A 42,178-nucleotide genomic window follows, 5' to 3' on the forward strand; every position below is an offset into this window, starting at 1 on the left:
TGACACACCGGCAGGAGGAGCAAAGCAGAGAGGCGGCAACTCCGCACACGGCCATGCTCCAGCCTCATTCGGCGCAGCCGCATGCAGAGCCGGGCCAGAGGGTAACCGCCCGGGACATCCGAATTGCCATTCCGGAGTCCGGGGAACAGGCGACCCAGCCGGAGCAGCGATTGGGGAAACTTCTCCCCAGCGAGGAACTGACACACCGGCAGGAGGAGCAAAGCAGAGATACGGCAACTCCGCCTAGGGCCATGATCCAGCCTGTCCCGGTGCAGCCGCATACAGAGCCGGGCCAGAAGGTGACCGCCCGGGACATTCGGACTGTCATTCCGGAGTCCGGGGAACAGGCGACCCAGCCGGAGCAGCGAATGGGAGAACTTCTCCCCGGTGAGGAGCTGACACACCGGCAGGAGGAGCAGGGCGGTGAGACGCCAACTCCGCCCACGGCCATGACCCACCCTCATTCGGCGCAGCCGCACGGGGAGCTTGGCCAGCAGGTAACCGCCCGGGACATCCGAACGGTTATTCCGGAGACCGGGGAGCCGGTAACCCAGCCGGAGCAGCGAATGGGAGAACTTCTCCCCGGTGAGGAGCTGACACACCGGCAGGAGGAGCCGGGCAGAGAGGAGGCAACTCCGCCCACGGCCATGCTCCAGCCTCATTCGGCGCAGCCGCATGTGGAGCCAGGCCAGAAAGTGACTGCCCGAGACATCCGGACAGTGCCTTCTAACTCCGGCGAACAGATAGTCCGTCTGGAGCAGCGTCAAGTAGAATTCCCTTCTGATATAGAGTTGGCTCACCGAGCGGAGGAGCAGAAGGACGAAGCCACACAGGCGGCAGCGCAAAGTCAGCCGCATACAGCCAAAGAGATACACAGCGCAGCCGGTGCCGGCGTTACCGCGCAAGAGAACCGGCAATATAAGCGTAAAGTGAAAGGACTTTCCAGTCTGGAGACAGATAGCCAAAAAGAGAAAGAAACCAACCAGACGGAGCAAATATCCGAGGTAAGCGGAAGTGCGGGAAAAACCCAACCGACGACTGCCCGGGATATTCGTACGGCGGTGATCGGCTTTGCTGGTCGGGAAGGAAACCGAGAGCGGAGTAAAGTGAAAGCACTTTCCGGCGATGAACTGATCCATCGGCTGGAAGGGCAGAGTGAGGAGTACCTCCAGCCTTCCGTGGCAAGCCGTACAATGGAAACGCAACTCGCACAAGGAACTTTGTCCGGTGAGGAATTGACCCTCAAGACAGAGCAGAGTACTGCGGCACCGCCGCCAGCGGAGGCTTTTGAGCGCGCAACAGTGGGACAACAGGTTTCTGTGGGCAAACCGATTGCCGGCACGCTGCAGGGAGACATTCGGATCGGGCAGCGCCTGATGGGAAGGAGCAATCTGCTACCTGAAACCGGCAACAGAAGGGACATCCCATCCGCAGCCGTTCCAAGCGTGGCGCTGGAGTATGGGACGCATGTACAGGGCCAGCAGGGAGAGCAGCCGCCGGTACCAGCCCAGAACGATGCGCGGCGGGCGGGCAATACCGCCAACCAGCAGCCCCTGGAGCTGACCTACAGCCCCGGCCAGCAGGCCGTCAGCCAGGTCCAGCCGCCTGTCCAGCCCCAAGCTCCCCAGCCTCCGGAAGAATCGGATTCCGTCCGCAGCCTGCCTGACTGGGCCAGGCGCTTTTTGCGGGATAGCTGGACCGCTGCTCCGGCTGCCCAGGAGATTGGAGTGGCCAGACAGATTGCCACGCTGCCGGAGCAGAGCACGGAAATGGTAGAGTGGTCGGCGCCCAACTACAAGCCAAATGTTCCGCTGGAGCACCGGGAAAAGCGAAAAGAGGAGCGGCCCCAGAAGCCTCAGCAGATCCACCTCAGCGAGGCGGAGATCCAGCGGGCCGCGGACAGAGTTTATCGGATCCTGGAGGACCGTATCCGGGAGGAGCGCATCCGTCTGGGTTTCTGATTGTGATAAGGAGGGGAAAAGGCCGTGTACGTAGGCATCCCGAATCCAAACTTTATTGTACCTCTGGATAAGATGACCATTGAACCGGAGGGAAAGAGCAAATTCAAGGTGCTGTATAACCCGGAGAGCTATACCCAGAGCCGGAGTGTGCGCTATGCCGAGGCAAACGGCGTGTCCACCAACACGCCAGTGGTGCAGTTTGCAGGCGGTACTATGGAGATTCTGGAATTCCGCCTCTTTTTTGACAGCATGTCCGCCGGCACGGAGGTGGGCGGAAATCTGCTGGATCAGGCAAAATTTGCGGCCAACAGCCTGCTTCCTACCCTTGGTAAGATGGTTGATGTACGCAACTACACCAAAAAGGTGTACAGTTTGATGGAGATTGACCCGGACAAACACGTGCCGCCTCTGGTGAAGCTGGAGTGGTCCTCCCTCCAGTTCAAGGGCCATCTGATTTCCTGTAAGCAGAACTTTGTCCGCTTCAGTGAGCATGGGATTCCGCTGCGGGCCTGGCTGGACTGTACGTTCCAGGAGTTTGTGGCGCCGCTGAAGGCCAATCTGCCCCGGCCGCTGGAGTCGCCTGACACCACCAAGTACCGCACGGTCCATCAGGGTGATTCCCTGTGGTCCATGTCGGCCAAGGAATATGGGCAGCCGGAGCAGTGGCGTGCCATTGCCAACGCCAATGGTCTGGCCAATCCCAGAATGCTGCGCACCGGATCCCGGCTGGTTCTGCCGGCGCTGAAATAACAGACCGTTCCACCGGAGGAGAGAACAGGCGATGGATAAAAGCACCTATACCTTTCAGGCATTGAGTGAAAAATATGAAGATTTCCGCGGTCCCGCCTTCACGATCCTGGTGGATAACAAGGAACTGAACAGCACGGAAATGCCTATTGTCCGGCTGGAGGTCAAGCTGAGCGAGAGCATGATCAGCAGCTGTACTTTCAGCGTGGAGAGCCTTTACGACAGTGAAAAGTCCAAGTGGATCAACAATCTGGAGGAGACCATCAAAGTGGGCGCCAAGCTGGAGGTCTCCGGGGGCTATACCAAGCAGGAGAAGCTCTTCTATGGCTTTGTGTTTGAGTACAATCTGGAGCACAGCCGGGACAAGCCGCCCCGTCTGGTGGTAAAGGGCATGGACGGCCTGGCCTTTCTGACCAACTGCTACGAGCCCATTTATCACGGCAACAAGAGGCCCAAGGCGGTGGTGGAGGAGATCTTCTTCAAGGCGGTCCGGGCGGGCTATGCCAAGAGTACCCAGGTGGACAACATGGAAAATCTGGTCACACCCCTGGTAAAGGAAGTGACCAGCGACTACAACTACCTGCGAAAGCTGTCCCAGATGTATAACCTGAGCCTGCTGGCGGTGCGGGGAGAGCTCTATTTCGGCGACCTGATCAGCAACTCCACGGCGCTGATCTCCCTGACTCTGGGGGCTGGGCTGCTGGACTTCCGAAAGCGCATCAGCCTCCATACCCAGCTGGGCAAAGTAGAAGTCCGTGGCAAGGATATCAACCAAAAGCGCATTGTGGGGTCGGCGGACAAGGTTACCGTGGGTGATACGAAAAAGAAATGGGCGGCGCAAATAGCCCCAGCCTATAAAAACGTGGTGGCCCGGGAGTACAATGAGTGTGTCCGCACCGAGGCGGAGTGTACCAGAATGGCCCAGTGCCGACTCAACGCCCAGGCCATGGAGTTTGTCAAGGGCGAAGGGAGATGCGTAGGTATCCCGGAGCTGATTCCCGGCCGCTACATCAATATCAAGGGCATGGACGATATGACAGTGGGCAGCTACTACATGGATTCCGTCACCCATACTTTTAGCCGGGAGGGCTATTACACCGACTTCACCGTAAAGGGGGCTAGGGTCTGATGAGTATTTGGGAAGAGCTGCATGGAGGCGTGGGAGCCTTTCAGCAGGACGACGAAATGCGCAGGACTGGCCTCTATCTGGCGGTGGTGACCAACGTCAACGACGAGGAGAAGCTCAACCGGGTGAAGTGCATTCCCATTGAGAACGACGAGCAGGAGGAGACCGACTGGTGCTACGTGATGGCGCCTCTGGGGGGTAAGGGCTGCGGTCAGTTCTTTTTCCCCAGCGTCAACGACCTGGTGGTGCTGGCCTATCTGGGGGGCGACCCCCGGCGGCCCATGGTACTGGGGGCCTACTGGAATACCGAGGTCACCCCGCCCTATCAGATCACGGAGGGCAAGGTACACAACTATACCATCAAAACCCCCAGCGGCAGCGAGCTGCTGTTTTACGACGAGCCGGACAAACAGAAGGTGACCCTCACCCTGCCCTCCGGCACAATACTGTCCATTGACGACGAAAAGCAGGCGGTGGCTCTTCAGGATAAGAGCGGCGAGAACGCGCTGACCATGGACCTGAAGGGGGGCAACCTGGAGCTCAAGGCCAAAAACAAGCTGACGCTGTCGGCGGGGAGTACCTCCGTGGTGCTGGAGGCCTCGGGTAATATGACCCAGAAGGCCAGCGGCAAGGTAGCCATAGAGGCAGCGACCATAGAGGAAAAGGGAAGCGCCAAGGTGGCCGTCCAGGGGGTGACGGTGGAGGTAAAGGCAGACGCATCCCTGAATATGCAGGCCTCCGGGGTTACCGCCGTCAAGGGAGGCATGGTGAATATCAATTGAGGAACAAGACCGCAGCTGGAGAGGAGGGGAGCGGGTGAACGGAAAAGAATTTCTGGGGCGCGGACTGAAGTTCCCGCTCCAGGTGGACCCCAAGACAGGAAAGCTGGCCATGGTGGACCAGGAGGAGGACATCAAGGAGGCCATCGGTATTATTTTGCGCACCGGCCGGGGAGAGCGTGTCATGCGGCCGGAATTTGGCGCCAATACCATGGACTACGCCTTTATGCCGGTCTCCAGCTCCACAACCAACGCCATCGCCCATGAGCTGCGGCTGGTGCTGCTGGAGCAGGAGCCCCGCATCCGGGATGTGGAGATCCGCTGCGAAGATCTGAATCAGCGCAACGGCTCGGTGGTCATCTATGTGAGCTATACGGTGCGCAGCACCAATAACCGATACAATCACGTCTATCCCTTCTATCAGACAGAGGGGTCGGAAGGGGGCGGCGCGGAATGAAACAGCCGGTTCTGGACCCCAGAAGTCGGGAAGATATTATGGCCCAGCTGGCCAGCCATGCCAGCTCCTATACGCCGGAATGGCGATATGAGGGGGCGGCCGACGACCCCGGCTCCGCCCTGGCGGAGCTGTTCGGCGATATGTTCTACCAGACGGTGGACCGGATGAATTCGGTCCCCGGCAAGCTTCACACTGAATTTCTCAATCTCACCGGCTTTCGGATGCCGGATCCGGTGCCCGCAACCGGCCTGCTCCAGTTTACCGCCAACGACACGGTGGAGGAGCCGGTGCCTGTTCCTGAGGGAACTCAGGTATTTACCGAGGACGAGAACCGGGAGCACGTGGTTTATGAGACAGACCGGCGGATCGAGTCCACCCCAGCCAGCCTGCAGGCGCTGTTCTATGTGGACCCCCGGGAGGAAGTCATCCAGCAGCTGGACCTGGACCGGCCCCAGCCCTTCTTTTCCCCCACTGGAGGGGAAAATCTCCAACACCACCGCTTTACCCTGAGCCAGGACGATGTGCTGTCCCTGGCCGGCCCCTGTCAGGTGGAGGTGGAGCTGCGCCAGGAGGGCGGACATCTGGCCAGTGAGACCGCGGCCCGGCTGGCCGATTCCAGCCTGGGCCGGTGGAGCTTTTGGTCCAATGGAACGGAGGTGCCCTTTTCTGCTGTCCGGGCCGAGGGCAACCGGATCATCCTGACCTGGGAGGGCAAGGACGCCTTTGAGCCGGACCGGGAGGGGCATTATACCATTTCCTGCACCGGCAGCTTCGGCAGCGGCCGGATCGTGCTGGATGGGATCAAGCTGCGCAGCCAGCCTGCGGGCCGGCTGGCGCTGGATGGGGTGTCCAACGGGGATATTCCGCTTGAGCTGGAGGAAGGGGGCTACTGCTTCGGCCGCCGGCCCACCCCCTACAGCATGTGCTATTTCCGCTCCGACCAGGTCTTCCGCAAGCGGGGCGCCCGGGTGAACCTGCACCTGGAGGTGGCGCCCATCATCACCAACCTGGCGGACCAGGCGCCCCATTATCAGTTCAATCAGCGGATCATCGATAAACGGGACGCGGTGGTGATCACCCCTGACGACGTATACGTGTCCCAGGTGGTATGGGAGTATTACAATGGCACAGGCTGGCGGCCGCTGACGGTGTCCGGCAACCGGAACCCCTTTTCCTGCAAGCAGGAGGGGCCGCTGGAAGTGGTGTTTGAGATTCCTGCCGACCTGGAGCGGAGCGAGGTCAACGCGGAGGAGGGCTACTTTATCCGGGCCCGGGTGATCCATGTGGAGAACCAGTTCTCCATGAACCCCCGATGGGTGGTGCCCTTCCTGAAAGGGGCGGACTGCGCCTGGGACTATTCCGAGGGCCTGCCAGTGGATCGCTGCCGGGGGGAGAACAATGGGGATACGGTCCAGATGGAGGCTGTCGCCCAGGTGAGCCGGCTGGAATTCTCCGCCCTGGTGGGCATGGAGGAGCACCCCCGGTCCATGTATTTCTGCTTCGACCGTTCGCCCCACGCCATGCCGCTGTCCATCTATTTTGATGTGGCCGGGCGGGTCAAGCTGGAGGATAAGCTGCGCTTTGAGGCCTGGACCGGGGAGCGGTTTGAGCCGGTGCGCACCGTGGATCTGACCCGCAATCTGCTCCATCCCGGCGTGATGCTGCTTTATCTGCCAAAGTCTCTGCCCACCCACAGCCGGTTCGGAATGGAAGGCTGCTGGCTGCGGCTTTCCCGCAGCTCCTACCTGGAAAACAGCGGAGGCTGGCCCAGGGTGAACGCCGTCCGGCTGAACATGGTGGAGGCGGTCCAGCGGCAGCGGGCGGAGGAACAGATTTTCTCCGCCGGCATCTATGAGGCCAACAAGCTTCTGTCCCTCCTGCGCCGTCCCATCCTGGACTGTCAGGTGTGGGTGGATGAGGCGCAGGCCCTGGCGGTGGCCGATGCGGAGGCCCTGGCGGCGGCCATGCCCCGGCAGGTGGAGCTGGAGTGGGACGACCGGGTGCTCGCCCACTGCTGGGTGCGCTGGGAGCGCCGGGACGAGCTGGCGCTGGCCGGGCCGGAGGAGCGTTGTTACAGTCTGGACCCCTATGCTGGAACCGTGACCTTTGGCAACGGCATCCACGGTCGGGTCCCGCCGGAGGGCGAGAACAACCTGCGGGTTCGCTACTGCTACGGCGGCGGCAGCTGGGGCAACCGGCCCGCCGGCGCGGTGCGGCAGCTTATCGGTGCCCTGCCCCGGATCAGCCGGGTGGAGAATGTGACTCCCATGAGCGGAGGCACCGACCGCTTTTCGCCGGAAAAGGCGGAGCGCATCGGAAACAAGCGCCTGCGCCACCGGGGTAAAGCCGCCGGTGTGCGGGATTTTGAGGAGATTATTGCCCAGGACTTTCCCCAGGCCAGGCATGTAAAGTGTTTTCCCGGCCGGGACAGCGCCGGGGCGTATGCCCCCGGCCACGTCAGTGTGGTAGTGGAGGGGAACGACCTGGACAGCCGCCGGGTAACCGACGATTTGTGCCAGCGGATCTACGAGACCCTGTCCCAACAGTGCGACTGTGTCATGGTAGCGGAGGGACGGCTCCACGTGGTGGGCTCCACAGTTATTACGGTGAACAGTACCATCACTGTGGAGATGGAGGACCTGGACCAGAGCGCGGTGACCCAGCAGGAGATTGCCCGGCGGCTGGAGGAGCTGATCAATGGCCGCTGGCGGGAGCGGGATATCGGCAGCCAGCTGCGCATCGCCCAGGTATGGCAGACGGTGCGGGATACCCCCAACGTGCGCCTGGTGCGGGGCATTCTGCTGGAGGGCCGGTTTGACGAGGCGGGCGTCCAGCGGGTGGTACCCCTGGAGAAGGACGACGCCTTCCCGTACGCCACGGTAAAAAGCGGCCTTCACCTGGTACAGGTGGAGTGAGAGTCTGATAGAAGAAACGGAAAAGGAGGCCAAAACCTGTGCTGAACGCCCGCAATCTGGACGACCAGACCTATGAACAGATCGTGAGGACGGCGGAGGGCCGGCTTCCCTGGCTGTGTCCGGCCTGGACGGACCACAATGCCCACGATCCGGGCATTACCATCCTGGAGCTGATGGCGTGGTACAAGGAAATGCAGCAGTACCACATGAACCAGTTTACCGACGAGCTGCGGTGCAAGCTGCTCAAGCTGGTGGGGATCAGCCGCCGTCCGGCGGCCCCGGCCCGGTGCGCGCTGGAGCTGGGGGAGGACTGCCCCGCCCGTCTGGCGGGGAGTACCCTGAGTACCCGGGAGGGGATCCCCTTTGAGCTGGCCGAGGCTCTGCCGGAGCGTCGGCCGGTGATCGCCCGGGTACAGGTTGCCCAGGGGAACCGGCTGGTGGACGTGGGGGAGGTGCTGGGAGACCGGCACATTACCTTCCAGCCCTTTGCCGGGGAGGGAGAAACCCCGGCGACGCTGCGCATCGGCTTTTCCCAGATCGGGGAGGGGGCGCTGCGGCTGTGGTTTGATGTGGCCCCCCCGGCCGGTGTGCCCCGTAACCCCTTTGCTGACCCAGGGCAGACCCCTCGGGTTATCTCCTGGCAGTGTGAGGGGGCGGCGGGCACCAAACTGGTGGAGGATGAGACCCACGCCCTCAGCGTCAGCGGCTATGTGACCCTTCAGGCGGAGGGCGTGTGGCCCGTGGGAGCGGAAGGCCTCCACTGGCTGGTCCTTACCCTGACCGATCCCGGATGTGAGGAGAGCGTGCGGCTGTCCGGCCTGTCGGCCCGGCGGTGGCCCGCCCTTCAGCAGGAGACCTGGGCCAAAAGCCACTGGTTCCGGGCGGAAGGTGAGGAAAATTGGTCGGTCTGCCTGCAGGATGCCCAGGCGATGGAGAGCGAGCTGGCGGTATTTATCCGCACGGCGGACTGCTGGACCCAGACCGGAAAATGGGTGGCGGCCGCCACCACGCAGGGACGGCTGCTCCAGCTGGATACCACCGAGGCGGTGCAGGACGGCGCGGACAACGTGCTGGTGATCAGCCTGAACGCCGCCTACAGTGAGCAGCTGCTGTTTGACGCCAAGGGCCTGCCCGGCGAGACGATTTTCCTGAATCTGGAGGGGCGGACGGCTCTGACCCAGTCTTTTGCGCTGCTGTGCAACACCCTGGACCGGGATGGACAGGTCCGGCCCACCATATGGCGGTGGGTGGAGGACTTTTACGCCTGCGGTCCCAGAGACCGGGTGTTTACGTATGATCCCCAGCGGGAGACCATCACCTTCGGCGACGGCGAGCACGGTGCGCTGCTGTGCCGGGGGGAGGGGGCGGTGCTGGTGGCCGACCTGACGCTGAGCTACGGTGCGGGGGGCAACATCCCCGCCGGGCGGGACAATCTGGCCTTTTCCGACGGCGGACTGCGGGTGCCCAACCACGCCGCCGCCGGCGGCGCGGACCGGGAGACCCCAGCCCAGGCTCAGGCCAGGCTGCTCCAGATGCTCAATACCACCCGTAAGTGCGTGTCCGCCGCCGACTATGAGCGGCTGGCCAAGGAGACCCCGGGCCTGCGGGTGGCGGCGGCCAAAGCCCTGCCTGCCTATGATCCGGACGAGCCCGCCGGGGTGAGCCGGATGCCCACCGTGACGGTGGTGGTGGTGCCAGACGGCGGCGGGGAGCGGCCCCTGCCCGACCGGCGGTTCCTGGATGCGGTCCAGGGACAGCTGGACGGGGTGCGTCCCATCGGCACCCAGGTAAAGGTAGTGCCGCCGGTCTATGTGGATCTTTCTGTGCGCCTCACCCTGCGGGGCGGCGAGGACAGCGTAGAGGATATTCTGACCCAGCGGGTGCGGGCCTATCTGGAGCAGGCGGGAATTGGCGGCGGACTCCGGGCGGCGGATGTGGCCGCCCTGGCGCAGAGCGCCCCCGGCGTGCTTCAGGTCCGGGAGGTGGACCTGCGCGCACCCAGTCCGGGCTGTTATCAAAATTCTGACGGGGATATCCGGCTGCCCCGGCGGGCGATCCCCCGCCTGAAGGAACTGCGGGTGGAATGCCTGCCGGTGGAGCGGACGCTCCGCTGAGATTAAACCCTGTCAAAGAAGGAGTGTGGAGGCAACATGGAGCCGATCCAGGCGCAGATGGTTTTTTGCTGTGCGGAACAGTGGCTGGGCGGGCGATTCCACCAGATAGAGCTCTGGGGAGACGGCCTGCGGCTGGACGCGGCACGCTTCTCTGCCGGTCTTTACTGCACGGCGGCAGTGGACAGCGGGGAGAACGGCTTCTCCTGGGAGCGGGTGGTGGTGGAGGCTGACCTTCCGCCGGACACCGCCCTGCGGGTGTATGCCTACGCCTCCGATACCAGACAATGGGGGGACTGGGCTGATCTGGACCAGGGGCTCCGGTCTCTGGAGGGGGACCCCGCTTTGGCGCTGCGGGCCGTCTTTGGCCCGCCGGTGGCCCAGCAGGGGGACTGCCTGCTCCATAAGACGGGGCGGTACCTGTGGCTGATGCTGGAGCTGGCGGCCACGGGGACCCAGTCTCCGGTGATCCGCACCCTCCGGCTGCAGATGCGGGGGGATCATATGGTGGACTACCTGCCCGCCATATATCAGGGGGAGGACTTCACCCGGCGGTTCCTCTCCGTGTTCAACAGCATGTATGCCGATATGGAGCGGGCCATCGACGCCCTGCCCGGGCAGATGGACTATGAGCACGCCGGGGGAGATATGCTGCGTACCCTGGCCTCCTGGGTGTGTGTGAACCAGGGGGGCAGCGACGAGCGGCTGCGGGAGCGTATCCGCACCGCCCTGTCCGACTATGAGGACCGGTATACGGTAGAGGGGGTGCGGCGAAGCGTCCGCAGGCTCACCGGCCGGGATCCCATCCTTATCGAGCATTTTCAGGTGTCCCCCAACCGGCCGGACTGCCGGAACCCGGAGCTCTACCGGCGGCTGTACGGGGAGGACCCCTACCGCTTTTTCGTGCTGCTGCCCGAGGACACCTTCTCCAGCCAGCGGGAGCGGGAGCAGTTCCAGCAGGACATGGAGGAGGTCATCCCGGCGGGGATGAGCATGCAGATGATCCAGATCAAGCCCTGCGTCCAGCTGGATTGGCATACCTATCTGGGGATCAACTCCCGGGTGGGCGGCTATATACCTGCGGCCATTGACGAGCAGGTGACCATTCATTACGATACCACGATCGGAGGAGCCAACCATGAATAACGCCAATTATTTCCCCTTTGAGCGCAACCGGTACTTTTACGGCAAGCTGCTCACCGTCCGGGACTTTGAGGTGGAACAGCGGTACCACTGCACCAAGCGGGCGCTGCTCAACCGGCTGGTCCATGGCGCCGGCGTGGTATGCGGCCTGGGGGTAACCGCCAGCGACGAATCCACCCTGATGATCGAGAGCGGCATGGCCCTGGATTACCAGGGCCGGGAGATCGTGGTGCCTGAGACCCTGTTCCGCAAGCTGCAGATGCTGGAGGGACAGGAGACTCTGACGGGCAGCAAGGACGCCTATCTCTGCCTCACCTATGCCGAAGAGGACGTGGAGCCGGTGAACGCCACCGGAGCTGAGGTGGGCGCCCAGCGGCAATTTGACCTGACCCGGGAGGGCTACCGCCTGTTCCTGACCCCGGAGCCCCCCGCCTACCAGAGTCTGCTGGAGGCCGCCGGACGGGAAAACGTATCGGTGCTCTACCAGAGCGAGGACCTGATCCTGGTGCTCTCTCTGCCCTCCGTACTGTGTGCCGGGGAGGAATTCCAGGCCCAGATGCTGGTGGTGAAGCATGAAAAGACGCCGCCGGTGCAGTTTTCTCTGGAGGGCGAAAACAGCTTTGTGGAGAGCGAAAACGGCCGGGTCCGTCTGGAGTACCGGGAGAGCCGGGAGGAGCAGCGGTGCGTGTACACCGTGGAATTCCCCATGCGTGCCAAGGCCCTCAGCGATGTGGACAGCCAGCTGTTTCCCAACGGCTGCGAGCTCAACGTGGAGCTGGGCAGCCACCACTATAAGAACTATCTGACGGTGGAAACCGCCGTCCGGTTGTGCCGGGACGGGGAGTCCGCCCGGCTCCGCCGCCGCCAGATGGACGATCTCTCCCGCCACCTGCGGGGCCGGGATGTACCGCTGTATCTGGCCAAGCTGGAGCTGATCCACTCCGCCGGCGGGGTATTTGTGGGCACGGTGACCAATCTGCCCTTCCAGCAGCAGGTGGCCGGCGAGGGTGAGAGCAAGGGCGGCGGCGCTGGAGAGCTGACCGTGACCACCTCGGTGCGCAGTCTGGAGTATTGGCAGAAGCCGGACGTGAAGGCGGTGTACCAGCCCTCCACCGGCGGGCTGCACCTGAATTTCGGCATTCCCTCCCCGGAGCAGTACGATTACGCGGTGGCCCACGGTACGGTGGAGCTGACCCTGCCCGGCGGTATCCGGGTGAACAGCCGGGTATTCTCCGAGGAGATTGCCCACGGCCTGGGAAGCGGTGCGGTGGATGTGCGCCTGAGCCTAGAGTTTGCCGACGGGACCACCGGCGAGACTGCCCTGCTGTGCGGCAACAGCGAGGTGTTCAAATCCAAGACCCTGAAGATCGCGCCCCCCTGGGCGGAGGCGGCGGCAGTGGTGTATCCGGAGCGGGGCACCATGCGCATCGGCCTGTGGATCCACGACACGATTGACGGCAATCTGGTGCGGGTCCACTACTTTGCCCAGAAGCCGGAGCGGGACACCAGCCGCATCCTGTCCCAGCGGCGGGTGAGCCTGACGGTGACACCGGAGTTCTCCCGGCTGAGCCGCCGGGGCAAGCTGCAGTTCCAGGCGGACGTGGTGGGCTCCGAGGACAAGAGCGTGGTCTGGAGCGTACGGGAGGAGAACGGCGGGGCCATCGACCGCAACGGGCTCTATCAGGCCCCCGAGCTGCCCGGCACCTACGAAATTGTGGCTGTGGCCGGAGCGGACGAGACGGTGAGCGCCAGCGCCTTTGTCATTGTGGAATAAGGCGTGAGGCTGAATTTAAGGGAGAGGAGGGGACTTTGTGGAGGCCATGCTGGTGCGGGAGCGCTATAAAATAGTTCGGGTGTCGGATGTACGGGAAAATTACGCCTTTGCCGAGGCGGTGGACATTCTGGACCGGGAAAAGAGCGGCTGCCTGCTGAATCTGTATGAAGGACCTCTCCTGCGGGCGTATCTGCACTGCTTTGATCAGATGGCCGCCTGTCCCGCCTTTCTGGGGATCTTTCTGGAGGGGGAGAGTTTGGTAACGGTGTTTCAGGACTGCACTGGGACACCCATTGACCAGGTGTTTTACCGGGGTGACAAACACGACTGGCAGACCAGGCTGGAGTACGCCGAGAAGCTGTTTCACCAGGCCCTGAATATGGCGGATCTGCCCCCGGAGGTGAGCTGCGCGGTCTTTTTGTCGGAAAATCTGTTGGTAGACGAGAAAAACCGGGAGCTGCGCCTGCGGTACCATGTGCTCCCCCTGGAGGGCATGAATCCCAGGGAGTTGGTCTACCTGACCTGCGACCAGGTGAAGAAGATCCTGCTGTCCCGCTTCTCATCCCCCCGGGCGGAGCTGGAATTTCTGGATGAACTGGATCGGGGGACCTGTCTCAATGTGGTGCAGCTTTACGCCCTGTGGCGGGAGCGGAGCCAGGAAATACAGACAGCCTATGAGAAGCTGTATCGTAAGAATTTCTTCTGGCGCTGGTGTACCTTGGTGTGGGGGCGCATCAGGTGGTATGCCGCCCGCCGGAAGCGGAGGTAAGGAAACATGATAGGACTGAAAAAACTGGGCGTCTTTGTGGTGCTTCTGGTCCTGCTGGGAGGCGGGGCCGCCCTGCTGTTCTGGGACGTGGGCGGGGAGTGCCTGTCCACGCTCCGAACGGGGAAGGCCCAGGTGGACTATTTGATGACTGCCTCCGACGCGGAGGGGGGCATTTACGCCCTTTGCCGTACTGAGGAAGGATATGCGCTGGTGCTTGGTGATCAGAACGGCCGGCGGACGGCTCGGTGGGAGCTGACCGCCGAGGGGCTGCCTGCCCAGAGCACGCCCTCCGTGCTCTATCCGGCTGCCGGCGGCGCGGTCTATCTGGGTCTGTACAACACGGAGGAGGAGACCGCCCACCTCCAGCTCTACCGCCTCACAGAGCGGGGACGGTCGGCGGAGCTGCTGCTGGACCGGGCCTGTACTGGAACAAGTCTGCAGGAGCAGATGGCCAGCGTGCGTCTGTCCGCCTTTTCCCAGGTGGACAATGTGGTGACCTTCGCCGTACTGGAGGGTAATACCGCATCCTTCTATCAGCGGACCAGCGCTGACAGCGGGCTGGAGCAGCTGCAGCAGGTGACTCAGCCAGGGCTTCAGGCTGCCACCGCCCTCTCGGACGGCTCCCTGGTGCTGGCTACCAGGGACAGCCTGCTGCGCACGGATCGGGAGGCCGTTTCCCTGACCAATGGGGAAAATATCATACAGATTACCCAGGCTGGCACAGGCGTTTATTACGTGGATGGTGCCAGTCTTAAGGTGTTTTATGCGGATTTTGCCGATTGGAAGCCCTATAACTTCCTGGACCTGGAAAAAGAGGACTATGACCTGGATGACTGCACCGATCTGTGGGTGACCCGGGACGGGGACGTACTTTTGCTGATGGAGGGGAACACCCTGCTGCTGGACCGGGGGAGCACGGTATCCGACCTGAGCGGGATGCTGTGTCGCCCGGCGGCCCAGTGTGTGCTGATTCTGGGCGGCATAGCCCTGGGTGTGCTGGCGCTGACCATGCTGCTGTGGTTTGTGGTGTGTGAGCAGCGTCAGTTCCGGCTGCCCCTGCTGGTGCGGTGGGGCGTGCTGTTCGGGGCGGTGGCTCTGCTGGGTACCGCCATTCTGGTGCGGGGAGTGATCCGCCCTGCCAGCCAGCAGATGGCGCAGCGGGAGGCTGCCGCTTTGCTGGGCACGGCGGCAGTGCAGGCCAGCCAGAGCCACGATGGGCAGGAGGCAGGCGACCTGCCCCAGCTGTTGGGCGACAGCCTGGCGGCGGTCCAGGGCGGGCTCTACCGGGATGCCGCAGCGGCGTTGTATGAGCGGGATGAAGCCGGTGTTTGGACACTGGTGGCAGATAACGCCGGCGGCATGGCGGGTAGCCGGGCGGAACTGTGGGCCGGGTTTGATTGGGCTCTGGCGGAACAGGCCCGGACAGCGGGTTCCGCCTTCTGGAGCTGTACCCAGGGGGGTGAGACCCATTACATCCTCTATCAGATGGTGGGTGACCAGCTGTTGGCGGTGGATGTAAACGGTACCGGGCTGCTGGCTGCCAGCTGGACCGGCTGTCAGTGGATGGTGCGGGGCCTGGCGGCCCTGGCCGTATTGCTCACTGCCCTGGCCCTGGCGATTTTGTGCTGGATCACCATCGGCTTGCGCCGCTCCCTCCACGGGATGGAGCGGCTGGCGGCGGGAGAGCGGGACATCTGTGTTGTCCAGGGCGGCGGTGACGAGCTGACCAGTCTGACGGAGGATGTGAACGCCCTGTCCGGCGCGCTGCAGGCGGTGGACCGGCAGCAAAATGAGCTGGCCCAGTCCTACCGGAGGTTTGTCCCGGAGCGGGTGCTCTCTCTGCTTGGCAAGACCAGCATCCTGGAGGTGGATAAGCAGACCTTTGTGGCCCGGGATCTGGCCACCATGATGCTTACCTTTCAGTTCCCGCCCCAGGTATATGAAAAGAGCGGCCGGGAGCTCTTTGACAATCTGAACGAGATCATTGAGCGCACCGCCTCCATCGTCACCCAAAAGGGAGGCGCGGTGTTCAACTTCGCCTACAACGGCTACGACTCTGTTTTCGAGGAGGGCAGTGCCGCGGCGGTAAGCACGGCCGTGGCCATCCAGCAGGAGGTACTGGACATCAACCGGGAGCGGGAGCTCTCCGGCCGCCCCCCTGTGGTGGTGCGCATTGCCCTGGATGAGGGCAGCGTGATGATGGGCGTGGTGGGAGACGAGAATCAGATTGAGCCCACCTCCATCTCCTCCAGTTTCTCCGTGGTCAAGCATCTGGTGGAGCTGTGCGGCCGGCTGGAGGCCAACATCCTGTGTACCGAGTCGGTGATCGACGGCGTGAAAGGTTACGGCAGCCGCTATATAGGCAAATGTATGGAGAGCGGCCAGGCCATCCGCACCTATGAGATTTTTGACGGAGACGCCTATGAAATCCGCAAGGTGAAGGAGACCACCGGCGGTCAGTTCTCCCAGGGTGTGTACGCCCTGTACAGCCGGGACTTTGCCCAGGCCAAACGTATTTTCCTCAGCCTGGTCCATCACAACACCGGCGACGGGGGAGCCCGCTACTATCTGTATCTGGCGGACCGGCTGGAAAAACGGCCGGAGGAGGAGATCAGTCTGGATTCCGGCCTGTGACCGGCGGCAGGAACGCCGGCGGGCCAACCTAGGAGGAGCGCGCTATGGGCACGACACAATTTGACATCATAACCGATCAGGTGCAGGCGGCCGCCCACAATGCGGCGGCAGGCGCCGCCAGCCGCCTGCGGCGGGATACCAGCCTGGTCAACCAGGCCCATCGGTTTACCGGGCGGGCTTTTCAGGCCGGAGAGGAGGCTCTGCGGCGCGGAGTCCGCTGGGCCGGCGGGCAGGGCGCCCCTAACGACGGTTTTGTGGAGACACCCTCCCAGCCCCAGCAGCCGGCGGCAGATGGCTATGTGCGCCGTTCCCCGGTGCAGCCGGTCTATCGGGCAAAGAATTATTACCGCCGGCTGCTGCTGCGGGCTGCCGGGCTTGTGGCACTGGCGGCGGTAGCCTGTGTGGCCGTCTATCTGCTTCTTCAGCTGGGTATATTTGGACGCTGAGTCCGTGAGATAAGACATAGGGGGACTTCCTTTGCTGAGCCAACTGCTGAGACAACTGTTTAACTCTTTCGGGATATTCTTCCGCACTATCCGGGCCTTCTTTACCCGGAAGCTGACGGGGGCCTGGGCCGGTCTGCGCCGGGTCACCAACGTCTCCCGGCAGGCCACCAAGGTGGCCACCAGCGCCTTTGAGGGGGCGGCCGCGGCGATCCAGAAGCCGACCAAGCGGGAGGACTATATCGAAACCCGCCGGCTGTTTATCTCCAAATCCTTTCTGATCATGCTGGCCATTGGGGTAGTGCTGCTGGGATTGCTGATCTATTTTGTGGTGTGGCCTTTTCTGCTCAGCCGGTTTTTCACCGCCCGGTTCTATCAGGGGGACGAGCAGCTGGCCAACTGGTCCGGCCGGGTGATCGTGTATTATGACGAGGCCAAGGAGCACCCCATGTACAGCGGTACCCTGACAGACGGCGTACTGCAGGGAAAGGGAAAGGAATACGACGAGGACGGCCTGCTGATCTATGAGGGTCAGTTTGTGGACGGCGTATATGAAGGAGACGGCAATCTTTACGAGGCAGGCGCGCTGGTCTACTCCGGAGCTTTTTCCGGCGGGCTGGCCAACGGCATGGGCACCGCCTATTCCGATGGATTCAAATGCTATGACGGGGCCTTCGTGGAGGGCCTTTATCAGGGCGAAGGTACGGAATATTACCCCGACGGCACGGTGAAATACAGGGGCTCCTTCGCAGCCGGACTATACGAGGGTACCGGCACCTCCTATTATGAAAACGGAGAACGCGCTTACGTGGGCGACTTTGCCGCCGGCCTGCGGGAGGGAGAGGGCACCGAGTACGCCGAGGACGGCAGCCTCCTTTATAAGGGTTCCTTTGCCGCCGGCCTGTACGAGGGCACCGGCAGCCGTTACCTGGAAAACGGCGATAGGATCCAGGCGGAATTTGTGGCGGGAACTACCAGCGGAGAGATTCAGTGGTATCGGGACGGAAAACTGTGGTATAATGGCGGAGCGGCGGAACTGGCCCCCGACGGGTTCGGCACACTGTACAGCGACAGCGGCAAGGCCATCTATGCCGGAGAGTTTGACCAGGGCGCCCTGGATGGGGCCTGGCTGCTCACCCTCACCGCCCAGGATCTGCGTTCCGCCTTTGGAGAGGCCACGCTCACCGAGACCGACGGCGACGGCGGTTTCCGCATCGTCAATGAAGAGCTGGGCCTGTGGGCGTTGTGCAGCTACCAGCAGGGAGAGGATGAGCCCCAGGTCTATGAGCTCTGGTTCCAGCCTCAGACTGGAAGCTCTGCTACCGCGCTGCTGCCCTGGGAGAACGCCGAAGCATTCGACCAGTGGGCCCTGGTAGGCCATGAGTCCACCACCCAGACCGAGAAGCTGGAGGGCAGTGCCCAGTATGCCGACGGCACAGTGGAGGGCAACTGGTGGCTGCACCGATACATCTATGAGGAATACACCTGCACCGGGCTGAGCCGGGGAGAGGCCGAGGCGCCCAAACAGCTCCACTGGGTACGTACCGGCGAAATGCCTGTCGGCGGGGCGGGCGGCGGGGACGACGCCCTGGCCCAGTCCCAGGAGCGGCTGGATGAGCTGCTGACCGCGCTGGATGGCATCGGCGGCGGCTCCGGCGGCGGCAGCGCCGCCAGTCAGGGGGAGACGGATCGGATGCTGGGGCTGATGCTCAGCGCTCAGGACGGCCAGGACCTGATTGACGCCCTGACAGACTACTATGTCTACAGTGAAATGTGCGGGGTGCTGGAGGGGAGCCGTACCCTTCTGCAGCAGCGGCTGGAAGAGGAGCAGCTCCTGTTGAGCCGGGGCTCCGGCAGCCAGGAGACGGTGGATTCCCTTACCAGCCGGCTGGAGGATCTGGACCGCCTGCTCACCCAGTATGCCGCCAGCGCCGAGCAGGGCCGCCTGACCGGGCAGAGCCTGAGCAAGCTGAATCCCAGTGACTATGACGTACAGGCGGTGCTGCTTACGTTCGACCCGGTAGAGCTGGATGCCGGTGCGCTGTACGACGCCGCCCTGGAGTATGCCACCGCAGTGGCCGCCCAGCGGTATGAGGTGGACACCGCCCAGCTGGAGTTGGAGGTCAAGACGGCGGTGATTGACCTGAACCTGGCCTATGAGGATATCCGCTCCGCTCAGAAGGCGGTGGAGCAGGCCAGAACCGCCCTGGACGAGGCCACAGCGGCCTACGCCAAGGGTACGGTGACCAAGGCCGAGCTGTACGAGGCTCAGTGTGCCCTGAATCAGGCGGCGGCCGATCTGCTGCTGGCCACCGGCGCCTTTACCCATCAGGCCAACGCCCTGAATACCCTGTCGGGCGGCTGGCTGGCCCAGGAGCAGGACTGGATGGCGGATACCTTCCAGGTGCTGTTCCAGGGGGAGATCCGCCGGGGCGAGGAGGCCGCAGCGGACCTGGAGGCCCAGCGGCAGGAGCAGGAGGACCAGGCAAGCCAGGCAATTCAAGAGGAGGCAGCCCAGAGCGCCGCGCCCTCCGCCAGCCCGGCCCAGCGTTGAGAAACAGGAAGGAGCGCGCATATGGCAGACTATACCGCTCTGGTGGAGGCGGGCAACGCTCTGGTGGAGATGCTCCGGGACAATCTGACCCCGGAACCCATCGCCAACCGGGAGCTGATTTCCCTGTGCTCCCCGCATGAGAGTGAAAACAACCAGCTGACCCTCTACCTCTATCAGGTGGAGGAGGATACCCAGGGAGGGCAAAGCGGTTACTACCGGGTCAGCGAGAATGTGGAGCGGATGCGGCCCACCCAGTACAACATCCGCTTTCTGGTCACCGCTCACTCCAAGGCGCCCGCCCAGCTGAAAGAGGCCGACCAGTACCGGATGATCGGGGCGGCGCTCCAGGTGTTGAAAGACCACCCGGTTATTGATTCCCAGTATCTGGGCGGTTCCCTGGCGGAACAGAACGCCACCATCCGGGTGGTGCTGGAGAAGACGCCCCAGGACCAGCTGCTGAAGATCTGGAACAACACCTCTACCGCTTATAAGCTGTCCTTTGTGGTGCTGCTGTCGGGCATTGAGATCGACTCCCGGAAGGAGCGCCGGTTCACCCGGGTTACCGATGTGTCTATCTCCACCGAGCAGATGCAGAGAGGGGGAGGGGCATGATCTCCATTCATGCCAGCGCCGTCTGCCGGGTGGTGGACGGCTATACCGGAAAGCCTCTGGAGGGTTCCGCGCTGAGCTGCACACTGGATGGCGTGTCCTGCCGTCCCGTTGCCAAACAAGGGGGCTATCTGGTACTGCTCAACCTGTCGCCCGGCCGGCACCGGCTGGCCCTGTGCTGCAGGGGATATCAGGAGGAATGGGTGGAGTTCCAGGCTGACGGGGGGACCCGAGAGCTGGATATTACCATGAAGCCGGGGGCCGGTTATCCCTTCCGGCAGACCATTACCCGGCTGGAGCTGATGGTGGAGGCGGCGGGACACTCCGCCGCCGGACGGCAGCTCTGGCTGGCCCCCTCCGGCCTGTTTGAGCTGAAGCTGGCCCAGACCAAGGCGGAGGCGGGAGAGGAGCAGCTGCGGCTCTACTGCAAGGGCCCGGAGGAGACGGCCCCCATGGGCGCCTATCTGATTGTGGACGGAACAAACAGTGAGATTGTGGGTCTGCGGTCTTTTGCGCGGGAGATGGGCACGCTCACCACGCCCCTCCGCCACACCCACAGCCGGGGCAAGCTGCTGCTGCCCGCCCAGCGGTATCACACCGGGGCGGACGGAAAGCTGGCGGCGGTGTTCCGGGCGGCCTGCACCGTAGAGGTGTATGCCGAGGAGGCCGGCCTTTTGGCCAGCCTGAAGCTGGAGGAAGGGGAGAATCGGCAGACCATCCCCCTCTGAAAGGAGAACGACTATGGCAAATCCAATGGTTCAAACGGCGCAGTGTACCTGTTCTTTTGGTATGACTCCGGCTATGATGATGGTGACCAGTCAGATGACGGTCACTATGGGCGGTATGCCGGCGGCCACCATTATGGACGGGGCGCCCATGAGCAATATCCCAACCTTTGGTATGTGTACCAATCCGGCCAATCCGGCGGTGGCGGCGGCCACGGCAGCGGCGCTGGGGACGCCTACGCCGGCCCCCTGCCTGCCTGCCACGGTGAGCTGGGTGCCCGGCTGTCCCACCATAATGGTGTGCGGCAAGCCGCTGCTGAATAACAACAGCAGGCTGATATGCAGCTATGGCGGGGTGATCCAGCCCCTGATGACGCCCGCCATCACTGTCACCACCCCCTGAGTACCAGCGTGGCAGGAAGGAGGAGCGCCATGGAGGAATACGACCTGCGGGACGTAGCCTATGAGCGGATGAGCCGGGGATACGAAAGCCAGTGGGAGCTGATGGACGATCTGTTTGCCTGGCTGGACCTGCGGATTTATTTCTTTTATCAGCACCACCAATGGCTTGGCCCCAAAAATGATATGCGCAACATGCTGGGTTTGGTGGTCAGCCGGGAGGAGTTTGAGCATAATCTGGTGAAGGCGGCCCAGCTGGGACTGAACGCCCAGCTGGAGGGAGGCGAGGCGGCCCAGCTGGAGGCATCCCACAGCACGATCCAGGCCCGCCTGAGCCGGACAGAGCAGGAATTTCCCTTAAATCAGCTGCTCCGCCGGTGCGCTTTGGACGAGTTTGAGGCCAACTGTGTGGTGTTGGCCTATGCCGGGGTGCTGGACAAGAAATATGAGAAACTCTTTGCCTATCTGCAGGATGACATTACCAAAAAAGCCCCCACCACGTCTCTGGCGGTACAGCTCTTTCTCCCGCTGGAGCATACCATGGAGGAGTACCTCTCCCGCTTCTCCCGCCGGGACGCCTTTACCGCCCTGTTTGATGGGGAGCGGCTGACGGCGGGACAGCTGGTGCTGCGCCCCTCGGTGCTGGAGTTTCTCAGCACCGGGACGGTGGCTCCGCTCCCCGGCCTGCGGCTCTTTGACGGGGCGGCGGAGCGGCCCGGTGGCCCTCTGGTCATCGGCCAGGAGCTGGCCCGGCAGCTGGATTTGCTGTTCGGGGAGCCGGGGGAGCAGGTGATCTGCCTGTCCGGCGGCCCGGGGGCGGGCAAACGCTTTCAGGTAGAGCACCTGATGGCCCGCACAGGCCGGCGGTGCGTGTTTGCCTCCCTGGACTGCGACCAGCAGGAGGAGCGGGCCCGGGAGGCCGTGCTGATCGCCCGCCTCACCGGGGCCTGTTTGTGCTGTACCCACATGGAGCGGCAGGATTCCGAGGACAGACAGCAGCCGCCGGAGGAAAAGCTCCTACAGGCTATTCTGGGGCTGGAGCTGCCTGGAGAAAAGGTGTTTTTCCTCTCTCAGCTGCCCATCCGGGCCCAGCTGAGCCGGCTGTCCATCGAACTGGAGGTGCCCGCCACTACGGAAGAGGAGCGGATGGCCCTGTTCCGGGCGTTCCTGGGGGAGACCTCGTTGGAGGACGGACTGACGGTGGAGGAGCTGGCCTCCAAGTTCCGCTTTTCTCCCCGTCAGGTAGAGCTGGCCTGCCGCCAGGCGGTGGGTCAGGCCGGATTGGACGGCCGGACCACGGTAACCAGCCGGGAGATGCACCAGTGCTGTTACCGCCAGGTGGTCCATAAGCTGGGAGATTTGGCCAGCCGGGTGCGCCCCGCCTTTGGCTGGGACGATGTGGTGATGCCCCAGGAGCAGAAGCGGCTGCTCCAGCACGCCTGCAGCCACATCAAATTTCAGCACAAGGTATATTACGATTGGGGCTTTGACAAGAAGATCACCTATGGCCGGGGCCTGTCCATTCTGTTTGCCGGAGCCCCCGGTACCGGCAAGACCATGTGCGCTCAGGTCATTGCCAACGAGCTGAATATGGAGATGTACAAAATCAACATCTCCCAGATTGTCAGCAAGTACATCGGCGAGACGGAAAAAAACCTCCAGGCGGTGTTTAACGAGGCCAAGCGGTCCAACTGCGTGCTGTTTTTCGACGAGTGCGACGCCATTTTCGGCAAACGCAGCGAAGTAAAGGACGCCCACGACCGCAACGCCAATGTGGAGGTGGCCTACCTGCTCCAGCAGGTGGAGGAGCACGACGGGGTTTGTATCATGGCCACCAACCTGATCGGCAACATCGACGCGGCCTTTATGCGCCGCATTACCTATGTGGTCCATTTTCCCTTTCCGGACGCGGCCATGCGGGAGGAGATCTACCGCCGCACCATGCCCCCTCAGGCGCCGGTGTCCGACGACGTGGACTGGACGTTCCTGGCGGAAAAATTTCAGCTCTCCGGCGGACATATCAAAAATATCGTCCTCTCCGCCGCCTTTCTGGCGGCTCTGGAAAATCAACCCATCGGCATGGCCCACCTGCTGCGGGCGGCTGTGGGTGAGATGAAGAAAAATGAAATTGTGGTGGTCCGGGAGGAATTGCGGGAATACGCAGACCTGCTGGATGAATAGAGACAACATATCATTAGGAGGAAACAAAAATGACCATTACCAAACACACAGATGGAGATAAGCTGACCATTGCCCTGGAGGGGCGGCTGGATACCTCCACCGCGCCTGAGCTGGAGGCGGAGCTGAACGCCAGCCTGGACGGTGTAAAGCAGCTGGTGCTGGATATGGAGCAGCTGCTCTACCTCTCCTCCGCGGGACTGCGGGTGGTACTGGCCGCGCAGAAGCGGATGAACAAGCAGGGACATATGACGGTGACCCATGTCTGCCCGGATATTATGGAGGTCTTTGAGATCACCGGGTTTGTGGACATTCTGGATATTCAGTGATTGAGAAATGAGTGAGAGATTGTGATTGGTGCATCCGCGCGGGAGAACATATTTGTCCGCAAAGCGTTTTATAATTTCTTTTTGCCCAGCCTCTGCTCCTGTCTGGGGCTGGCTATCGGTGGACTGGCCGACTGCGTTTTTGTCGGAAATACCGTGGGAGCGGTGGGCCTGACCGCCATCAGCATCGGCCAGCCGGTGTATATGCTGTTCAATACCATCAGCTACTCTTTGTCCATCGGCGGCTCGATCCATTACGCAAACGCCCTGAGCGAGGGGAAGGAAGAGGAGGGCAACCGGATCTTCGGCAATGTCCTCCGGGCAGACCTGTTTACCAATATCCTGCTGTGTATTCTGGGGTTGATTTTCCTGCCTCAGGTGCTCACCTTCCTGGGCGCCGGTACGCCAGGAACCGAGGTGTGGGAGAACTGCGAGGCCCTGGTGCGGGCCCAGCTGCTCCTGGTGCCGGTGATGTTCTGCCAAGGCCCCTTCTATTATTTCATCAACTGTGACAATAACCCCAAGCTGGCGGCGATAGCTCTGGTCACCAGCAATACCATCGACATTGTGTTCAACTATGTGTTCGTAGTGCTGATGGACATGGGCGTGGCGGGCTCGGTGTACTCCACCGGCCTGGGCGCGGCGGTGATGCTGGTCATCAGCGTGACCCATTTTATCCGGAAAAAGGGTTGCCTGCGGTTTACCTGGCCTAAATTTCAGCCCCAGACCGTGGCCCTCTCCTTCCGGACTGGTTTTGCCACCTCCATCCAGTACATCTTCCAGTTTGTCACCATCCTGGTGTGCAACCGGCTACTGATGACCATCAGCGGAGAGCTGGGGGTGGCGGTATTCGGCATCGTGTTCAACGTGGCGCTGGTGGCGGCGTCGGTGTACGACGCCATCAGTATGGCGCTGCAGCCCATGGTGAGTACCTTCCATGGCGAGTGCAACAAATCCAATGTGCGCTGTACCCTGCGGCAGGCATTTCTGGTGGCAGCGGTTATGAGTATCATTGTGATTGCGTTGCTGGTGGCTATCCCGCAATGGGTCTGCTTCGCTTTCGGTCTGCGGACGGCGGAGGAGCTGGCCATGGGAAGCGTGGCCATCCGGATCTACGCGCTGTGTGTCCTTCCCTCTGGAGTTAATATGGTAATGACCTATTATTACCAGGCCCTTGGAGAGGAATTTACCAGCTATCTGCTGTTTACGCTGCGTTCCTTTGTGTTTTTCCTGCTGTTCAGCCTGCTCCTCAGCCGGGGCGGCGTCATGCTGTTCTGGTGGACCTACCCCTGCATGGAGGTGGCCACGCTGTTGGTGCTCTGCATCTACAACTGGAGAAAGGGCTCCTGGACCTATCTGAATGAGGATGACAGCAAGATTTACAGCGCCTTCCTGGACAGCAGGGAGGCCGATCTGGGGGCAGTGGAGCAGGATGTGTCCGCCTATCTGGAGCGAATGGACGCCAACCCCACCCAGATCTATTTCGCCACCATCGCGGTGGAGGAGGTATGCGGGGTGATCATGAGCCACGCCTTTTCCTCCAACGACGGCTATATCCAGCTGACCATCGTGCCCCATGAGGACGGGACCGTGACGCTCCATGTGCGGGATAACGCCAAGGAGTTCAATCCCTTTGAGCTGAACACCGACGCCATCAGTCTGGAGGAGGGCACGGGTCTGGACATCATTGGCGTCAAGATGATCAAGAGCAAAGCGAAGGAATTCTTCTACCGTCGGTACGCGGGCTTCAATACTCTGGTGGTCCGGGTATAGGTCGTAAAAAGAGAGAGGAGGCGGGGCGAACTTGAAGAAGATGCGGTTTACCCTGGGGAAGAAAATTGTGGTTATGATCCTGGCAATGAGTGTCATTCTCTGCGCCACCGCGCTCTTCGTCAGCTACCAGACCTATCAGCGGCGTACCATGGCGTTTTATGAGCAGCTGGGCCACAACGTGGTGGCAACCCTGGCCAGCCAGCTGGAGGCGGAGGATCTGGACCGCTACTATGAGACCCTGGAAATGGATGACCGCTATTATGAAATTCAGCGCTTCATTGCCGATCTGGTGGAAAGCAACGGCGTGCAGTACCTCTATGTGGTGCGTCCTCACGGGATAGGCGTAACCTTCCTTTTTGACTCAGATATGGAGGCAGGGGAGAACGGCGACTATCTCTCCGGTGGATACTGCGCTCTGGGTACCTATACCGATCTGCTGGGCGGCTTTGCAGACAATCTGGATAAGCTGCTGGACGGCCAGGAGGTGGGGCCCATCGTCCAGAAGGACCCCAGCTACGGCTGGCTGATGACCTCCATGACTCCGGTGCTCCATGAGGACGGCAGTGTGGCTGGTTATGTCATGGCGGATATCAGCATGAACGAAGTGGTACAGGAGCAGCAGCACTTCCTGCTGTACAGCGGCGGCCTGCTGGCGGCGCTGACCGTGGTTTTTGCCGGGGTCTATCTACTGGTGATCCGGCGAAGCTTTATCCGCCCCGTTCAGGAGCTGACCGCCGCCGCCCAGGGCTACGAGGGCGGCGAAAACAAGCGGGCCTTCAGCCAGGTGAAGATCAAGAGCAATGATGAGCTGCGTACCCTGGCGGATGCCTTCCGCATGATGCTGGCGGAGATCGAGCTGAACAACCAGGAGCAGCAGGAGCTGGCCCTGCGGGAGCAGCGGCTGGAGAGCGAGCTTCAGCTGGCCAACCAGCTCAACATATCCATGCTGCCCAGAGAGCTGCCGGAGCGGAAGGAAGGTTATCCCTTCGCCATCCGGGGACAGATCTATCAGGGGCATGAGCTGTCCTGCTGCTTTTATGACTACTTCCTGCTGGACCAGGACAGGCTGTGCGTGCTGGTGGGCGAGGTGCCGGGCGGAGGAATCCCCCAGGTGCTGTATACCGCCATGGCCCAGGCCACGATCAAGAGCCAGATGCGCTCCGGTCTGCCCCTGGCTGAGGCCATGACCGCCGCCAATCAGCAGCTGTACGAGATGAGCGGGGAGCTGAGCCTGAATGTACTGGTGGGTGTGCTGGACGGCATCACCGGACACTTCTCCTGCATCAACGCCGGCCAGAGTGATCCGCTGCTGATGCGCAGTCAGGACCAGTATCAGTGGATGGGCGTTCTCCCTTATGCGCCTCTTGGCCAGAATGAAAACGTGGTTTATCAGACCATGGAGGTGGAACTGCGCCAGGGTGACCGGATTCTCTTCCACACAGCCGGGCTGGACAGTATCACAGGCCGGGATGGAAGGCCCTTTGCAGCCGAGCAGCTTCGTCTGGCTCTGAATGAAAGCCGGAGCCGCCAGGCGGAGCTGGAGCGGCAGCTGCAGGGCGTCAGCGACGCGGGCAAGGTCTATGCCCGACGGGTGGAGGATATCAACGGATATGTCCTTCTGGCAATGGAATACCGCCGCCGGGACCGGGCCCAGGCCCACTGTGTCCTGACGCCTGATGCCAGGGGCAGCGCCCGGCTGATGGAGTTTCTCCGGGGCCAGCTGGAGGCCAATCAGCTCCAGGGCGGACAGATGGCGCGGATGCTGGTGCTGGCGGACGAGCTGTTTACCCTGTGCTGCCGCCGTGCCGATTCGGACAGCCGTCTGATGGCGGAGTGTGCCATTCCGCAGGGGGAGGGGCAGGCCATCCTCCGCCTGAAGGGGGGATTTGGCGGACTCAGTCCGTTGGAAGAGCTTCAGGACGAAGCCTCGAAGCATGCGGCTGAATTTATTGTCCAGAACTGCAGTCGGGTTCTCTTTGAAAGCGACGGCACCATGGATACAGTTACCGTGGTGAAGCAATTGGAAGGAACAGGAACATTGGAAAGAGAGAAGCGTGTATGAAACAGAAAGTGAAATTTTCTCTGGGCAAAAAGCTCACGGCCATGATCGTGTTTCTGAGTGTGGCTTTGAGTCTGGTAGCCATTCTGGTGAGCTACCGTATTTTCAGTTCTACCATGACCCGTTACTACAAAGAGCTGGGTACTAATCTGGTGCGTACGCTGGCAAGTCAGTTGGATGCGGACGAACTGGACTACTACTATGAGACGGGGGAAATGGACGAGAATTACTACAAGACTCAGCAGTTCATTCAGGACCTGGTGGCCAGCAATAACGTGGAATATCTCTACGTGGTGCGCCCCAACGGGGTGGGCGTCACCTTCCTCTTTGATTCCGACATGGAAGTGGGGGAAGGCGGCGAGTATTATGACGGCGGCTACTGTGCGCTGGGTACCTACGTGGATCTGGTGGGCGGCTTTGCGGATAATCTGGACAAGCTGTTGGCCGGAGAAGAGGTGGAGCCTATCATACAGCCGGATGCCGGGTTTGGCTGGCTGATGACGGCGATGGTTCCGGTGCTCCATGAGGATGGAACCATGGCGGGCTATGTCATGGCAGACATCAGCATGTATGATGTGATGCACACCAGTCAGACCTTCCTCATCACGCTGGTGGTGCTGCTGGTTGCCCTGACTGTGGCCTTTATCGTGTTGTTTCTGACGATCCTGCGGCGGAAAGTGATCCAGCCAATTGATCAGCTCACTCAGGCTACGGGGGCCTTTATCCAGAACAATGAAGCTGAGCTGGCGGCGGGGACGGCCACTGTCAACGTGCCTGAGATCAGGACGGGGGACGAGGTAGAGGAGCTGGCGAACTCTTTCCGGAAAATGGAGGAGGACATGATCTCCTATATCCGCAGCTTCATGAAGATCACAGCGGAAAAGGAGCGCATCGGAGCGGAGCTGAACGTGGCGACCCAGATCCAGGCGGATATGCTGCCCCGGATTTTCCCCGCCTTCCCGGAGCGGCAGGAGTTTGACATTTATGCCACCATGAACCCTGCCAAGGAGGTGGGAGGAGACTTCTATGACTTCTTTCTGGTGGACGACGATCACCTGGCGGTGGTCATTGCCGACGTGTCCGGCAAGGGCGTTCCGGCGGCCCTCTTTATGGTGATTGCCAAGACCCTGATCAAGAACCACGCGCAAAACAAGGAGGCGCCGGGAGAGGTATTTACCAACACCAATGAGCAGCTCTGTGAGGGGAATGATGCCGGTCTCTTCGTGACAGCGTGGATGGGCATTCTGCAGATCAGTACGGGACACTTTGTATATGTAAACGCTGGCCACAATCCGCCTTTGCTCCGGCGGGCGGGGGGCAGCTTTGAATGGCTGAAATCCCGGCCCGGCTTTGTACTGGCTGGCATGGAGGGCGTGCGCTATCGGGAGAATGAGATGGAGCTGGCTCCCGGAGATGTGCTGTACCTGTATACCGACGGCGTTACCGAGGCCACCGATGCCCATCAGCAGCTCTTTGGAGAGGAACGGCTCCAGACGGCGCTGAATGAACAGCCGATGCTGCCGGTAGGCCAGATGCTGTCCAAGATCAAGGGCTGCATTGATAGCTTTGTTGGGGAAGCAGAGCAGTTTGACGACATTACCATGCTGGGTTTGGAATATCTGAAAAGAGGAGATGGAACAGATGGCTGAACGGATTTTTCCGGCTACCCTGGAGCAGTTGGAACCGGTACAGGCCTTTGTGGCAGAGCAGCTGGAGCTCCACGAGTGTCCAGCCAAGGTAAAATTCCAGCTGGATGTGGCGGTTGAAGAGATTTTTGTCAATATTGCCCACTACGCCTATCCTGAGGAAAACGGAGAGGCCACTGTACGCTGCTGTGTGGGAGGGGAGCCGCTGCAGGTGACCATCCAATTTCTGGACAACGGAAAGCCCTTTAACCCGCTGAAAAAGCCAGATGCCGACATTACCCTGTCGGCAGAAGAACGGGATATCGGCGGACTGGGAATTCTGATGGTGAAAAAGAGTATGGATGCAGTGGACTACACCTATGAGGACGGAAAGAATATCCTGACCATTAAGAAGAATATCCAGATAGGATAGGAGTCGAGTAAGAATATGATCGCATTTCATCCCCCTGAAATAGAGGACAAACCATGGATTGACGCTTGCTTCCGCGCTGCCGGCAACAGAGGCTGTGAGTATAGCTTTGCCACGGTATTTCTGTGGAGCAGAACCTTTCAGCAAGAGGTGGCACAGATGGATGGCTATGTCTTGGAACGTCTGTGTGGCCGGGTGGGCAACGGCTATCTGTTTCCCGCCGGCAGCGGCCCACTGAAGCCGGTGCTGGATGCCTTGGAGGCCGACGCGGCGGAGCGGGGGGATATCTGCCGCCTGCTATGTGTCACGCCGGAGCAGCTGGAGCAGCTGGAGCAGGTTCGCCCCGGGCGGTATACCTGTACGCCGGATCGGGATGGGTGGGATTATCTCTATGATATCCAGAAGCTGGCGGAACTGGGTGGCAAGAAACTCCACAGCAAGCGCAACCACATCCATCGATTTGAGGAGCGGTATCCCGACTGGAAGGTAGAGGAGATCACGATAGACAATCTGGCGGAGTGTGCCGAAATGGATCTGGAGTGGAATCGTCTCTACCGGCAGGAGCGGGAGAATGGTGAGGAGACAGCGCAGAGCCGGATGGATGAACGCCATGCCATGTCAAAGGCATTTGCCTATTATGAGCCGCTGGGACTGTCTGGTCTGTTACTGCGGGTGGAGGGGCGTGTAGTGGCCTTTACCATGGGCAGCCCCATCAGCGTCGATACCTTCGATGTCCACTTTGAAAAGGCCTACGGAGAAATTCAGGGGGCCTATACCATGATCAACCGGGAGTTTGCCCGCTGGGTACGGGACCGCTACCCGGAGGTGCGCTATTTGAACCGGGAAGATGACATGGGACTGGAAGGCCTGCGGAAGGCTAAGGAGTCCTATTATCCTGACTGTATGGTGGAGAAATGCTCCGTAGTTTGCCGGAGGGATTGACTTCTATTTGGGTAAGCTGGGGCAAGGTGTACAAATGCGGCTGAGCATAATATGGAATGATAAGAGGGAAAGAAAATGGCAGCATGAGAGGCTGCAAAAGGGGTGAGTCTTGTGCAAGGCTTGGTGTTGGTTCGGATACAGGAACCCTCAGGAGCCTTTTCTCAGTACATACCCAAAAGCTTTCATCACCTTCTGAAAAAGCCTGAGACAGTGTGTGTAGGAGCCATATATGATGGCAAGGCCTGTGCCGCAGCCTTGGCAGAGAGCCAGAGCGCTGGAAGTTATTACTTACGCTATCTTTTTGTGGACCCCGCCGCACGCTTGTGTGGGCTGGGTACCTACCTGCTGCGGGGGCTGCTGGGAGAGGTGAAGGCAGCCGGAGCTCATGAGATAAAGGCAGTGTACAGCCCCAGTATGCTGGGAGAGGGGAAACAGACCCTCAGCGTTTTGACCCGCGCCGGTTTTTCTTCACCCAAGCCCATCTCTACTGCCTTTTCTGTCCGTCTGGGAGACATTCCCAATGTGAATTTGTCTCTGCCAGCGAATATGGCGGTTTATAGCGCGGTGGATGCCCCAGAGCCTGTGCAGCTGGCCTATCAGGCATTGGTGGAGGGGGACAAGCTGCCCTCCTACGCCAATGCGGAGTGGCTCAAGGAGCCTGTGCCTGAGCTGTGCAGCTTCAGCACGGTGACGGACTGCCTGTCCGGTGTGTTGCTGATCGACCATCGGGAGGAGGGCTATCACATTGCGGGGCTGTATGTGCTGGAGCCCTTCCGGGGCGGGTGGTCGGCAGCGGCCCTGATTGCCCGGACGCTTACCGCGGCCAGGGCAATGCTGCCAGATGAGGCGGAGGTGTGGACCTCTGCCATCGACCGCGGCGGATTTTCCCTGTGCGACAAGCTGCTTCGGCAGGGGAAGGATACCCGGAAGGAAACCGAATTTTATGCAGTGTATCGGTTCTGAAGGAGGAATCACAGATGCAGAGCTATTTGACAAAGCGGAGAAGTGCTCCAGCTAAAGACAACCGGCCACAAACTCAGCCCATTACAACCAACGAGATGCTTCATATGTCCAATGCTGGCGCGCCTCAGCCCATGTCTCCTGCTCTGCGGGAGAAGTTTGAGCCCGGCTTCAGTGCCGATTTTTCCAATATCCGTATTAGCCGGGGTCATATTCCCGAGGAGCTTGGGGTCCAGGCGGTAGCCAAAGGTACCGATATCCTGTTGGATAGCAGCGCCGGTATGGACGTGCTGGGCCATGAGCTGGCCCATGTGGTGCAGCAGGCCCAGGGCCGGGTGGCCGGAGGCTACCCCGTGGTGGAGAATGTTGGTTTGGAACACGAGGCCGATGTGATGGGAGCCCGGGTCGCCTCCGGATTGACCGCCGAGGTGGGGAGCCAGAATGGGTTTGGCGGCGAGACCATGTCCATTTCTCCCATGTCCTCCGCTTCCGCTCCCGCCCAGTGCAAGTCCAAGGAGGAGAAAGAGGCGGAGAAGGCCGCCAAAGAGTATGAGAAACAGAAGCCGGCCCGCGTCCGCCAGATGGCCAGGTCGCAGCGGGAAGAATTTCTCAAGGATAAGTATTATCGCGGAAATATCTATCAGTCCGTCATGCAGGAAGGCAACCACGCCAACATTTCGGAGGCGAATCTGAGAAGATTTGTGGAGCGGAATCTGGACAGGGTGGGCGGCGCCGATGAGGCGGAGGTCGGCCGGAACCGGCAGGAGATGTACTCTGCCTTTGAATCGAAAGACAGGCAGAAAATGGGCGGCTACGCAAAGAAAGAGTTTCAGCGTCAGCACGCGGCGTTTTCAGATCCGGCAACCGCGCAGATGCTGCAGGATTTGGAATCTGAGGATGACGAGACCTTTATGAAGGCTTATACCAAAATGGAGCCGTTGGAATTGGAGATCATGCCGCTGAGCGACTTGTTTAAGAATAATTGGGTTTCCCTGGAAGAAGCGGGAATTGATCCAGAGGAATTCCAACAGTATAAGTCCACCTCCGGTGCGGTGACTCAATCGATCTATCATGCGCGGCGCCGGGCAAAGGGGCTTCGCACAGATGATCCATCTGGCGTCGACTATATGGCGCTGGGCACTCCAGAGGAGCGGCAAATGAAAGAGAAGGCGGAGCGCTCTCCCAATGCGGGGGGTGGCTGGGACACACCGGCGCCTTCCCCTACACCCACTATTTCTCCCAAAGCGGGCAATCGGTATGTGACCCAGGCTGATCTGCCTCAGAGCGGACCAGGCTGGTCGCATACAGGCTCTTGGAGACATGTGAACCCCGATTCGTATATGGGGATTGACCGAGTGGACATGATGGAGGATCAGGGCGGCAGCGATTATAGCTGGTTCCGGCGTACGCCTGCCCCTGCCCCTGCTCCTGCCCCTGAGCCTGAAAAGAAGAAAAAAGGCTTCTGGTCCCGGTTGTTTGGCCGATAAGCGGCTAAAAAGGTGCGACGCCCGTTGGGCGACGCACCTTTTTAGCTTATTTATTCCTGTTTCCAAGCTTTCAGATAGGTCCAGTCGATGAAAGAATTGCGGATTTGGGTGGTGTGGGTGGAACCAATCGGTACCAGGGAGCCATCGGACATGCGGAAATCATTTCCCTCCATACCCTGGATATAGTTCATATTTACCAGGTAGCTCCGATGGCAGCGGAGAAAATCCGGACTGTCAATGGCGGCCTCCAGGTCGTCCAGTCCCCGGCGGGTCACAATCAGTTCCTGATTGGTGTGGATTCTGGATTGGTGGCCATAGACGTCAATGTACTGGATCACGGCCAGAGGAAAGGTCCGCTGCTCACCTTCCACAAGAACCGCCAGCTGGCGCAGAGGCTTTGGCATATGCTCCAGGCACCAGTCGATTGCCTGAGCCACGCCCTCGGCCTGGATGGGCTTGACCAGGTAATCGGAGGCCTGCACCTGAAAGCTGTCCATACCATGGTCCTGGCTGGTGGTGGCAAACAAGAGAAATACGCTGCTGTCCATGGCGCGAATTTTTTTAGCGGCATCCACGCCGGACATGCCGGGCATGTAGATGTCCAGAAAAATGATCTGGAACAGTCCCGGCTGGGTAAAGGCCTCCAGCAATTCTTCTCCACTGGAGAACAGATGGATTTGAGGGGATAAGGCGCATTTTTTGCAGTAGGCTTGAATAAGTTTGGCCAAATGAATCCGTTCCTCAATCAGGTCGTCACAGATGGCAATAGAGAGCTCTGGCATAACTTCTTGGTTCCTTTCTCTATTGGCCGTATCGCAGCAGGTAAAATTGGCGATGAGCGTCTAAAATTCTGTATTTCTTTGGCAGGTTCATAAAGAAAGACACGACCTGCGTCGTGTCTTTCTTTATGGAGCAGGTAAAGGGAATCGAACCCTCATATTCAGCTTGGGAAACAGTTCATTGCTTCACCGAAACTGACTGTGCTCCAATAGGTAGACACTATGCTTGTTTTGCGTTTCCACCACCTTTCCCACCAGAGCCGTCCAGAAGGGCCATTCCGGAGTGCAAAGTGGTGGAATCGCGGTGTTGATAGATATTGGCGGTGGTGGAGATGTCCTCATGGCCCAGCAGCCACCGCACGGTTTCCAGAGGTACGCCCGCCCGGGCGCAGTCCGTGGCAAAGGTATGCCGCAGGCAGTAGGGGGTAAGATCATCAGCGATCACCGAGCGGGTGATCTTGTTCCGGTAGACCTCCGCCCCCATGGCGATGTCCATGGCCCGCTTGAACGTGGCCCACTGCCGGTACTGGCTGTTGGAGTTCAGCCGGCGGCCCTCCCGCCCGGTAAACACCGGTGCAAAGGGCTCGCCCCTGGCCGCCAGAAGCCTGGGCAATAGTGCGGCGTGAATGGGGATGTCCCGCACGCCGGCCTGCGTCTTGGGCCCCTTTATGCGGCCCGTCCCACTTTCCAGAGCGGCATGGATGTGGATCTCGTTGCGTGCGAAGTCTACATCCGCCCAGTTCAGAGCTGCCGCCTCGCCGGGCCTCATGCCGGTGTATAGCAGGGCCAAAATATAGAGGCCTGCGGAGTGGGTCTCAGCCACGTTGAGCAAAACAGTCCGCTCCAGGTCGGTGAGGCTCCGGTGGGAGCCCTTTACCGTTGCCGGGAGCTGTAGATCCTCTGATGGGTCGTAGGGGATCAGTCTGCTTTTCCTAGCCCGACTGAACATTTCCCGCAGTACCCGGCGGAGCTTTTCCACGTGGGACTGGGATTTTCCGGCCTGCCCGTTCATCAGCCGCTGCAGGTGGATGTCCTTCACGTCCCGCAGCTTCATGTGGCCGATCATGGGCTTTATGTACCCGCTATACTTCTCGTCATACATGCCAAGGGATTTTGGGGTTAGTCCGGCCGGGTCCTTGTAGGTGGCTTTCCATTGATGATACCATGCGTCCACAGACATGGACCCGCCAATGACCTCCTCGCCCCGCTTTGCGGCCGCCAGCTTTTCGGCCAGCTTCATCATGGCCTCGCGCTCAGTCTTCCCCGTGGCTTCGTACTTCCTGCCGTTGTAGCGGGCAGTTTTCCGAATGTATTGCATTTTACCCTCCATTCCAGTATAATGGAGGGGCAGATGGCCCGTCAAAACCTCTGCCCCTTGCCTCGCCCGGTGCGCCAACACCGAGCGGGGCATTTTTATTATCAAAACATCTGTTGCATTAGCGCTTTGTAAAATTTATCATCAGCCTCAATCAAAGACTTCCCGCCATCCTTAAACTGAATGGCCAATGTAACAGTTCCCTTGTTTTTTGCGGAGAGGCCACCAGCCAAAAGCCCAACGGGACCCAGCAAAGCGCCACCAACAATACCACGGGCAATACCAGAAGCAGCACTCTTCCTGGTTTCCTCCGTGATTACCTCGTAAGACTCCACAGTTCCTTTGTCAAGATACAATGGTTTTGTAATCTTTGTGTTGATAAACGGGAGACCAAAGGATACTCCAACTCCCTTACCTTGATATTCACCAGCAATGACCATATTTTTAGCCACTATACCCATCTCCTTTGTTCTGCTTCATATTTTTGTTTATTCCATTCCAGTATAATGGAGGGGCAGAATGGCCCTGTCAAAACCTTCTGCCCCTCGCCTCGCCCGGTGCGCCAACACCGAGCGGGGCATTTTTATCCAAGATCAGACATATCCTCTTCAATTTTTACTTGAATCTCTTCCTGAGAAAGCCCAGCTTTTGCTAGAAGTGCTCCGCGATTCGATGCGATAGTAGTTGCAGCTGTTACGGCGTTCTGAATGTTTTCCTGTGCATTGGAAAGATCGCTGGTTTTCCGTGAGTCCAAATATTTCATAAGGGATTCTGCCGCCATTTGGTCAGAAAGTGCCATTGATTCAAAAGCAGATAAGTATGCTTTTTCTTCATCTGATTCTCCAAAATCGAAAGCAAGAGACATATTAGCAAAATATTCTTTAGAATCTTCACAATATTGATAAAAGTCAGCAGAACTTATATTTCCGTTAGAAAAATCATTCATAGCGTTCATGAGGTTATTATGAGCGGTATATAAATTCACAAATTCAGGCCACGTTTTTTCATCAAATTCAAGCCAGGTGTTTTCAGAAGTATTGGATACTCCAGCTTCAACCATCACGGGGTTATTTGGGTCATCAAAAAAATTGGTGTATGAAATATATGCAATGTCAATAGTGTTTTCTTCATCACCATATGTACACCAAAGATCATGTACACCACAGTTTTCAATGCGGTATGCTGCGGGTGTATCGGCAACGACGTGTCCACTGTCTAAATTGTACATTTGGGGGATCGTGTCCTTGCTGCTGAAAGTTGCAGGGATAAAGATCTGTATGCGAGCAAGCGTTCCTTCATAAAAATCGTACACATAATTTCCGTCATGATAGCTTAATGATTTCACCGGATACTCTGAAGCACCAAACTGATAATTCCAATCCTCTGATTTTTGGGGTTCACCAAGGTCTGCAACGACTTCCTCCATGGTTTTGGGTCGTGCAACACCATCTTCTTCCACCAAGAATCTTTTTGCATCAAAGACTTGCTTAACGTCAGAATCTGTGCTGGAAAGGGAATTTCCAGCAGCAATCATTGATGATAGACCAAGCACGATAGCTACACCAGCAATAATTAATGCAATGGTTAAGGTGTGGCTTTTCTTTTGTGGCGCGGAGCCGCTTTTCGAGGGAATTTCCTCCAGCATTGCATTTACAAAGCAGTGATATGTTCGACTATCTATATTTATGACACATTTAGACTCATCTATAAATTCCACGGCCACAAGGAATTCATCTGTTTTTTGGGAACTTTCCGAAAGAGCACAGATGGAACTTAAAAGTTCTGCGCCAAGGATCTCCAACGAAAGACTGCTGGATTCATCTTTGGTAGATTCCTTGGTGACAGGCTCATACCTTTTAATGTTTTGCTTATTCAAAAAGATGGTCTTTGATCCTTTGAGGTTAATAAAGGGGCCTTTTGCTCCACACACAATGCCACGACCTTTATAGTCGCCGGCAACAACAGAATTTTTCGCCATGCCACGCATACCTCACTTTCCTGCATAAGAAAAAAGAATTAGTTATGCTTCTTTTTCACCCAGTTCAGCCGCACTAGGTTTTTTAAAGCGGCCACCGGCGGCCAGATCCTCAGCATATTCCACCACGCGCTCTCGGCCTTCTTCATTCATTTGACCCATTGCAGCAGAAATCCGAGATGCTTCATCTTTGGTAAGCACCCCCACACTGTCTACAGATGGTGTGGGGGTATTTTCTTCGCCTCTACACAGATCCTCTAAGGTATACCCGAGGTAATAGACTAGCTTCTGCATAGTCGGAAGTTTAGGGTCTTTTGTTGCACCCGCAAACAATTTTTCAAGTGTAGGCTCCGGGATTCCTGAACCTTTGGCGATTTCTGCGGTTGTTTTCCCAGATGCCGCTTTCATCTTTTTTAAATTCTCTTGCCACAACCCGTTTTCCTCCTTTCTTGGCTACTACAATACCACACCAAAGCCATAAAATCAAGAAAAAACTTTCCTTGCAAGGTGGAAAATGTTCTTGACACCCTCCTTACAAGGTGGTATAGTGCTGATATAGACCACCGCACGCGGTGGAAAGGAGGTGCTATATGGTGTTTAAAAATTTACAGGCCGAGATGGTCCGCCGCAGTGTTACTCCCGTTGCTATTTCCAAGGTCATCAATAAGACCGAGAAGAGCACCCGGGCAAAGCTCTCTGGTCGTTATCCGTTTACTCTTCCCGAGGCGAAGGCTGTCCGAGACACCTTTTTCCCTGGGATGGACCTGGATTTCTTGTTTTTCCAGTCCGACAACACCAACTGAGAGGAGGTGAGCAGAGAAATGGAGCAAAAGCAGATAAAGAAAATCCTCGGCGAGCAGCTGGAACTGCTGGCCGAGGTTTCCAAAGGCAGGCCGGATAATTTGCCGGAGTTGTCGGCGGCTATGTGCGAGATAGCTGACCGGTTAGAAGAGATCTGCGACCCGCTTATTCATCGGGAAGAGACTTGACAGCATCGTAGAACGCTTTGAGTAGGGCCTTTAGGTCTGAATGTTCGGGGAGCTTAACATCGTCTCTGGAATAGACGGCCTGAATGTAATCCCCAGCGAGTTCAACGGCGAGTTCTTTGTCGGTTTTCAATGGCTCACCTCCTTTCGCCCGGCTTGCCAATAAATTGTAGCATGGCGAGAGGGAGGGGGCAAGCCTTGGAGCCGGAGCTATCAGGCCGACAACGCCAGCTGAGAGGGGGTGAGTATTGATGAACAAAAACAAACCCCGCCCTGATAAGGGCCGGGAACTGGCAAAGGTTCGGTTTACAACCGACGGGGTTGTCGGGAAGCTCATCGTTAATGGCGTAGACCTTTCCATGTGCTGTGAGGAAGTGAAGATTCACCAGGGCGGAGGAGAATGCGCAACCATTGAGTTGAGAATCATTCCCGATGATGTAGAGATCGACGGAGATTTCAAAGTGCTGGGTACGAGGCTGATTGGTAAATGGGGCAAGCCTCGGCCCGCCTCGGACACTGATTCTGATGCGGACACTTGAGCATGGTTTTGTCAATGTTCGGCAGGCTATTTCAGATGAGAAAGGGTGTTAATCAAGTGATTACAATCAGAACAGCACAGAAAAGGACGAATCACATTACAATCATGGCGCCTGCGGCCCTGGGCAAAGATGCGGTATATGCCCTGAAGGATGCCTTGACCAAGGAAAACCGGCTTCGGTCCAAGGTAGGTAAGGAGCAGTTTTCTTATGAGATCAAAGTTTGCGGCCCGGATCCCAGGCCGACAACGCCGCTTCCCACAGAACGCACACCGAGCCAAGGTGAAGGACTTGGGAATGAATTGGACAAGCTCCTTGGTGCAGAGGTATTCAAAGAACTGGGGCAAGACTTGGCCATGGTGATCGCACAGTATGGACTGACAAGGGATCCGGAAATTTGCGAAAAGGTTTTCCGCTATATGGCTTTCGTAATTTCAGGCTGGAATTCCATGTGAAGGGGAGAAAAAAATGTTGAAAAGCTACATCAGGTATGAAGAGGCCGGAGAGATCTTCATTGATGACCTGACTGGCCTTGACCTTGACCAGGTGCTTTTCCGTGCGGCAAAACAGTATGCCTTTTCCGACTGTTCGGACGCCGAGGTTTTGGAGGTCGTCCACGACGGCAAACGATACACCTATGACGGGTGGGAGCCGGGCATGACATTCACATTCCGAAACAAGGCTGGTGAGATCGTTTGGTCTCATAGCTTCCCAAGCTGGGATCATTAAAAGCACAGAGGTGATGAAAATGGTGATATACAAGTGGGTTGGCGGGGAATTAAAGGGCTGTTTCTCCACGCTGGATGAAGAAGCGGTCGAGCAGATGTGTAAGGATCTGGACGACCCTGAGAATGACACTGTGGAGTACAAGGATAGAGACGATCGTTTGGTAGCGGGCTGGAGAGACAAAAAGGGCCAGTTCCATGGCGCTTGATGTGGTGTATGTAAACAGCCGAAACGCCCTTTTTGGGCTGGTGGTCCTTGCTTGGATCATCAAGCACTGGAATGAGTGAGGAGGTGAATTTTTGAGCCGATACGATGTGCTTTTATTGGAGCTGCTGCGGCGCATTGATGAAAAGGCTGATCGGATTGCCACAGCCCTGGAAAAGCTATCACCCCCCGGCGGGCAAGACCGGGGGGCGAATAAGACGGTTTCCATCAGTGCTTCGGGCCACAGTTCTGTGGAAGATCGAAAGAATTTGGCGGACATTATTCAGGCAATTCTGACGGAGCAAGTTCGGGCGAGTAGCTCACGGCAACAACCTTGTCCCACAGGACACACACCGACCCAAGACGAAGGACCTCTTCCTGCCTGGCCTGACCAGAAATCGGACACACTACAGCATCCGTGATCCAGATTCCAGGCCTCCCAAGGAAATCTTGGCTTTCAGCACAGACACCGGCATACATTTTGGATTCTGTGTAAAGAGCCACTTTTTCTCACGGGTTTGGGAACTTTATTACATTCGACATATTATCACCACCTTTCGTGACCAGTGTATCACGGTGCAGGTGGGAAAGGAAGTAACAATATGCAGTAAGGGGGTGAGCTTTACGCCGAATGATTTTTCCAAGACTGTGGGGAGGAAAATAAGGGATCTTCGTAAGCTTTATGGCCTGACGCAAAGTGAACTTGGAGGCCGGATCGGATCTCCGTCTATCACGGTCCGCCAGTGGGAAGCGGGGAAAAGGCTTCCCAAACTTCAGATGCTGTGCAAGGTGGCGAATGCATTGGGCGTTCCGGTTTCTTCCTTACTTCCTGAGCAGAAGTTGGTTGAGTGGGACAGACAAAAAACAGCCGCCCCCGGGTGTGCGAGACCCGGAGACGGCAGAAAGGAATGAAACTAATGGCAGTATATCACAATTCGTCCGCTATTGCAAATGAGATCAAAGCCAAGCGGAATATCCTCCGGGATCGCTATGGCGGGATGATGACCCTGAAAGACCTCATGGAGGAACTGGGGTACGGGTCGCGGATCTCGGCCCGGAGAGCGGTGGAGGCAATGGGCCTTCCGGCCACGCAGGTGGGCCGGATGAAGAAATACGACACCGACGTGGTGGCACGCCGGCTTGTGGAATTAAGGGGGATGTGCTGATGACCCGAGAGCAGCGCCGGTACTGGCGCAGAGAGAAGATCAAGGCCGTGGTTACGGTGGTGCTTATTGTGTTGTGCGTAATCATGATCGAGGTGATTGCGAGGTGAGGGCAATAATGGTTGCGGGAATATCAATTATTGTTTTGCTGGTACTGGCTATGGCCCTGTACCACCCGGGGGTAGAGCTGCCCCCGATTGACACCCCGGAGATCGTGGAGATCATCACTCCGGCTCCGGCCATGCCCATCGAGGTCATAGATGGGGAAGTGTGGGTGGCCATCCCAGTCGAGGGGATGGCCGGAAAGGAGCACGAGGGATGATCAACAAGGAAACGTGTGGCCCCGTGTACCGCTATGAGGTCAGGAACCCGGATTATGGGGTCCTGGAGGTAAACCACCTGAGCATAGAAGGTGCGATTCGGGAGGCGGTAAGACAGTGGGGCGCGGATTGGCGGACAACAGCCTGCGACTGCACGGCCAGGAAGCTGGGATCCGCAAGAAAGCCGCGGTGCAGGCGGTGCATGAGAGAATTTGGCCGCCCAGGGGACTATGCCGCATACTGCCCGGACTGCGAGCGGGTCAATGAACAGCGCCGGAGAGAACGTGCGGCCAGAAAAGAAGATAGAAGGGCAGGTATGCGGAAGTGAGCACAAACGAAGTGATCAGCAAGACCGAAGCAGCCATACCCCGGACCGTGGAAACCGTGACGCTGGAGATCCAAACCCTTCAGCACCAGGCCCAGCAAATGCTTTTGGGATACGCCATCGAGATCGGCCGCCGGCTGGTGGAGGTTAAGGCCATGCTGCCCCATGGGCAGTGGGGGGAGTACATCAAGCAGAAGGTGGGCTATTCCCAGTCCACGGCCAACAACCTGATGCGCATTTTTGAGGAGTACGGTGCGCCGCAGCAATCCATATTCGGCCCGGAGGCAAATTCCCAAGCGCTTGGGAATTTGAGTTATACCAAGGCTTTGCAGCTCCTGGCTATTCCTGCGGAGGAGCGGGAGGCATTTGTAGAAGAGAACCATGTAGAGGACATGAGCACTCGGGAATTGGACAAAGCAATCCGCGAGCGGGACGAGGCCCGGGCCGCGGCCGAACACGCCGCAGCCGATCAGCGGACTGCGGAGCAGGCCCGAGATAAGATGGCGGAGGATATGCGGCTGCTCAATGCCCGTTTGTCTGGGGCCCGTGAGGAGCGGGAACAGGCCATGCAGGACGTTGCCCGTCTGGAGGCCGAATTGGCGGACCTGAAGGCCCGTCCGGTTGAGGTGTCCGTGGAGACGGTGGTGGATCAGGACGCCGTGGACAAGGCAAGGGCGGACGCCATTGCCGAGATGCAGGCCAAGCTGGACAAGGCCCGGGACAAGCAGAAGCAGGCCGAGGCCGCTGTGGAGGTTATGAAACGCTCCATGGAGGAGCAAGAGAAGGCGGCGAAGAAGGCTGCCATGTCCGGGGATGTAGAGATGGCCCAGTTCGATGCGTTTTACGGCCAGGTCAAAGAGATGGGCAATAAAATGAATGACCTGTTAATCAAGGCCAGAAGCAGGGAGGATAAGACAGTAGCC

The 42,178-nt window shown here is 59.2% G+C and carries 41 protein-coding genes; 35 read left to right on the plus strand and 6 right to left on the minus strand.

Features of this window, described 5'->3' with window-relative positions:
• The 25 genes from B5F88_RS20660 to B5F88_RS10380 form a co-directional block, all read left to right on the plus strand.
• Positions 1–1,961 (plus strand): hypothetical protein (locus B5F88_RS20660; RefSeq protein ID WP_162612159.1); only part of this gene is annotated, 1,961 nt, incomplete at its 5' end.
• 24 nt (positions 1,962–1,985) lie between these two features.
• A complete protein-coding gene (locus B5F88_RS10265; RefSeq protein WP_087345382.1) occupies positions 1,986–2,711 on the plus strand; it encodes a LysM peptidoglycan-binding domain-containing protein in 726 nt (241 codons plus the stop codon).
• Positions 2,712–2,742: 31 nt separating this feature from the next.
• The gene (locus tag B5F88_RS10270; protein ID WP_087345385.1) at positions 2,743–3,837 is read left to right on the plus strand and encodes a phage late control D family protein; all 1,095 of its coding nucleotides are present in this window, start codon (positions 2,743–2,745) and stop codon (positions 3,835–3,837) included.
• Positions 3,837–4,616: a phage baseplate assembly protein V gene (locus B5F88_RS10275; protein WP_087345389.1), complete on the plus strand. Its 780-nt coding sequence runs from the start codon at positions 3,837–3,839 to the stop codon at positions 4,614–4,616. The genes B5F88_RS10270 and B5F88_RS10275 overlap by 1 nt, the downstream gene beginning before the upstream one ends.
• Positions 4,617–4,650: 34 nt before the next feature.
• On the plus strand, positions 4,651–5,070 hold the full coding sequence (locus B5F88_RS10280) for a GPW/gp25 family protein (protein ID WP_087345392.1): 420 nt from the start codon (positions 4,651–4,653) through the stop codon (positions 5,068–5,070).
• Positions 5,067–7,985, plus strand: coding sequence for a baseplate J/gp47 family protein (locus B5F88_RS10285; protein ID WP_087345395.1), 2,919 nt, complete (start codon positions 5,067–5,069; stop codon positions 7,983–7,985). The genes B5F88_RS10280 and B5F88_RS10285 overlap by 4 nt, the downstream gene beginning before the upstream one ends.
• A 38-nt stretch (positions 7,986–8,023) precedes the next feature.
• A complete protein-coding gene (locus tag B5F88_RS10290) occupies positions 8,024–10,099 on the plus strand; it encodes a putative baseplate assembly protein (protein WP_087345398.1) in 2,076 nt (691 codons plus the stop codon).
• Positions 10,100–10,135: 36 nt separating this feature from the next.
• Entirely contained in the window at positions 10,136–11,242 is a 1,107-nt protein-coding gene (locus tag B5F88_RS10295) for a hypothetical protein (protein WP_087345401.1), read from the plus strand.
• On the plus strand, positions 11,235–13,013 hold the full coding sequence (locus B5F88_RS10300) for a hypothetical protein (RefSeq protein WP_087345404.1): 1,779 nt from the start codon (positions 11,235–11,237) through the stop codon (positions 13,011–13,013). The genes B5F88_RS10295 and B5F88_RS10300 overlap by 8 nt, the downstream gene beginning before the upstream one ends.
• Before the next feature lie 37 nt (positions 13,014–13,050).
• On the plus strand, positions 13,051–13,782 hold the full coding sequence (locus tag B5F88_RS10305) for a hypothetical protein (RefSeq protein WP_087345407.1): 732 nt from the start codon (positions 13,051–13,053) through the stop codon (positions 13,780–13,782).
• Between the two features lie 6 nt (positions 13,783–13,788).
• The gene (locus B5F88_RS10310) at positions 13,789–16,416 is read left to right on the plus strand and encodes a hypothetical protein (protein ID WP_087345410.1); all 2,628 of its coding nucleotides are present in this window, start codon (positions 13,789–13,791) and stop codon (positions 16,414–16,416) included.
• Positions 16,417–16,460: 44 nt separating this feature from the next.
• Entirely contained in the window at positions 16,461–16,862 is a 402-nt protein-coding gene (locus tag B5F88_RS10315; RefSeq protein WP_087345413.1) for a hypothetical protein, read from the plus strand.
• Between the two features lie 31 nt (positions 16,863–16,893).
• Positions 16,894–19,413, plus strand: a complete 2,520-nt coding sequence (locus B5F88_RS10320) for a TolC family protein (RefSeq protein ID WP_087345416.1) — start codon at positions 16,894–16,896, stop codon at positions 19,411–19,413.
• Between the two features lie 21 nt (positions 19,414–19,434).
• Complete coding sequence (locus B5F88_RS10325; protein WP_087345419.1) at positions 19,435–20,025, plus strand: DUF4255 domain-containing protein; 591 nt, start codon at positions 19,435–19,437, stop codon at positions 20,023–20,025.
• Positions 20,022–20,750: a hypothetical protein gene (locus B5F88_RS10330; protein ID WP_087345422.1), complete on the plus strand. Its 729-nt coding sequence runs from the start codon at positions 20,022–20,024 to the stop codon at positions 20,748–20,750. The genes B5F88_RS10325 and B5F88_RS10330 overlap by 4 nt, the downstream gene beginning before the upstream one ends.
• Before the next feature lie 13 nt (positions 20,751–20,763).
• The gene (locus B5F88_RS10335; RefSeq protein WP_087345425.1) at positions 20,764–21,150 is read left to right on the plus strand and encodes a DUF4280 domain-containing protein; all 387 of its coding nucleotides are present in this window, start codon (positions 20,764–20,766) and stop codon (positions 21,148–21,150) included.
• Between the two features lie 29 nt (positions 21,151–21,179).
• Positions 21,180–23,327: an ATP-binding protein gene (locus B5F88_RS21375; protein WP_162612160.1), complete on the plus strand. Its 2,148-nt coding sequence runs from the start codon at positions 21,180–21,182 to the stop codon at positions 23,325–23,327.
• A gap of 29 nt (positions 23,328–23,356) precedes the next feature.
• A complete protein-coding gene (locus B5F88_RS10345) occupies positions 23,357–23,653 on the plus strand; it encodes an STAS domain-containing protein (protein ID WP_087345431.1) in 297 nt (98 codons plus the stop codon).
• A gap of 21 nt (positions 23,654–23,674) precedes the next feature.
• The gene (locus B5F88_RS10350; protein ID WP_087345434.1) at positions 23,675–25,423 is read left to right on the plus strand and encodes an MATE family efflux transporter; all 1,749 of its coding nucleotides are present in this window, start codon (positions 23,675–23,677) and stop codon (positions 25,421–25,423) included.
• Between the two features lie 40 nt (positions 25,424–25,463).
• Entirely contained in the window at positions 25,464–27,485 is a 2,022-nt protein-coding gene (locus B5F88_RS10355; protein ID WP_242959728.1) for a SpoIIE family protein phosphatase, read from the plus strand.
• Positions 27,482–29,131, plus strand: a complete 1,650-nt coding sequence (locus B5F88_RS10360) for a SpoIIE family protein phosphatase (RefSeq protein WP_087345440.1) — start codon at positions 27,482–27,484, stop codon at positions 29,129–29,131. Before B5F88_RS10355 ends, B5F88_RS10360 begins: the two co-directional genes overlap by 4 nt.
• Entirely contained in the window at positions 29,124–29,540 is a 417-nt protein-coding gene (locus tag B5F88_RS10365) for an ATP-binding protein (protein ID WP_087345443.1), read from the plus strand. The genes B5F88_RS10360 and B5F88_RS10365 overlap by 8 nt, the downstream gene beginning before the upstream one ends.
• Before the next feature lie 15 nt (positions 29,541–29,555).
• Positions 29,556–30,479 carry a phosphatidylglycerol lysyltransferase domain-containing protein gene (locus tag B5F88_RS10370; RefSeq protein WP_087345446.1) on the plus strand — a complete coding sequence of 308 codons (924 nt, stop codon included), beginning with the start codon at positions 29,556–29,558 and terminating at the stop codon, positions 30,477–30,479.
• Between the two features lie 123 nt (positions 30,480–30,602).
• Positions 30,603–31,442: a GNAT family N-acetyltransferase gene (locus tag B5F88_RS10375; RefSeq protein WP_275532931.1), complete on the plus strand. Its 840-nt coding sequence runs from the start codon at positions 30,603–30,605 to the stop codon at positions 31,440–31,442.
• Positions 31,443–31,546: 104 nt separating this feature from the next.
• Positions 31,547–32,926, plus strand: coding sequence for a DUF4157 domain-containing protein (locus tag B5F88_RS10380; RefSeq protein WP_204246223.1), 1,380 nt, complete (start codon positions 31,547–31,549; stop codon positions 32,924–32,926).
• 50 nt (positions 32,927–32,976) lie between these two features.
• On the opposite strand, the gene B5F88_RS10385 is transcribed toward B5F88_RS10380, so the two are convergent.
• The 5 genes from B5F88_RS10385 to B5F88_RS10405 form a co-directional block, all read right to left on the minus strand.
• Entirely contained in the window at positions 32,977–33,708 is a 732-nt protein-coding gene (locus tag B5F88_RS10385; protein WP_087345456.1) for a LytTR family DNA-binding domain-containing protein, read from the minus strand.
• Between the two features lie 217 nt (positions 33,709–33,925).
• Entirely contained in the window at positions 33,926–35,023 is a 1,098-nt protein-coding gene (locus tag B5F88_RS10390; RefSeq protein ID WP_162612162.1) for a site-specific integrase, read from the minus strand.
• Positions 35,024–35,124: 101 nt separating this feature from the next.
• A complete protein-coding gene (locus B5F88_RS10395) occupies positions 35,125–35,481 on the minus strand; it encodes a hypothetical protein (protein WP_087345462.1) in 357 nt (118 codons plus the stop codon).
• A gap of 122 nt (positions 35,482–35,603) precedes the next feature.
• The gene (locus tag B5F88_RS10400; RefSeq protein ID WP_087345465.1) at positions 35,604–37,007 is read right to left on the minus strand and encodes a hypothetical protein; all 1,404 of its coding nucleotides are present in this window, start codon (positions 37,005–37,007) and stop codon (positions 35,604–35,606) included.
• A 33-nt stretch (positions 37,008–37,040) separates the two neighbouring features.
• Complete coding sequence (locus B5F88_RS10405; RefSeq protein WP_087345468.1) at positions 37,041–37,427, minus strand: helix-turn-helix transcriptional regulator; 387 nt, start codon at positions 37,425–37,427, stop codon at positions 37,041–37,043.
• A gap of 158 nt (positions 37,428–37,585) precedes the next feature.
• Here B5F88_RS10405 and B5F88_RS10410 point away from each other — a divergent pair, with 158 nt between their 5' ends.
• Entirely contained in the window at positions 37,586–37,798 is a 213-nt protein-coding gene (locus tag B5F88_RS10410; RefSeq protein ID WP_087345472.1) for a hypothetical protein, read from the plus strand.
• Between the two features lie 18 nt (positions 37,799–37,816).
• Complete coding sequence (locus B5F88_RS20665) at positions 37,817–37,984, plus strand: hypothetical protein (RefSeq protein ID WP_162612163.1); 168 nt, start codon at positions 37,817–37,819, stop codon at positions 37,982–37,984.
• Here the strand turns inward: B5F88_RS20665 and B5F88_RS20670 are convergent.
• Positions 37,962–38,114 (minus strand): hypothetical protein, encoded by a 153-nt coding sequence (locus B5F88_RS20670; protein ID WP_162612164.1) that lies wholly within the window; start codon positions 38,112–38,114, stop codon positions 37,962–37,964. The genes B5F88_RS20665 and B5F88_RS20670 overlap by 23 nt on opposite strands.
• Positions 38,115–38,232: 118 nt before the next feature.
• Between B5F88_RS20670 and B5F88_RS10415 the strand changes: the two genes are divergently transcribed.
• The 8 genes from B5F88_RS10415 to B5F88_RS10460 form a co-directional block, all read left to right on the plus strand.
• Entirely contained in the window at positions 38,233–38,520 is a 288-nt protein-coding gene (locus tag B5F88_RS10415; RefSeq protein WP_087345475.1) for a hypothetical protein, read from the plus strand.
• A gap of 35 nt (positions 38,521–38,555) precedes the next feature.
• Entirely contained in the window at positions 38,556–38,972 is a 417-nt protein-coding gene (locus B5F88_RS10420) for a hypothetical protein (protein WP_140402090.1), read from the plus strand.
• A 13-nt stretch (positions 38,973–38,985) separates the two neighbouring features.
• The gene (locus B5F88_RS10425) at positions 38,986–39,246 is read left to right on the plus strand and encodes a hypothetical protein (RefSeq protein ID WP_087345482.1); all 261 of its coding nucleotides are present in this window, start codon (positions 38,986–38,988) and stop codon (positions 39,244–39,246) included.
• A gap of 19 nt (positions 39,247–39,265) precedes the next feature.
• Positions 39,266–39,451, plus strand: a complete 186-nt coding sequence (locus B5F88_RS10430) for a hypothetical protein (RefSeq protein WP_087345486.1) — start codon at positions 39,266–39,268, stop codon at positions 39,449–39,451.
• 91 nt (positions 39,452–39,542) lie between these two features.
• A complete protein-coding gene (locus B5F88_RS10435) occupies positions 39,543–39,869 on the plus strand; it encodes a hypothetical protein (RefSeq protein WP_087345490.1) in 327 nt (108 codons plus the stop codon).
• A 495-nt stretch (positions 39,870–40,364) separates the two neighbouring features.
• Complete coding sequence (locus B5F88_RS10445; RefSeq protein WP_087345496.1) at positions 40,365–40,613, plus strand: hypothetical protein; 249 nt, start codon at positions 40,365–40,367, stop codon at positions 40,611–40,613.
• Between the two features lie 115 nt (positions 40,614–40,728).
• Positions 40,729–40,932 (plus strand): hypothetical protein, encoded by a 204-nt coding sequence (locus B5F88_RS10450; RefSeq protein ID WP_087345499.1) that lies wholly within the window; start codon positions 40,729–40,731, stop codon positions 40,930–40,932.
• Positions 40,933–41,254: 322 nt separating this feature from the next.
• Positions 41,255–42,178, plus strand: a 924-nt coding sequence (locus tag B5F88_RS10460) for a DUF3102 domain-containing protein (protein WP_087345505.1), incomplete at its 3' end; no start/stop codon positions are given.

This window comes from Flavonifractor sp. An306 (genome assembly GCF_002159455.1).
Taxonomy (GTDB): Bacteria; Bacillota; Clostridia; order Oscillospirales; family Oscillospiraceae; genus Flavonifractor.

Excerpts from the sequence above, each read along its gene's own strand:
- B5F88_RS10370 (WP_087345446.1), top strand. The coding sequence starts at position 29,556 with ATGATCGCATTTCATCCCCCTGAAATAGAGGACAAACCATGGATTGAC.
- B5F88_RS10270 (WP_087345385.1), top strand. The coding sequence starts at position 2,743 with ATGGATAAAAGCACCTATACCTTTCAGGCATTGAGTGAAAAATATGAA.
- B5F88_RS10335 (WP_087345425.1), top strand. The coding sequence starts at position 20,764 with ATGGCAAATCCAATGGTTCAAACGGCGCAGTGTACCTGTTCTTTTGGT.
- B5F88_RS10395 (WP_087345462.1), bottom strand. The coding sequence starts at position 35,481 with ATGGGTATAGTGGCTAAAAATATGGTCATTGCTGGTGAATATCAAGGT.
- B5F88_RS10425 (WP_087345482.1), top strand. The coding sequence starts at position 38,986 with ATGTTGAAAAGCTACATCAGGTATGAAGAGGCCGGAGAGATCTTCATT.
- B5F88_RS10315 (WP_087345413.1), top strand. The coding sequence starts at position 16,461 with ATGGGCACGACACAATTTGACATCATAACCGATCAGGTGCAGGCGGCC.
- B5F88_RS10360 (WP_087345440.1), top strand. The coding sequence starts at position 27,482 with ATGAAACAGAAAGTGAAATTTTCTCTGGGCAAAAAGCTCACGGCCATG.
- B5F88_RS10380 (WP_204246223.1), top strand. The coding sequence starts at position 31,547 with ATGTCCAATGCTGGCGCGCCTCAGCCCATGTCTCCTGCTCTGCGGGAG.
- B5F88_RS10445 (WP_087345496.1), top strand. The coding sequence starts at position 40,365 with ATGGCAGTATATCACAATTCGTCCGCTATTGCAAATGAGATCAAAGCC.
- B5F88_RS10345 (WP_087345431.1), top strand. The coding sequence starts at position 23,357 with ATGACCATTACCAAACACACAGATGGAGATAAGCTGACCATTGCCCTG.
- B5F88_RS10275 (WP_087345389.1), top strand. The coding sequence starts at position 3,837 with ATGAGTATTTGGGAAGAGCTGCATGGAGGCGTGGGAGCCTTTCAGCAG.
- B5F88_RS10325 (WP_087345419.1), top strand. The coding sequence starts at position 19,435 with ATGGCAGACTATACCGCTCTGGTGGAGGCGGGCAACGCTCTGGTGGAG.
- B5F88_RS20665 (WP_162612163.1), top strand. The coding sequence starts at position 37,817 with ATGGAGCAAAAGCAGATAAAGAAAATCCTCGGCGAGCAGCTGGAACTG.
- B5F88_RS10355 (WP_242959728.1), top strand. The coding sequence starts at position 25,464 with ATGCGGTTTACCCTGGGGAAGAAAATTGTGGTTATGATCCTGGCAATG.
- B5F88_RS10410 (WP_087345472.1), top strand. The coding sequence starts at position 37,586 with ATGGTGTTTAAAAATTTACAGGCCGAGATGGTCCGCCGCAGTGTTACT.
- B5F88_RS10390 (WP_162612162.1), bottom strand. The coding sequence starts at position 35,023 with ATGCAATACATTCGGAAAACTGCCCGCTACAACGGCAGGAAGTACGAA.
- B5F88_RS10285 (WP_087345395.1), top strand. The coding sequence starts at position 5,067 with ATGAAACAGCCGGTTCTGGACCCCAGAAGTCGGGAAGATATTATGGCC.
- B5F88_RS10430 (WP_087345486.1), top strand. The coding sequence starts at position 39,266 with ATGGTGATATACAAGTGGGTTGGCGGGGAATTAAAGGGCTGTTTCTCC.
- B5F88_RS21375 (WP_162612160.1), top strand. The coding sequence starts at position 21,180 with ATGGAGGAATACGACCTGCGGGACGTAGCCTATGAGCGGATGAGCCGG.
- B5F88_RS10400 (WP_087345465.1), bottom strand. The coding sequence starts at position 37,007 with ATGCGTGGCATGGCGAAAAATTCTGTTGTTGCCGGCGACTATAAAGGT.
- B5F88_RS10420 (WP_140402090.1), top strand. The coding sequence starts at position 38,556 with ATGAGAAAGGGTGTTAATCAAGTGATTACAATCAGAACAGCACAGAAA.
- B5F88_RS10300 (WP_087345404.1), top strand. The coding sequence starts at position 11,235 with ATGAATAACGCCAATTATTTCCCCTTTGAGCGCAACCGGTACTTTTAC.
- B5F88_RS10330 (WP_087345422.1), top strand. The coding sequence starts at position 20,022 with ATGATCTCCATTCATGCCAGCGCCGTCTGCCGGGTGGTGGACGGCTAT.
- B5F88_RS10450 (WP_087345499.1), top strand. The coding sequence starts at position 40,729 with ATGGTTGCGGGAATATCAATTATTGTTTTGCTGGTACTGGCTATGGCC.
- B5F88_RS10385 (WP_087345456.1), bottom strand. The coding sequence starts at position 33,708 with ATGCCAGAGCTCTCTATTGCCATCTGTGACGACCTGATTGAGGAACGG.
- B5F88_RS10415 (WP_087345475.1), top strand. The coding sequence starts at position 38,233 with ATGAACAAAAACAAACCCCGCCCTGATAAGGGCCGGGAACTGGCAAAG.
- B5F88_RS10295 (WP_087345401.1), top strand. The coding sequence starts at position 10,136 with ATGGAGCCGATCCAGGCGCAGATGGTTTTTTGCTGTGCGGAACAGTGG.
- B5F88_RS10310 (WP_087345410.1), top strand. The coding sequence starts at position 13,789 with ATGATAGGACTGAAAAAACTGGGCGTCTTTGTGGTGCTTCTGGTCCTG.
- B5F88_RS10365 (WP_087345443.1), top strand. The coding sequence starts at position 29,124 with ATGGCTGAACGGATTTTTCCGGCTACCCTGGAGCAGTTGGAACCGGTA.